Source organism: Pseudomonas sp. TE3786, from assembly GCF_054057335.1.
In genome coordinates this window covers 113,414-166,814 of record NZ_JBSRZF010000010.1, presented here as the reverse complement: position 1 = coordinate 166,814, position 53,401 = coordinate 113,414, and the positions used below count along the sequence as shown (strand labels likewise).

At 57.9% G+C, this 53,401-nt stretch carries 46 protein-coding genes and 4 pseudogenes (1 of these 50 only partly in view); 21 read left to right on the top strand and 29 right to left on the bottom strand.

Features of this window, described 5'->3' with window-relative positions; translation table 11 throughout:
- Window positions 1–76: 76 nt before the first annotated feature.
- A complete protein-coding gene (locus ACVW0Y_RS13465) occupies window positions 77–1,132 on the bottom strand; it encodes a hypothetical protein (RefSeq protein ID WP_457438829.1) in 1,056 nt (351 codons plus the stop codon).
- A 321-nt stretch (window positions 1,133–1,453) separates the two neighbouring features.
- Here ACVW0Y_RS13465 and ACVW0Y_RS13460 point away from each other — a divergent pair.
- Window positions 1,454–1,675, top strand: a pseudogene (locus tag ACVW0Y_RS13460) (hypothetical protein); the annotation flags it as partial.
- A 175-nt stretch (window positions 1,676–1,850) separates the two neighbouring features.
- Here the strand turns inward: ACVW0Y_RS13460 and ACVW0Y_RS13455 are convergent.
- Entirely contained in the window at window positions 1,851–3,014 is a 1,164-nt protein-coding gene (locus tag ACVW0Y_RS13455) for a hypothetical protein (protein ID WP_457438828.1), read from the bottom strand.
- A gap of 319 nt (window positions 3,015–3,333) precedes the next feature.
- Between ACVW0Y_RS13455 and ACVW0Y_RS13450 the strand changes: the two genes are divergently transcribed.
- The 5 genes from ACVW0Y_RS13450 (at window position 3,334) to ACVW0Y_RS13430 (ending at window position 8,602) form a co-directional block, all read left to right on the top strand.
- Window positions 3,334–4,575 (top strand): RES family NAD+ phosphorylase, encoded by a 1,242-nt coding sequence (locus tag ACVW0Y_RS13450; RefSeq protein WP_457438827.1) that lies wholly within the window; start codon window positions 3,334–3,336, stop codon window positions 4,573–4,575.
- A 660-nt stretch (window positions 4,576–5,235) separates the two neighbouring features.
- Window positions 5,236–6,516 carry a PDDEXK-like family protein gene (locus ACVW0Y_RS13445; protein WP_457438826.1) on the top strand — a complete coding sequence of 427 codons (1,281 nt, stop codon included), beginning with the start codon at window positions 5,236–5,238 and terminating at the stop codon, window positions 6,514–6,516.
- A gap of 162 nt (window positions 6,517–6,678) precedes the next feature.
- Window positions 6,679–7,512, top strand: coding sequence for a hypothetical protein (locus tag ACVW0Y_RS13440; RefSeq protein ID WP_457438825.1), 834 nt, complete (start codon window positions 6,679–6,681; stop codon window positions 7,510–7,512).
- A gap of 21 nt (window positions 7,513–7,533) precedes the next feature.
- A complete protein-coding gene (locus ACVW0Y_RS13435; protein WP_457438824.1) occupies window positions 7,534–8,139 on the top strand; it encodes a hypothetical protein in 606 nt (201 codons plus the stop codon).
- 106 nt (window positions 8,140–8,245) lie between these two features.
- On the top strand, window positions 8,246–8,602 hold the full coding sequence (locus tag ACVW0Y_RS13430; protein WP_457438823.1) for a histone-like nucleoid-structuring protein, MvaT/MvaU family: 357 nt from the start codon (window positions 8,246–8,248) through the stop codon (window positions 8,600–8,602).
- A 128-nt stretch (window positions 8,603–8,730) separates the two neighbouring features.
- Here the strand turns inward: ACVW0Y_RS13430 and ACVW0Y_RS13425 are convergent, their stop codons facing one another.
- The 4 genes from ACVW0Y_RS13425 to ACVW0Y_RS13410 form a co-directional block, all read right to left on the bottom strand.
- Entirely contained in the window at window positions 8,731–9,009 is a 279-nt protein-coding gene (locus ACVW0Y_RS13425) for a GGDEF domain-containing protein (RefSeq protein WP_457438822.1), read from the bottom strand.
- 231 nt (window positions 9,010–9,240) lie between these two features.
- A complete protein-coding gene (locus ACVW0Y_RS13420; RefSeq protein ID WP_457438821.1) occupies window positions 9,241–10,149 on the bottom strand; it encodes a plasmid partitioning protein RepB C-terminal domain-containing protein in 909 nt (302 codons plus the stop codon).
- Between the two features lie 2 nt (window positions 10,150–10,151).
- Complete coding sequence (locus ACVW0Y_RS13415) at window positions 10,152–11,054, bottom strand: ParB/RepB/Spo0J family partition protein (protein ID WP_457438820.1); 903 nt, start codon at window positions 11,052–11,054, stop codon at window positions 10,152–10,154.
- Between the two features lie 10 nt (window positions 11,055–11,064).
- The gene (locus tag ACVW0Y_RS13410; RefSeq protein ID WP_457438819.1) at window positions 11,065–12,615 is read right to left on the bottom strand and encodes a recombinase family protein; all 1,551 of its coding nucleotides are present in this window, start codon (window positions 12,613–12,615) and stop codon (window positions 11,065–11,067) included.
- Window positions 12,616–13,276: 661 nt separating this feature from the next.
- Here ACVW0Y_RS13410 and ACVW0Y_RS13405 point away from each other — a divergent pair.
- The 3 genes and pseudogenes from ACVW0Y_RS13405 (at window position 13,277) to ACVW0Y_RS13395 (ending at window position 14,973) form a co-directional block, all read left to right on the top strand.
- A complete protein-coding gene (locus ACVW0Y_RS13405) occupies window positions 13,277–13,822 on the top strand; it encodes a hypothetical protein (RefSeq protein WP_457438818.1) in 546 nt (181 codons plus the stop codon).
- A 478-nt stretch (window positions 13,823–14,300) separates the two neighbouring features.
- Window positions 14,301–14,636 (top strand): annotated as a pseudogene (locus tag ACVW0Y_RS13400) (integrase); the annotation flags it as partial.
- A gap of 115 nt (window positions 14,637–14,751) precedes the next feature.
- Complete coding sequence (locus ACVW0Y_RS13395; protein ID WP_457438817.1) at window positions 14,752–14,973, top strand: AbrB/MazE/SpoVT family DNA-binding domain-containing protein; 222 nt, start codon at window positions 14,752–14,754, stop codon at window positions 14,971–14,973.
- A 139-nt stretch (window positions 14,974–15,112) separates the two neighbouring features.
- Here the strand turns inward: ACVW0Y_RS13395 and ACVW0Y_RS13390 are convergent, their stop codons facing one another.
- From ACVW0Y_RS13390 to ACVW0Y_RS13380, 3 genes are all read right to left on the bottom strand, one after another.
- The gene (locus tag ACVW0Y_RS13390) at window positions 15,113–15,739 is read right to left on the bottom strand and encodes a toll/interleukin-1 receptor domain-containing protein (protein ID WP_457438816.1); all 627 of its coding nucleotides are present in this window, start codon (window positions 15,737–15,739) and stop codon (window positions 15,113–15,115) included.
- 118 nt (window positions 15,740–15,857) lie between these two features.
- Window positions 15,858–16,370, bottom strand: coding sequence for a hypothetical protein (locus ACVW0Y_RS13385; protein WP_457438815.1), 513 nt, complete (start codon window positions 16,368–16,370; stop codon window positions 15,858–15,860).
- A complete protein-coding gene (locus ACVW0Y_RS13380) occupies window positions 16,357–16,929 on the bottom strand; it encodes a TnsA endonuclease N-terminal domain-containing protein (protein WP_457438814.1) in 573 nt (190 codons plus the stop codon). Before ACVW0Y_RS13380 ends, ACVW0Y_RS13385 begins: the two co-directional genes overlap by 14 nt.
- 221 nt (window positions 16,930–17,150) lie before the next feature.
- Between ACVW0Y_RS13380 and ACVW0Y_RS13375 the strand changes: the two are divergent.
- A pseudogene (locus ACVW0Y_RS13375) lies at window positions 17,151–17,918 on the top strand (ATP-binding protein); the annotation flags it as partial.
- Between the two features lie 151 nt (window positions 17,919–18,069).
- Window positions 18,070–18,294, top strand: a complete 225-nt coding sequence (locus ACVW0Y_RS13370; RefSeq protein WP_457438813.1) for a SymE family type I addiction module toxin — start codon at window positions 18,070–18,072, stop codon at window positions 18,292–18,294.
- Window positions 18,295–18,371: 77 nt separating this feature from the next.
- Here the strand turns inward: ACVW0Y_RS13370 and ACVW0Y_RS13365 are convergent, their stop codons facing one another.
- From ACVW0Y_RS13365 to ACVW0Y_RS13355, 3 genes and pseudogenes are all read right to left on the bottom strand, one after another.
- Window positions 18,372–19,094 (bottom strand): methyl-accepting chemotaxis protein, encoded by a 723-nt coding sequence (locus tag ACVW0Y_RS13365; RefSeq protein ID WP_457438835.1) that lies wholly within the window; start codon window positions 19,092–19,094, stop codon window positions 18,372–18,374.
- A gap of 132 nt (window positions 19,095–19,226) precedes the next feature.
- Window positions 19,227–20,348 (bottom strand): annotated as a pseudogene (locus tag ACVW0Y_RS13360) (Cache 3/Cache 2 fusion domain-containing protein); the annotation flags it as partial.
- 197 nt (window positions 20,349–20,545) lie between these two features.
- Window positions 20,546–21,466 (bottom strand): LysR substrate-binding domain-containing protein, encoded by a 921-nt coding sequence (locus ACVW0Y_RS13355; RefSeq protein WP_457438812.1) that lies wholly within the window; start codon window positions 21,464–21,466, stop codon window positions 20,546–20,548.
- Window positions 21,467–21,618: 152 nt separating this feature from the next.
- Between ACVW0Y_RS13355 and ACVW0Y_RS13350 the strand changes: the two genes are divergently transcribed.
- Entirely contained in the window at window positions 21,619–23,058 is a 1,440-nt protein-coding gene (locus ACVW0Y_RS13350) for a NorM family multidrug efflux MATE transporter (RefSeq protein ID WP_457438811.1), read from the top strand.
- Here the strand turns inward: ACVW0Y_RS13350 and ACVW0Y_RS13345 are convergent.
- A complete protein-coding gene (locus tag ACVW0Y_RS13345) occupies window positions 22,970–24,646 on the bottom strand; it encodes a putative bifunctional diguanylate cyclase/phosphodiesterase (protein WP_457438810.1) in 1,677 nt (558 codons plus the stop codon). The two genes, ACVW0Y_RS13350 and ACVW0Y_RS13345, sit on opposite strands and share 89 nt — an antisense overlap.
- Before the next feature lie 251 nt (window positions 24,647–24,897).
- On the opposite strand from ACVW0Y_RS13345, the gene rep reads away from it, so the two are divergent.
- Window positions 24,898–26,907 carry a DNA helicase Rep gene (gene rep / locus ACVW0Y_RS13340; RefSeq protein WP_457438809.1) on the top strand — a complete coding sequence of 670 codons (2,010 nt, stop codon included), beginning with the start codon at window positions 24,898–24,900 and terminating at the stop codon, window positions 26,905–26,907.
- Window positions 26,908–26,974: 67 nt separating this feature from the next.
- On the top strand, window positions 26,975–27,547 hold the full coding sequence (locus ACVW0Y_RS13335) for a xanthine phosphoribosyltransferase (protein WP_457438808.1): 573 nt from the start codon (window positions 26,975–26,977) through the stop codon (window positions 27,545–27,547).
- 96 nt (window positions 27,548–27,643) lie between these two features.
- On the opposite strand, the gene ACVW0Y_RS13330 is transcribed toward ACVW0Y_RS13335, so the two are convergent.
- From ACVW0Y_RS13330 to dadA, 6 genes are all read right to left on the bottom strand, one after another.
- The gene (locus ACVW0Y_RS13330; protein ID WP_457438807.1) at window positions 27,644–29,770 is read right to left on the bottom strand and encodes an acetyl-CoA hydrolase/transferase C-terminal domain-containing protein; all 2,127 of its coding nucleotides are present in this window, start codon (window positions 29,768–29,770) and stop codon (window positions 27,644–27,646) included.
- 285 nt (window positions 29,771–30,055) lie between these two features.
- Window positions 30,056–30,484, bottom strand: a complete 429-nt coding sequence (locus ACVW0Y_RS13325; RefSeq protein ID WP_457438806.1) for a c-type cytochrome — start codon at window positions 30,482–30,484, stop codon at window positions 30,056–30,058.
- A 191-nt stretch (window positions 30,485–30,675) separates the two neighbouring features.
- Complete coding sequence (locus ACVW0Y_RS13320) at window positions 30,676–31,224, bottom strand: cupin domain-containing protein (protein WP_108098013.1); 549 nt, start codon at window positions 31,222–31,224, stop codon at window positions 30,676–30,678.
- Between the two features lie 100 nt (window positions 31,225–31,324).
- Complete coding sequence (gene alr / locus ACVW0Y_RS13315; RefSeq protein WP_457438805.1) at window positions 31,325–32,413, bottom strand: alanine racemase; 1,089 nt, start codon at window positions 32,411–32,413, stop codon at window positions 31,325–31,327.
- Window positions 32,414–32,439: 26 nt separating this feature from the next.
- A complete protein-coding gene (locus tag ACVW0Y_RS13310; protein WP_457438804.1) occupies window positions 32,440–32,793 on the bottom strand; it encodes a RidA family protein in 354 nt (117 codons plus the stop codon).
- Complete coding sequence (gene dadA, locus ACVW0Y_RS13305) at window positions 32,768–34,066, bottom strand: D-amino acid dehydrogenase (protein ID WP_457438803.1); 1,299 nt, start codon at window positions 34,064–34,066, stop codon at window positions 32,768–32,770. The genes ACVW0Y_RS13310 and dadA overlap by 26 nt, the downstream gene beginning before the upstream one ends.
- 156 nt (window positions 34,067–34,222) lie before the next feature.
- Here dadA and dadR point away from each other — a divergent pair, with 156 nt between their 5' ends.
- The gene (gene dadR / locus ACVW0Y_RS13300) at window positions 34,223–34,711 is read left to right on the top strand and encodes a transcriptional regulator DadR (RefSeq protein WP_457438802.1); all 489 of its coding nucleotides are present in this window, start codon (window positions 34,223–34,225) and stop codon (window positions 34,709–34,711) included.
- A gap of 4 nt (window positions 34,712–34,715) precedes the next feature.
- Here dadR and ACVW0Y_RS13295 read toward each other — a convergent pair whose 3' ends face one another.
- Entirely contained in the window at window positions 34,716–35,069 is a 354-nt protein-coding gene (locus ACVW0Y_RS13295) for a YkgJ family cysteine cluster protein (protein ID WP_457438801.1), read from the bottom strand.
- 171 nt (window positions 35,070–35,240) lie between these two features.
- Here ACVW0Y_RS13295 and ACVW0Y_RS13290 point away from each other — a divergent pair, with 171 nt between their 5' ends.
- Entirely contained in the window at window positions 35,241–36,554 is a 1,314-nt protein-coding gene (locus ACVW0Y_RS13290) for an NAD(P)/FAD-dependent oxidoreductase (RefSeq protein ID WP_457438800.1), read from the top strand.
- 99 nt (window positions 36,555–36,653) lie between these two features.
- Here the strand turns inward: ACVW0Y_RS13290 and ACVW0Y_RS13285 are convergent, their stop codons facing one another.
- Window positions 36,654–36,902 carry a DUF1127 domain-containing protein gene (locus ACVW0Y_RS13285; RefSeq protein ID WP_457438799.1) on the bottom strand — a complete coding sequence of 83 codons (249 nt, stop codon included), beginning with the start codon at window positions 36,900–36,902 and terminating at the stop codon, window positions 36,654–36,656.
- Window positions 36,903–37,110: 208 nt separating this feature from the next.
- Between ACVW0Y_RS13285 and ACVW0Y_RS13280 the strand changes: the two genes are divergently transcribed.
- Window positions 37,111–38,535 carry an aminotransferase-like domain-containing protein gene (locus ACVW0Y_RS13280; RefSeq protein WP_457438798.1) on the top strand — a complete coding sequence of 475 codons (1,425 nt, stop codon included), beginning with the start codon at window positions 37,111–37,113 and terminating at the stop codon, window positions 38,533–38,535.
- 109 nt (window positions 38,536–38,644) lie between these two features.
- On the opposite strand, the gene ACVW0Y_RS13275 is transcribed toward ACVW0Y_RS13280, so the two are convergent.
- Complete coding sequence (locus ACVW0Y_RS13275; RefSeq protein WP_457438834.1) at window positions 38,645–39,793, bottom strand: MFS transporter; 1,149 nt, start codon at window positions 39,791–39,793, stop codon at window positions 38,645–38,647.
- A 279-nt stretch (window positions 39,794–40,072) separates the two neighbouring features.
- Window positions 40,073–41,566: an aldehyde dehydrogenase gene (locus ACVW0Y_RS13270; protein ID WP_457438797.1), complete on the bottom strand. Its 1,494-nt coding sequence runs from the start codon at window positions 41,564–41,566 to the stop codon at window positions 40,073–40,075.
- A 277-nt stretch (window positions 41,567–41,843) separates the two neighbouring features.
- Here ACVW0Y_RS13270 and ACVW0Y_RS13265 point away from each other — a divergent pair, with 277 nt between their 5' ends.
- Window positions 41,844–42,209, top strand: coding sequence for a cupin domain-containing protein (locus ACVW0Y_RS13265; protein WP_457438796.1), 366 nt, complete (start codon window positions 41,844–41,846; stop codon window positions 42,207–42,209).
- A gap of 84 nt (window positions 42,210–42,293) precedes the next feature.
- On the opposite strand, the gene ACVW0Y_RS13260 is transcribed toward ACVW0Y_RS13265, so the two are convergent.
- The 3 genes from ACVW0Y_RS13260 to ACVW0Y_RS13250 form a co-directional block, all read right to left on the bottom strand.
- On the bottom strand, window positions 42,294–44,654 hold the full coding sequence (locus ACVW0Y_RS13260) for a TonB-dependent siderophore receptor (RefSeq protein ID WP_457438833.1): 2,361 nt from the start codon (window positions 44,652–44,654) through the stop codon (window positions 42,294–42,296).
- A 184-nt stretch (window positions 44,655–44,838) separates the two neighbouring features.
- Window positions 44,839–45,834, bottom strand: a complete 996-nt coding sequence (locus ACVW0Y_RS13255; protein ID WP_457438795.1) for a FecR family protein — start codon at window positions 45,832–45,834, stop codon at window positions 44,839–44,841.
- Window positions 45,831–46,388, bottom strand: a complete 558-nt coding sequence (locus tag ACVW0Y_RS13250) for an RNA polymerase sigma factor (RefSeq protein ID WP_457438794.1) — start codon at window positions 46,386–46,388, stop codon at window positions 45,831–45,833. Before ACVW0Y_RS13250 ends, ACVW0Y_RS13255 begins: the two co-directional genes overlap by 4 nt.
- 123 nt (window positions 46,389–46,511) lie before the next feature.
- On the opposite strand from ACVW0Y_RS13250, the gene ACVW0Y_RS13245 reads away from it, so the two are divergent.
- Entirely contained in the window at window positions 46,512–47,801 is a 1,290-nt protein-coding gene (locus ACVW0Y_RS13245) for a glycosyltransferase (protein WP_457438793.1), read from the top strand.
- Between the two features lie 102 nt (window positions 47,802–47,903).
- Here ACVW0Y_RS13245 and ACVW0Y_RS13240 read toward each other — a convergent pair whose 3' ends face one another.
- Together ACVW0Y_RS13240 and ACVW0Y_RS13235 are read right to left on the bottom strand one after the other, a co-directional pair.
- The gene (locus ACVW0Y_RS13240) at window positions 47,904–49,142 is read right to left on the bottom strand and encodes a CaiB/BaiF CoA transferase family protein (protein ID WP_457438792.1); all 1,239 of its coding nucleotides are present in this window, start codon (window positions 49,140–49,142) and stop codon (window positions 47,904–47,906) included.
- Window positions 49,143–49,252: 110 nt separating this feature from the next.
- Entirely contained in the window at window positions 49,253–50,434 is a 1,182-nt protein-coding gene (locus ACVW0Y_RS13235) for an acyl-CoA dehydrogenase (protein WP_457438791.1), read from the bottom strand.
- Between the two features lie 185 nt (window positions 50,435–50,619).
- On the opposite strand from ACVW0Y_RS13235, the gene ACVW0Y_RS13230 reads away from it, so the two are divergent.
- Window positions 50,620–51,525, top strand: a complete 906-nt coding sequence (locus tag ACVW0Y_RS13230; protein WP_457438790.1) for a LysR family transcriptional regulator — start codon at window positions 50,620–50,622, stop codon at window positions 51,523–51,525.
- 139 nt (window positions 51,526–51,664) lie between these two features.
- Here ACVW0Y_RS13230 and ACVW0Y_RS13225 read toward each other — a convergent pair whose 3' ends face one another.
- Window positions 51,665–52,558, bottom strand: a complete 894-nt coding sequence (locus ACVW0Y_RS13225) for a TauD/TfdA dioxygenase family protein (protein WP_457438789.1) — start codon at window positions 52,556–52,558, stop codon at window positions 51,665–51,667.
- 724 nt (window positions 52,559–53,282) lie between these two features.
- Here ACVW0Y_RS13225 and ACVW0Y_RS13220 point away from each other — a divergent pair.
- On the top strand, window positions 53,283–53,401 hold the 5' end (the start) of the coding sequence (locus tag ACVW0Y_RS13220) for a Re/Si-specific NAD(P)(+) transhydrogenase subunit alpha (RefSeq protein WP_457438788.1). 1,003 nt of this gene lie beyond the right edge of the window; only the first 119 of its 1,122 coding nucleotides appear in the window; the start codon lies at window positions 53,283–53,285; the stop codon falls past the right edge of the window.

Here is a 53,401-nt window from a genome sequence, read left to right as displayed (position 1 = left end):
CGTGTAATCACGCTGACTTCGTCTCGCACCTTGCGCCATGGGGTTCTCCTGAAAGATATGGCTAAAGGTGTAAACCTTATTCAGGACGGGACAAGGGGATATAAATGGGGACGTGATGCCCCCAGCGCGCCAAAAGCTCAGGAAAGTGCGTTTGACCATGAAGAAGATCTAGCGCGATAACTCGCAAAAGAGTGCTTTTACCGCAGCCAGCTTCACCGAGAACGACCAGCCTTTGGCCTTCGCCAAGCCACTCCAGAAGCGGCAGACGACGCGTACGGCTATTTTCGGAAGTATCACCGAACCTAATATTTTCCGAGCCTGAGATGGGGGTTGCAGTCGCTAGGGCGATGTAATTTCTTTCGCTATCGTTTCCTGCGACTTCGTGACGCTCAAGAGATCGAGTTGTCTCACGCACCAACATATCGGGTGTAAAAAATCGCTCAAGCAGGGTTAGGGCTGGCCGACCATCTCCATCACCAACCGATCCGAAGCTGCCGGGGTCGAAGAACTGAAACTGCGCTTCATAAACTCGCGCCAACTGAGCGCGGATACGCGCAAAGGCGCTTCCATCCAGACGTGTTCCGAGTGCATTTGCAGCGTCCTGCCCTAATAGTGCAGTGACCCATGGCCGCCCAAAAAAATCATCAATAAGCTCTGGGTGAGCACGTAAACGCTCGGTGAATTCATCTCCGTCGATTGCAGCGAACGCTATACCGCGCGCATATAGGCGCGTCGCTTGGCTCTCAATTTCCTCCTGGACAGCCGTCGAGCGCAGCGATGCTTGAACGGTGATTGTGAAGCTCGTGGTGCGAGCAGCCCAACTTCCTGCGATGAAAAGGTCGACAGCCTCTCGAATCTTATTTGCGCCAAAACTATGATGACGCTTAGCTTGGATGCAGTGATAACGGCCATCAGATAGCCGCGCGAAAATATCGATTCCTTCCTGAGCTTCGCCTTGCTGCCCGTAGCGCGCTGAATGTTCGACTTCTCCGTTGAGCGAGCTCCATCGATAGCATAGGCGCTCAAAATTCTCCCAGCTTAGTTCGCCGAATGGCAAAGTCTGTGTGCGAGTTGAGACGGGCGGAGCTGGAGGTATAACGTCAGGTGGGCTCAGTATGGAAGCAGGCGACATTACGGGCTCTCCGAAAGATATCCAGTATCTTGGCATTTCGGAATTTAGGTCGCTAGCTCGAACCCGAGCCACGCTGCATTAGTTTCAAATCCGTGGCAGCACCCTATCTCGAGAGATAGCTGGAGGCGACCAGGCTTACGACGTCCACCGCAGACGTTGTTAGAGCGCGAGGCCTGCGCTGACCTAGTTAGCAGATCCTGAAGCTCTTTCTGATTTCCTGGGCTGATGAAAATCGTCCGAGCAGCATCAAAAGCAGATTAAAGCCGACTCAACCGTCTCGAAGATTAGGTAAATCTCCGTAACTATTCCGAATACCGAAAACGCTTCAAAGAAGACCCTCAGCTGCCGTCCTGGCCAAACATTACTTACGCCGATGTCGGATGGGAGGGATGGGGAGAGTTTCTTGGCTACGAATGTTCTTCAGGCCTTCCCTTGTGCTATCCCAATTTACGCAATGCGATGTCGAGATGGCTGGAAACCGAATCCAACGCTCCAGCTAAAAAGCGCGTTTGCGCTCCTTCCTGGTTAATTTTTTTGAGGTGAATGGCTATCCCGACGATGCTCAGTATTTCCCTGAGCACGTCAGCGAATCAGATATCACCCTGTATCAGCAGTTTGTGGAGAAGCAAGCGAGCTATAGGCGTGACGCGTGCCGCAGCACGCTCTCCAGCTTTTTCAAATGGGCTCAGGATCAGCAAGCTTAATGCTGGCTCCAGGCCTACACGGCTTTGCGTACCGCTCCGTCATAGAGAAGCTTCGCCTCGGCTTGAGCTCGATCCAGGTCTTCAGGGCTGAGCAAGGCAATTTCTAGCGCCTCATCACCATCGACATACAGATTGCCACCAAAGTCATCGTCGTAAGCCTGGCCATGCTGAGGACCATCCTGGTGATAAGCCTTCAACGTGCTGGCAGTCACGTCGTTGCCAAGAAGCCTACTCAGGTAAATCAAGGTCCAGGTTTCTATGGTCGGGGCTTCTTGTTGGCTTTCTACCATTGCGCGCATTGACGCGAAATCTCCGCCCAAAGCTGCTTTTCTCAACCAAAAAAGTGCTGCCTCATGAGCCCCGGACTCCAGAGCTATGTCGGCGACTAGACCAGCATCAACATTGGCTCCTCCTGAGCGCAGTTGAGCATCGATTTCAGGGTCGTAGCCTTCGTCCTCCATAATTTCGATTAGCGCGTCCACCACTCCAAGCTTAGCCGCGGCACCTCGGTGAAATACCGCTCGTTCCGTAAAGGCCGTATGTCGAACATAGACATCTGCCCACTCTTTTTGAACGCCCTCCAGAACCCGACCGGTTAAGGCTTGCTTGTACCAATAGGGATCCACTCCATCATCGGGATTGGAAAGGTCCGAGTACATTCTCGCCAGCGGATAATGCAGCTCAGGATATGCAGACACGCACGACTCAAGCATGGAGAACATAAGATCGAGTCTTGGTGGATCCACCAGATCAAGATCATCCAGCGGTAGAAGAGCGGCAATCGCGGTTTCAGAACCTGGGAACCGGCTCACGCGATGACGAGAGTTAAGGTGCGTGAGCAAATCCTCAACGCGAAACCCAAGCAGCAATTGAGCATGGAAAAATTTCGCAAACGCTAAGCCAATTTCCTCACTCGCCCCGGGTGCACGAATGCTCTGATGTCGACGTGCAACGCGGCGAGCAAGCTCTTCAATCGGGATGAGCTCGCCATAGTCGTTTGCATATCGAGTGGAGATGCCGAAGAGGCTTATCAGCGCGCCATGCGCAGTCAGCTCGGCCTTGGAGTTGAAGCTCAAACCGGCCGCGAGTAGCTCGTAAGCGTGGCCAGTAGAAAGCCTGTAGCCAGTTTCATTTTGTGCGAATTGGCGTACGGCAAAAACAATGTCTGACAGAGTCATGATTCAATCCTCATGCTCATCGAAACAGGCAGCGTGCGCGTTTAAGGCCCATTCGACGAGCGAGAGGCTTGATCAAAATTTGCGGGGTAAGCCTGTTTCTACTCGCGCACAAGTATGCCGGGCGGCTTGGCGATGATAAGCGCATCCGCTCCTACTGAACAGCCGCCTCAATGAGCTTTGGATGTGAGTGGCACCCAGCCGTGCGCGCAGCGGTCGGCGAACTAGATGTTGGCCTACGAGTGATCATCAGCGACCATTGCCAGCTTTTCACACGCCTACACCTTGCCCCCCCTTTATACGAGAGGACGACGAGATACCCATGGATGCTCAGAAAATCTGCTTCGGGTGCGTGCTGGACACTTACCTTGGCAATCACATCAAGCGTAAAGGCGTCTCCGACTCGTGCAGCCTCTGCAGCTCCAAGCGAAAGTGCATTGCGCTAACTGAGATCGTGTCGAGAGTGGAGCAAATTCTCCACGCCTACATCGATGAAGGTGAGGTCGGTTTCCGCTGGGGCCAAGATGGCTCTGGCCAGTATCAGAGAGGAGAAAGAATCGACGTCTGGGTTAGTGAGATCTTTCGTTGTGACAACGTAGAACCCATTGTTACGACTGTGTGTCGACATCTGACTTCGTACAGCGATGACATTAACTACTCGATGCGACCCTTCACGCCAGATGACATCGGACACCAATGGGGTGATTTCCAGGAAGGGATGATGCATGGCAACCGCTTCTTTAACGAAGGCGCTAAAACATTCCTGGATTGGCTGTTTGATGGGTTGGACAGGTACTCCGCCTCATCGGATGAGCATGCCGTTGTGCGCGAGCTGACGCCTGAAAATGCCCCGCCGATTTATCGTGCGCGTACTTGCATGTCGCCCGGTATCGTGAGGGAAATTGCTGGTGATCCCGCACAGAAGCTGAGCACCCCTCCGAAAGAATTAGCGGGCGAAGGGCGGATGAATCCGGCTGGAGTGCCGACGTTCTACGGCGCTTTTGAGCGTGAAACCTGCGTGGCCGAGCTACGCCCTCCCGTGGGAGGTAGCGTTGTCAGCGGAGAGTTCAAGCTGCGGCGAACTGTAAAGGTATTGGATTTTGGGCGATTTGAAGATGCGGATTTAGGTCCTGAGCCCAGTTTCTTCGACCCGAAGTATTTTACAAAGACCCAAAGGCGAGAGTTTCTTCGCTACATACACAACGTGATCACGGTCCCGGTACTCCCAGGCTCTGAGCGTCAGTATTTGACGACTCAGGTCATCGCTGGCTACCTGGCCAATCGCTGTAAGCCGCGCATTGATGGCGTGATTTTCAAATCGGTGCAGAACATGTCGGGAAGGAACATCGTGCTGTTCTCGCACGTCGCAAGTCCTGCCAGATCATCGATATGGGAGCTGAGTGGAATCGATGATGCCAGTGACTCGGAGTCAACCGACGAACCATGTGTTGAGTACGTGGGCGGTAGCCTGGTGCATCACGCGATTCGTGGTGTGACGTACCGACATGATGAAGACTTGTTGCCGGACGGCAGGCCTAAGGCTGTTAGTCACGAGGAGTGGTGACGGTCCGCTCCTGGGTCGATAGCAGCCCTTCACGAAACTCTTAAGCGGCTAGCGAAGAAAGGCGTCGGCAAGCCCGGTACCGGTCCTTTTTCCCGTGCTGTGATATCCTAAGATCCTGCCCATGGCGTCCTCTCCCGGCTATCAATACCGGTGACGAAACATGGTTAAGGCGACCTCAAGGAGGTCGCCTTTGTCATTTCTAGCGTCTGCATTTCTCAATCCACCTTTCTGTACAACTCGCTCCAGCTAGCCGACTCGATCTGCTCAAGGTGTCGGGGAATCGCTTCGTCGAAAGGATTCCTACTGTGGGACGAGCAGAACAGAGTCACTGGCTTAGCAAAATGACCGGCCGGTCACCATATTATGAATTTTTGCATAATGTCGCATAATTCATTTTTTGCTCACTGCTCTGCCGACATTTTTTGTCCTCTGGGTAATTTATTGCGGCAAGTGGCGATTTATAAGTATTTAATTTCCACTGCGCCTCACTCCAATTGGAAGCTGTCGAACGCTAATTTCTGCCGCGTCTCTGGTAATGGCAGCTTCTGGTCGCGAGTTGCCTCTCACGACCGGCCGCAATCGGCCATTTGCAGGCGCGCTGTAAAGTAGTGCGGTTCTTCATATAGCATTTGTCATACCCCATCTAGCGAGCGTGCACGCATGGAAGCCGAAGAAGTACACAATGCGGTAGAGTTTTTCTTGGGAGATAAAAAGCTGTCGGAGTTGTGTGAAGTCCTTAAAACGGGAGACGACATCCTTGATGTCATTTCGCTGAGTGAAAACCAGCACTCAGATCTTCTTGCCTGGATGTTTGACCCTCGCGAAGGGCATGGTCAGGGCGATCAAATCCTCAGCGACCTGCTGCTAGGCGCCGCGCAAGCAGCCTCGCAAGATTGCGGGCTGGATCGTAGAGGCACTACAGCACGGTTCTTTGCCGAGTGGACGCCCTCCCGGATTCGGACCTCAAGTTTTGGCTCGGTCTTCATCGCACGAGAACTGGGGATGAAGGCATCGGAGCGAGTTGACCTGTTTGTAATTGATCCAGTCAACAGGTTCGTTTTGCTGATAGAGAATAAGGCAGGTGCTACTCATAGCAGTGACCAACTCGACGGCTACCGAGAAAGCTGGATGAGTGCTATTGCCAGTAACACTCATCTCCGAGAGTACAGCAGTGTGTTTATTGCCTTGGACCGAGAGTTTGCGAGTGATGACTGGTCTGATCGTCCTTCAAACAGCTATTGGCTGCATCTTGGCTACGACTGGTTGAAGGCATCTGCTGATAGGGCGTTGCTTCACGTTGGCCGCGGTAATGCTGCGGCTCGGTTGGTTGTCAGTTACTGCAATCGACAGACGGACTGGGAGAGTCCAGCGAGCCAGAGAGCCATAACGCTCGCTGCTGAGCTACATGAATCTCATGGTGTTGCTATCAAGCAGTTGCTTGAGGCCTCTACAGGCCGCCTCGAGAAGATCTGGATTCAGAGCCGCAGCGATACGCACATGATGTTTATGCTGCAGAACAAAGCAGCCATTTCTCTTCTGCGCGAAACGAAAGGCATGGCCTCGATCAAGGAGACACTTGCTGCGAAAGTGCCTCGTCTGAAGCGCGAGAGTATCGCTCACTCTCGTGCCTGGTTGGATATCTGTCCGCCGGGCTGGGAGACGTACGAAGGGGAGAACTGGTGGCCGGTTTACTTCAGTGTTAGCTACTCCGATAGCTCTAAATCAAAGTGCGATGTCGCACTGATTTTTGACAAAGGTTACGCAAACTCTGAGGAAGAGGGTGAGGAACTGCGAGAGCGTCTAAAGGGATTTGATGCACGTTTTGCGAAGCGTCAGAGCACAGACCGCCGCCGAGTTGTTCTAGATAAAGATCTCAGCGTTTCAGAACTTGTACGGAAGCTTGATGAGCACTCCATTCGCTTGCTCAAAACTACTGCATAGCTAAGAAGACGCCAGTTCAAGCAAGCGCGTTGAACTGACGCCCCCTGTTAATTCAGTGTTTTTCGCAAGTCGATCATTTCACACTGAAGTCAACGTTCGAAGTCGGTTTTTTCTCGATAGCTGCTCCTAATAATGCCCCCGTATAGAACGAAGGAATAGTTCATGTCTGCATACACTGGTTTATCTTGTACTTTTTCGTACCTTATTCGGGAACATGGTTCGAAAAAAGTTTACGACTGGGTTTACGCGGCTGCGCAAGAAGTAGCAACTCAAGATGCACCTGATCATCAACTATCAGATGCGCTGGCGTACTTGGCTGCCGCGGTGGTATCAGATGAAGTCAGAGATGCCGAGTCCAAGGTTCCAGCGGTTTCTAATGATCTGGCGGCGAAGACCAAACTCACGCAGCAGGCATATGAGAAGTTAGTCATAGCGGCTGAAGCAATAAAATATAACCAGCTTGAGTTTTCGGACTATCTCGAAGAAATCAAGCATCCACTGGCGCAGTTTTCCAGGGGTACATTTTTACCAGCCCAGCCGATTCGCTCCATGCAAAAGAAACTGGACGAATTTATGGGAGCGGAAAAAACAGAATGTCAACGGATAGTTGTTGAGAAATTCATGACAGATGAATTCCCCAGGGTTGTTGAAAGTCAAATCCAGCTTTATAAGGACTTCACAACTTACAATAGGCATCGTGAAGATCATCATTCGGCAAGCTGGAAGTCTTCGCCACTAGCGCTCCTTAGAGTTAAAGAAGGACAACTGTATCGCCTGCTAGAGCTTAGCTCTCTTTACCGAGAGGCAGCGGATCAAATGAAAGTATTGTATTCCTCTATTGCCGAATTCAAGTCAGCGGTTGAGGCGGAGCAGGAAAGTCATCGAAAATACGATATGGCTAGGAGCGCTATTGAGCAAAAAATCCCCGATGATCTGGGTAGATTTATCCCATACGACGTGGTTAGAGCAATCGAGAATAAGGCTGTTGAGTCCTAAAGCCTATAGGGAGAGATTTATATGAGTCAAACGTGGTGGGAAAAAACCGTTGAATATGGCTTTGTGGCACTTCTTATCAAGAAGAAAATAATTGATTTTGCTGCTCCAGTTTCTGGGAAACATGAGCGCTCTAGCGCTGACGGAATTTTTGGCAAAGACAGCAAGCTGGTACTCATTGAATTTAAGCGAGACGTCGGAGAAATTATGTCGGAGCGTTCAATGTTCACAGACTACGACGCAGCTCAAAGAATTCTTAGCAATTACAACCATCACTGGATTGTTTATGGCTTGATCAACGATAACAAAAAATTCGCGATAAGAGGTCGTAAGTACTTTGGCGATGCAACTGAAGTAGGAGTATTAGATATTCCGCCCAAGGGAATTGGTCACTCCGAATTTATGGAGTACCTAAAAATTCTAAATCAGTTCAAATACCCAGACGGTCGCGGCGATGGAGGCCATGTGGGGCCAGAAAGCATGGCCACCGTGCTGGGCATATCACCCGATGGGAAAGTAGTAGGCAGTTCAACCCTTTACGAGTACGCCCCAAAGCTATTCGCCGCTCCAACCCCCCCAGCCGCACCCAGCGCTCCAGCGACTAGCTTTCGTCCCGGCGGCATGTCCTAAACCTCACAAGGAGCTGCATGCTAATTTCGGCAATAAGATTACTGTGGCGCTTTTTAAAGCTATAGGCGATGCTAAAAATCGATCTCAACCATTCTCGGTGAAAACAATGTCGAAGATTTCGGAATTCAAGGCGCTTGAGGCGCAACTCGCAGCTCAGATTAAACAGCTAGAGACGTTAAAGAACGACACTCGTTTGAAGAAAGAAATCGAGTTCGAAACCAAGCTGCGTGACCTGATGAAGACCTATGACATTGGACTTCGTGGGATCATTGCATTGATGGACCCAGAAGCCTCGTCTAAGTCTCTCGGTGCTGGAACAACGCAGCGCAAAGCTCGTGAGACTAAAATTTATAAAAACCCAAATACAGGCGAAGTCGTTGAAACTAAAGGTGGCAACCACAAGGTCTTGAAGGCTTGGAAAGCTGAGTTTGGATCGGATGTTGTAGAGAGCTGGCTCAAGTAAGGCCTAGCTACTCCCATTACCCCTCGAGCGAGTCGCTGCTGCTCTGATTGAGGAACTCACTCGCTCAGGGCCGGCCTCGCTTTGATGTCGACACGACGTACTACCGATCAAATCCTCGTATTGAGTTCTCACACCGCAGGATGCACAACGACGGTATTCCGACCATCTGCTTTAGCCGCGTACAGAGCTTGGTCTGCAAGAACGTAGGCCTCTTCAAAGCTGGCTCCCTTGTCCACGCTGACCAATCCTACGCTGATGCTAATAGCACGCCCATCTACAGCGATCACCTGAGCTGTGTTTTTACGGAGCCGCTCTGCGATTTCTTGCGCGACAGCTAAATCACATCCGTAAAAAAGCACCGCGAACTCATCACCACCCAGTCTTCCAACAATTGTAGGGGCTGGCACACTATGATCGCTTTACTGCTCAACCTTGCTACAGCGAGCCAGAAAGAAATGAACGCTGTGCTGGATCTAAGCACCTTAGCAGACTCGCCTCGGCTAGAAGCCTCCCGCGTACTGGCCGCAATCCGCCGATGGAAACAGGCAGCTATCGGCCAGAAGCAGACGTTTAACCGAAATGACCACGCTGCGACATTTTGAACTCCTGCTGGAAACCTGAGTACCAGCAGGTGCTATTTACTCTCGCTCCATGCTCCGCGCGTCAACGGTAATAGCCTCCAAAACACCGTTGAGCTCGATGCCCAATTCGGGTTGTGAGAGCCGGATATAGGCCGCTACCGCATCGTTACGGAGTAGCCGGGATATGTAGCCCTTCGCTACCACCAAGAGCAACATGGTTTCCCCTAAGCTGTCTTCTACGGAGCGATAATTGGCATATAGCCTTTCCATCTCCGTTTCCATCCTCATAATGTCCTGAGCTGAAACGTCCGAAACAAGTTTTTCTTTCTTTTCATTCAGTTGATCTGCTGGGGTCATTGCAAGCAGCATCTGTGCGTACCGGAGAGAAAAACAGCTGGCCGCCCCCATCATCTCTGCTGTTTCTATTTGTCGCATAGGTTTCATTTTTCTCAATGTAGAGAAAACTTCTTTAGAAACCACTTTCGTTTTCAACATGCTAACAACCTCCGGAGTTATCCCCACCAGAAGGTTTTGGCTTTGTCTCACCTTGCCGACATGTACATTCAAGCTTTTCGCTATTCTGTCTGGCGAAACTCCTTTGGCGATGGCCTCCATAATCATTTTATGCTCTTGTATGGCGGTTAAGCGGTTTATTTGCCTATTGTATGTGTAGCCTTCATCATCCGTAGAAACCAGACACAGCGCCTCTGTAGCACCCAACTGCTTCAACGCTTCAAGTCGTAAATGACCGTCCAACAACATATAGTTTTTGTCCCCACCCTGGCTTTTTGTGGCATGCGGATGAATTGCTAAAGGTTCGATTACCCCAATCTCGTTTACTGATGCCATGATCGCTTTAAATTTGAACGATTTTTGCGGAGCTCCGTTGTAGGTGCGAGTTGGAAGAATATTGGCAATCGGAATGGATACTATATTTTTCTGAAATGCATGTTTAACATTAGCCATTTTCAAGCACCTCCAAACACTCGTTTAGATAGAACCGCAGGCATATCGGTTAAATTTTCTGTTTGAAGAAGTGCTTTAAACTTCTCATCTGCTGCCAACTTCCTTATGGACGTGACAATGAACATCAACCTTTGCTCATTTATTTCGGATTTCTTAATAAGGATTTTTTGACGATCAACCTCCTGCTGATAGGTTTTCACCAGTTGGCCAGGAGTAGTAATACGGTCGGTTTTTGGATGTGCGCTCAAAAATTTTTTACCGATTGACTTCCGCTTTTCAATCAATCGCCTTACCTTTAGTAACTGATCCCCCTTAAGAAGACCGCTCTCAAAGGCTTCGAGCATTACTGCTTGAGTTACTCCATCTTCGGATTTAGCTATTTCAATTGCAATTTTTATTGGAAGCCACCCCCTCTCTACAGCTGAAATTAGCCGTTCCTCCCCCTGATTTAAGAGGATGAGAATACAAGCTATGTAGTGCACATGCAGGGAGGTTTTCTGAGAGATTTCTTTAGGACTATAGCCGCGCGCAGAAAGCTCGCTAATTGCAGACAACAAATCCCTATTCGAATGCCGTCTTCGAGCTAAATTCTCTATTAAACTAATTAGATATCTGTCAGCCTCTGGAGCCGAAACTATTACGCAAGGTATCTGAGTTTCACCGAGGGCCCGGAAAGCCTCGAATCGACCTTGGCCGCAGATCAAGTCAAACCCTTCACCATTAGAGGTCACGGTTATGGGTCTTTTGAGGCCTAAGCTAGATATATTCTCAACCAGCCGGGCAAAAATTTGCTGATTTCTGCTCCTAGGGTTGAGTACCTTTATTTTCTCAAGCGAGATATTATGAATTAGCTTCTCGCTAACCAACTGTAATTTATCATCCTCTTTTCGGGCTGTAGCGTTCATTTTATCCGCCTCACATGATTGTCGAGCGTTTGCTCAAGACACCTAGTGCGTCTAATGTATCGAAACGATACTCCTCATACTTTCGCAGCTTCTTTTTGCTTAGGTATTTCGTCGACGGCAGCACTTCATTCATAGGAATCACTAAATAGTCCCTAACAAACATTTCAATAAAGTCAAACCTGGCAACCACGGTAATATCCGGACGAAGTGAATACTCTAAGTTAAACCGCCATCCCGACGGATAACGTCCGGCGCTGCTGTACCAAGCCATAACAACAGAAATTGTTATCTCATTATTAACTACGACTAATTTTGTTACTGGGTCAACAGCAGCGGACGAATTACTGCTTTGAAATGTTTTAAGCACATCATTTCTTATTTCAGGGATTACTTCTTTGATCTTTCTCCTAACATCTACCCACCTGAAGTCTACATATGGTTCATACCCTACCAACTCATAAGCCTTAAGGATCCCCCCGAATCTCCGCGAATAGAAACTAGCCGACGGAATCGATTTCGCCGCATCTATGATGTGCATGCTCAACTTTCCTTCTTTCTGGAAAAGTCGGCTTAATCCTTTGAGTAGCTCCACATCGGCGACTCTTACTTTTTCTTTATTTAATATCGCCTGAGCAGCATCAAATGTTTTTTGATCAATTATTGGTAAAAAAGCTCGATTAGCTCTAACCCAAAGCTCTCTAGGGTTATTTTCTGGCGGGCTTTTTAGCTTGCATGACCTGCGATTCCATACGTTATTTCCGATATATTTTTCATTAGTCAGAACCTCAAGAACTTTTGTGGTATTCCAAACCCTACCAGTATCCCGTAAAGCATTAAGTCTTTTTGAAATTTCTAAGGGAGATAGATGATCAATAACAAGGTATTGATAGATGGCTCTTACAACTCTCTGCTCAGTTTCAGGCCCTGGTACTAATACGACCCGATCAGTCTGAATGCTTTTGTGTTCTCCTGGCTCTAGAATAGCTTTAGGAATTCCACGTATATCTATTAACTGGCGGCGCAATCCGTATCCAGCAGAACTGCCCAGCCGAAAGCCGAGCTCAACTAATTTCGATTGGCCTTGGAAAACTTTTACCGACAACTCACGGCTGTACTCTCCTGCCATCATCCTTTTTATACTTTTGATGATGCTAGATATGGGTGATCCGTCGTTGGTGAACTGCTCCGCGCAATATTCAACCTTCACACCGTGCTGACGACACCGAACTTCGTAGCTAGCGCTCTCGTCTGGATCCTGGAAGCGTCCCCACCGGCTCACGTCATAGACAAGGATGACGCCGTAATCACGTTGACCCGATGCAACGTCCCTGAAGAGTTGCTGCAGCCCCTCCCTTCCCTCGAGACGAAGTCCGCTTTTGCCGGAATCCACATACACCTTGGAGATTTCGAGACCGTGGGTAGCTGCGTAGAGCTTGAGCGTATCCAGCTGGTTTTCAGTCGAATATTGCTGATGCTCTGTGGACATACGCACGTAGGCCGCCGCTCGCTTTGAAAAAGCGATACCTTCCTCAGCGCCGATAGCTTTTTTTCTTCGAGGCATATGAGCTTTCCGTCTGTCAGCGGCATTTTCGACGCACTGAAAAGCCTCAACAATGCGGCTTCATGACCATAGAAGAAGGTCTCGGAAAAATGATTACTAAAATGGGTAATGAGTTTCCGGCGGGCGTAGGGAATGTGCTTTACGCGAATGCCATCGCGGCCGCGCTGCGTAGCGAGCTGGGGCAGACACACTGTGCTTTGAAGACGCTACAGAGATGGACAGATGCAAATGAGCGGACGACGAAGAATTGGCTAGCTGGAACGCATGGCCCAAGCGGATATCACCTCATCATGCTCGCCTCTCACTCAGAGAAAGTTCTGCAGATGTTCCTACATCTCGCTCAACGGCCAGAGGTCGTGGTTGCGCTATCTCTCCCAGCGCTGCGTACCAGCTTGCTCCAGACTGTGGCGCTTCTAGATGAGTACCTATCTATCGAGCCCAGGGTTTCAGCTCATTGATCACGAGTCGATCTCCAAAGCGCAGAGAATGTGGAGGTCTGTGAGTACCACTCAGGTGCATGGACACATCGCTCGCAGCCGCTGCTCTGCTGCGAAGTAAACGAGCAGCATCTCAAGCGGCCTAGGTAGGATTTCGGTACTAGCAACCAGCGATGCAGTCTCCTGCTAACGTCCATGTATCCAGATCAAAACAGGTGAAGAGAATGGGCCAGCTATCGGACACAGAGAAGCAATTGGCGCTGCTCGTCATTCGCGAGATGGAGAAGAATCAACGTAGCATTCAGGATCTGCAGAAAGGCGCTCAAGAGGTGCTAAATGTGTTCCGCAAGGTCACCGCTCAGGAACGTCCCAATCGAATGAAACAACTGCTCCAACGCATGCTTTTCCCTTTCAGTAGAGCCCCATCAGACTCATCACTAAGCAGACGCAGATTCGGCGACGGCAGAACCCATTTTTCGCCAGAGGAAGGTCCGGAAAGCCTCCTAGCTACGCCCTCTATGTCAGGACGTCCGCACCATCATTTTCTCACCGCTGAAAATGGGCAAATGTTCCTTGTCGTTTACGCCTGGGCAGATCTAACAATCAACAAGATCTCGCGGATTCGCGTACTGGTTGAAATGGCAACTGAGGGTAGTTTTGACACTATCGCAGGCGAAGCACCTGGCCCTTTCGAGGACCAAGACGCAGCAAATGCTAGAGCGATTCAGATTGCCATTCGCTGGTTTAAGCGAGCAGACCGAGATTCGTAACGATCATCATGCAAGCTCCAGAGAGCCACTCCAAACGCCCGCTTTTGGCCGTCAGCGGCGTATTGGAGTTGCGGAGGTAAAATCAGAATTCCCCTACAGGCGGAATACGCCATTGGCTGATAACGTTGTTGCACCTAGTGAGTGAAAAGGATGGACCAAAATGGGCGACCTATCTGATACCGAGAAGAAACTGGCGCTGCTGGTAATACGTGAGATGGATAAGAATCGACGGAGTCTCAAGGATCTCGAACGTGGAGCCGATGCCGTACTTGAAGTCTTTCGGAAGGTAACAGCAACGCCTCGTCCAAGCCTATGGCGACGCATCGTACTCCCCTTTGGTAAGGGTTGAGTTTTGTAAGGCTTCGGCCTGTACGGAACAGGGTAAGCGTTTTATTGCCACGGTCTGCTCCTGCTCGCATAGCGACCACCAGTTCTGACTGATCCACCATGGTTTCTCCTCAACATGGAGGACAAAGCCATGAACGAAATCGCTATGAACAGTCATACACCGCGGAACAAAGGAAAGCTTGTTGGGCAAAAAGCGCCGCTTCGAGTTCGAGACATCTGGGCCATTCGCGTACGACTTCCGCTCGCGGAGAAAACCCGAGACCTGGCCCTTCTGAATCTAGCAATCGATAGCAAGTTGAGAGCATGTGACCTTACAAAGCTTCGGGTTCGCGACGTCGCACATGGGGAGCATGTGTCATCACGTGCAATCGTGATGCAGCAGAAAACGCAGCGGCCAGTTCAATTTGAAATCACAGAGCAAACGCGTAGCGCTCTTGAAGCGTGGATGCATCAAGCTTTGCTACGTGAGCGCATAGAAAAACCGCCCAGAGGCGGTCTTTGTAGAGCTGAGTCCCCCCAAAACGCAGTATGTCGCTGGCCTTACGTAGCGAAATCTGGAAGCAAGTATTAGGAGCGCAGCAATGAACCCGAAGCGGGTGAAAATTGAAGACTGGAGCGGCGATGGCGCCATCCGCATCCCGGATGAAACGCTGCAGGAACTAGGAGTAGATGTTGGCGACTCTCTTTATTTGATCGAAGAGTACGTTGGATCTGCACGATGCCTGGTTCTCAGCAAAACCCCTCAGCTCCGGGATCGTGTCGACGAGCTAGTCGAGCACTGGGAGCGTGCCGAAAAAAAATAGAGAACGCTTTCAGAAGATCGTAATTGGGCGCCGGCAAACTTCTGAAAATCGGAGACCGCATGCAGGTCCCCTGATGCCCCATTCGGCCTCAAAGCCAGTCCTTGTAAGCGTTGGAAAGCTTGCTTTACAGGCTTCTTCGTTAAGCGCGAAGGAACGGGTTTTGTCCGAGCGGCGGGATCGGGATTTGGACGTCGTGCAAATCTCTGATCAGGGCATCTAGTTGACTGGCGTAGTTCGCTCCGGGCTGTAGATTGAAATACAGACGCATGCCTAATTCTGGCGGGATCTGAGCGTGATTTCCTGACTGACGAGCTATCGGGACGAATTTCGTTGTCCCCACATTTCGCATCAACTCCCCTGTAACCATCGTGTGCTCGTATCCCACGCCGCCCCGACGCTCAACAGCTCGCTGATAGTATTCTTCCGTACAGATCACCAGCACTCGGTCGGCCTCACGAATAGACCGCTCCATGAAACTTGCGAGGTCTTCACCGCCTCGGACATGCCACTGGTCAAGAATCGCATCTATCCCATTGGATCGCAGAATTCCGGCGAGCTCAGCTATCCATTGCCGATGCTCGGGAGAGTCCCACGAGTAGGAAATAAATACTTTCGGCGGCCTTGTCTGTTGCAGCAGCCGAGTACCACCGGACAGATTATGCCTAGTAAGAACATCGATCAGATCCACGTCCTTGATCGCCCAATGGGTACGGCCGTGTTCAAAACGTCTCGTATTGATATCAAGCTCAGAATAAATAGCGCCCAAGCTAGCTTGTTGAATTGGCGCAACGTTTGGGTCTAGGGCCAGGGTGACTCGAAGTGAGTTATGCAGCTGCTGAATCTCGAGAAGTCGGCCGACCCTGGCTGGCTGCTGCCGAAATTCTTCATAGGCAAGTCGACACGATGCAGTTATGGATGATGTCTTCAACATCGTCAGTGATACGCGCGTTGCCTTTAGACCACCCCCGTTTTCCAGGCAGCAATGCCAGAAACCCACCATTCTCGGTGTATCGGGATATCCATCGATATAAGGTAGCGGCGCTATTGCCCGTTTCAGCTGCCCGCGATTCCACGGCTCCTTTAACGTACAGGTCCTTCTGAAGCAGAGGAGCAATCGCGGCATACCGACGCTGCGCCTGCGCCCACCCCTCATCAGCAATATCTTCGATGTCGTAGTGCGCGAAAGCTTCTTCAGACCCCGGTTTTCCGACAACGGTGAGCTCAGCAATCGCAAGCACCGCTCCTCGGCCGCTTTCTACCTCAATGCCCATGACGGAGCTGAAATCCAGCATCTCAGCAATCTTGTAGATCGATTTTCGATACTCGACGAATCGTCCAATTTCAATCTGAAGCTCTTGGCGATTCAGAATATGGCCTTCACCCTTAATAGCGCTCATGGAAGCCCCCCAGGATGGTGCTCTCATCGAGCGCGTCCTCCAGATTGCAACGGAGTTTGCGAGTAGCTAGCAGATGCAGGATGTGCGAGCGCCCGATCTCTTCATCACCAGTGAAGTGTTTTGCGAGGACGTACTGAAACGGAGCTGCTCCCATGAGTGAGACGGTGTGGATAACCGCATCGCTGGCAATCGGGTCGAACTCCATGTCCAAAAAACGATCCAGGAACTGAACATTTCTCAGGCGGTTGCCGCGAATTCTATTTTCGTCGAAGACATGGAAACTCCATCCCTGGCTCTGGGCAAATCGACGGGCTGCTTTCCACTTAGGGAACCACTCGCGCCAGTTTTCCTTCCATTGCTCACGCATCTTCACTTCCACGAGCATCGGTTTCAGACCGAAACGTTCGTCAAACTGAATCAGGAAATCAGGGGTGTAGGTGTAGGAGCGCCCATTGTGGGCAACGAAGGGAATTTGAACTGGTTGAGCAACCAGATCCAGGACCTCAGGCGACAGATCCCACCCTTGAATGAAGTCGCGCTCGAGCGCGGACTCGAACACTACTCCCTTTCCTCGAAACGAGAAGTTCCCAGAGAGACTCCGGCGAGTGGGTTTGATTTTGCGGGTCTGAGTAAAGGCCCGACTACCTACGTTGGCTACAGTCATAGAGCACCTTTTGGCGTTGAACTGCCATGAATGCTACCCAGCGGACTGCGGCTTCAAGTGGCCTATTCGACCCATTTGAGGGACATGCGAAAAGCCAGTCTCAGCTATTTCCATAAGAACTTCGGTCAGTCGCAGCTATTGCTAGGATTCCGTCGCATCAATTGATCCTTCAAAAAACGAAGGAATGCGGGCTACAGCGTAGTTCTTTCTCACTAATTGCAAGATGTCTCAGCGGCAGTCGTCCGCAACCTGGCGAGATCACCCTGGCGCACCACGGCGTGTTGTTCCTGGATGAATTGCCGGAATTCGACCGCCGCGTGCTGGAGGTGCTGCGTGAGCCGCTGGAAAGCGGCCAGATCGTCATTGCTCGGGCGAAAGACAAAGTGCATTTTCCCGCCCGTTTCCAACTGGTGGCGGCCATGAACCCCTGTCCCTGTGGCTACCTGGGCGATCCCAGTGGCCGTTGCCGCTGCAGCACCGAGCAGCTGCAACGCTACCGGAGCAAGTTGTCCGGCCCGTTGCTGGACCGCATCGACCTGCATGTGACCGTCGCCCGGGAAACCACCGTTCTGCATGCCCCACCCAGCGGCACCAACAGCGCGACCGCCGCGGCGCAAGTAGCAGCGGCCAGGTCCCTGCAGGTGCAGCGCCAGGGCATGGCCAATGCCTTCCTCGATTTACCCGGCTTGCGCGAGCACTGCGGGTTACTACCTGAGGATCAGTCTTGGCTGGAAACGGCCTGTGAGCGTCTGGCCCTGTCATTGCGCGCCGCCCACCGGATTCTGAAGGTCGCCCGCACCCTGGCCGATCTTGAATACAGCAGCGCCATCCAGCGCATCCATCTGGCCGAAGCCCTGCAGTATCGGGGCTCCCCTCAGGACTAAGGGCACGCTGTGGGATTTCTCAATGCGCATTTCAGGCGTTGCTGCGCCAACGCCAGACAAGCATGGATGGATATACAGTGCCTGGCCGCGCACACTGCAGCTGCAGGGCCAAAAGGCCCAATTCACCCCAGCAGTTACAGAGGAATCGACCATGACCATTCACGAAGCTTCGTTAGCCCCAGCGTTTACCGAACGCCACCTGAAAGTGGCCGCCGACTACGCCCGCCCAGGCAAGCGCGATAGCGTCTATGCACAACCCAAGCAAATTCCCTGGATTCAATTGAAGGGGCAATGGCTGCAACAGGCCGGGTTCGAGGTGAATGACACCATCAGGGTGCGGATCATCCAGGGCTGCCTGGTGATTACCGCCGCCTAAAAAAATCCCCGGTCAGCGCCGGGGATTTTCTTTCTCACCGATGACCAAGGCCGGCGTTGCGCCAGCCCTCAACGGCACTATTGAAAGCGACCTACCTCGGCACGCAGATCAGCCGCCAGCTTGTCCAGTTCCTTGGCGGTTTCTGCCAGGTTGGTGATCACTTCATGCTGCTCGCTGTTGGCCAGGGCGATGCTCTGCAGATTGCTGCTGAGCATGGTTGCGGTGCTGCTCTGCTCACCAGTGGCAGTGGTGATAGCCGCGAACTGCTCGCCAGCGGCCTGGCTTTGCTCAGCGATCTGGGTCAATGCCTGGGCCACCTTGGCGTTGCGCTGCAGGCCATCCTGCATCTGCAGCTTGCCTTGCTCCATGGTGGCAATGGCACTGCTGGTTTCGCCTTGAATGCTCTGGATCATGGCGGAGATTTCGTTGGTTGCATCGCGAGTGCGGCCGGCCAGGCTGCGCACCTCATCGGCCACCACGGCAAAACCGCGGCCTTGCTCACCGGCACGCGCCGCTTCGATGGCCGCGTTAAGCGCCAGCAAGTTGGTCTGGTCGGCGATGGAGGTGATCACGCTGACGATGCCGCCGATTTCCTGCGAGCGCTGCCCCAGGGTATTGATCACATCCGCCGTGCCATTGAGCGAGCTGGAAATCTGCTCAAGCGCAGCCGAGGCCTCCTCCATGGAGGTACGTCCAATGCGGGTTTGCTGGGAGTTTTCGTTGGCCAAGCGTTCCGTGTGGCGCATGTTGTCGGCGATATTCAGCGAGGTGGCGCTGAACTCTTCCACCGCGCCAGCCATGCTGCTGATCTCCCCGGACTGCTGCTCGATACCCTCGTAGGCACCGGACGACAACCCGGCCAGCGCCTGGGCACGGCTGCTGACGTTCTCGGCGGCCCCACGAATACGCGACACCATGGTCGACAGTGCCTCACCCATCTGGTTGAAGCTGCGGGCCAGTTCGCCAATCTCGTCGTGGCTGGTGATATTCAGGCGCACGCTGAGGTCGCCGTTGCCGAGTGCTTGCGCCTGCTCCACCAGATCACCCAATGGGCGCAACTTGCGGCGCAGCAACCAGATCACCGCGCCAACCGCGAGCAGCAGGGTAATCAAACTGCCGATGGCCAACTGACTGCCAACATGCCAGGTCACCGCCTGGATTTCCGCCTTGGGCATGCTTGCCAGCACAGTCCAGGGGCCACCTGCAAAAGGCATGGCCACGCTATAAAACGACTGCTCGCCATCGTCCCAGAACTCACCATGCCCTGGTTTGGCGGCCAACGCGGTCACACCATCGACGACCTTCTCCGGCTGCTTGGCACCCGCCGGTGCCACCAGCCAATGCTTTTGCTCATCAAGCAGGGCCAGCGAACCAGTGGAACCAATGCGGAAGCGCTTGAGGTTATCGAACTGAGCGTTCTGCGCGTCGGTGTAATCGAAACCGACGAACAGCACGGCGATCACGCGCCCAGAAGGATCGGTCACCGGCGTGTACTGAGTCATGTAGAAACGGTCAAACAGCAAGGCCCGGCCCACGTAGTTCTGCCCACCCAACAAGCGCTGGTAAGCCGGATGCGCATGGTCCAGCACAGTGCCGATGGCGCGGCTGCCATCCTGTTTGGTCAGCGAGGTGGTAACGCGAATGAACTCATCACCATCACGGACAAATACGGTAGCCACACCAGCGGTCAGGTGGCGGAACTCATCGACCTCCTTGAATTCATTGTTCAGGCGCGTATCCCCCAGATACAACGCCGGCGTTTGCAGGGCCCCCACCGCTACACGTTCATCAGCGTGCACATTCAGGCCATCGCGAAAGCGCTGCTCGAACAACCCCGCCAGACGCTGGGTGCTTTCCCGCAGGCTGTCATGGAAGGTGCTCAACTGGTCCGCCAGCAGACGCGCTTCGCTACCCAGATGCTCTTCGCGGGTGGTCAAGGTGGCGTCGCTCAGCGAGCGCAACGCGAAGAGAGTGCTCAGACCAATCAACAACACCAGGATGACGGCCAGTGCGGACGCTAACTGCCAAGCGATGCGGGAACGTGGCTGGGACATTTACATCTCCGTGGGGGGTAATACGGCTGTGGGTAGGGCCGCTTTCCTTATACAAGCAGAAATAAGGCCGCCCGCTTGTGAAGGGCAGCCTGCTGAATAGGTGTTCGGCGGGGCGCGCAGAATACTTGAGTAAATTCGTGCGTCAATTAAAACGCGGCATTTAGCCAGTACTCTGTCGGAAATAGAACACAAAGACGTTACCGAAGATGTACGACGTCTGGCAACGTCATCGCGGCGACCTCGCTCAGCAGGTAATCTCGCAGCCTGAGATAGCGCGCCTGCCCCCGCCGCGCCTTTGGCCAGACCAGGTAATAGCTGTCGCCGCTGGCCACCGCACTTGGCCAGGGCAGACCCAGACGGCCGTGGGCAACGTCTTCGGCAATCATCACCAGGTCGCCAATCGATACCCCGTAACCGCGCGCCGCCGCCACCATGCCCAACTCCAGGGTGTCGAACACCTGGCCACCTTTAAGCGCGATGGCCTCGGTCAGGCCGGTGGCCTGCAACCAGCGCCGCCAGTCGCGGCGGTCAGGAGTGGGGTGCAGCAGTTCGGCCTGTTGCAGTTGCTCCAGGCTCCAGGGCCCCTGCTGCACTGCCTCAGGCGCACAGACCGGAATCAGCCATTCGGCAAACAGCTCGACGCACTCCCAGTCCTCAGGAAAGCCGCCCTTGCCCAGCAGCACGGCGCAATCGAAGGGCTCGTGTTGGAAGTCGACCCGATCCACGTCCATCCAGGCGCTGGTGAGCTGCACTTCCATGCCATCGTCCAACAGCCGAAAGCGCGACAGCCGGGCCAATAGCCAGCGCATGGTCAGGGTGGATGGTGCTTTCAGGCGCAGGGTGCCGTCATCTGAACTCAAGGTGCCGCAGGCACGCTCCAGGGCGGCAAAGCCATCGCTGATGCCCGGCAAGAGCATGCGCGCCGCTTCGGTGAGCTGCAGAGATCGGCCGGAGCGCTGGAACAGGCGGCAGCCGAAGTGTTCCTCCAGGGTGCGGATATGCCGGCTCACCGCACTCTGGGTGATGGCCAATTCCTGCGCCGCCTGGGTAAAGGAGGCATAGCGGGCCGCCGCCTCGAAGGCGCGCAAGGCGTATAAACCGGGAAGACGCTGGGGCATGGACGGGGCTCCTGATCACAGAAGCATGAGTTTAAATCATGCCTGACATCGTTTTTATCCTTTTGTGCCTAGCCAGTAAGGGCCAGAGAATGGCGACACTCAAAGCCCGGGCGGTGGTGCCTGGCAATTCTATTTCTTGAGCCAGACTCATTATGCCAACTGCAACCCGCGCCGAACTGAAAGCCATCCTGCGCCTGGCCGGCCCCTTGATTGCGGCGCAACTGGCGCACGTGATGATGGTGTTCACCGACACCGTGATGATGGGCCTGCTCGGCCCGGCCGCTCTGGCCGGCGGGGGCCTGGGCGCGGCGAGCTATTCGTTTGTGTCGATCTTCTGCGTTGGGGTTATCGCCGCGGTCGGCAATCTGGTGGCGATCCGGCATGGCGGTGGTGACCCGCATGGCGTGCTGCAGATCACTCAGAACGGCCTGTGGCTAGGCGGCGGCCTGGCGCTGGCAGCAGGTGTGTTGCTGTGGAATCTCGAACCGATTCTGTTGCTGTTCGGCCAAAGCCCGGACAGCGTGCACGGTGCCGGCCAGTTCCTTTCCACCCTGGTATTTGCCCTGCCCGGCTATATGACCTTTATGGCCCTGCGTGGCTTTACCAGCGCCATCGGCCGTGTCGGCCCGGTGATGGCCATCAGCATCGGCGGCGCGGTTGCCAACCTGGCGCTCAACTACGCGCTGATCAAAGGCTTGTTCGGCTTGCCCCATCTGGGCCTGGCGGGTATCGGCCTGGTAACGGCGATTGTCAGCAGTCTGATGGCGCTCTTGCTGTTGCTGCATGTGCTGCGCCACCCGGCCTACCACCGCTACCCGCTACTGCGGGGCCTGCTGCGCCCCGAGCGCGCCGCCATGGTCGATCTGCTGCGCCTGGGTCTGCCCATTGGCGGCACCTATGCGGTGGAGTCCGGATTGTTCGCCTTTGCCGCATTGTGTATGGGCGCTCTGGGCAGCACGCAGTTGGCGGCGCACCAGATCGCCCTGCAATCGGTGTACGTCGCCTTTATGGTGCCGGTGGGCATTTCCTATGCGGTGACCTTCCGCATCGGTCAGCACTTTGGCGCGGGGTGCCTGGAAGACGCACGACGCGCCGGACGGTTAGGTATCGCCGTGGGCGGTCTGTGCATGTTGGGCTTTGCCCTGCTGTTCTGGCTGGTGCCTGAAGCGGTGGTCGATCTGTTCCTCGATGCCAACGACCCGGCCTTCGCCGATGTCATCGCCCTGGCCGTCAGCCTGCTGGCCATCGCGGCGCTGTTCGAGCTGTTCGACGGCATCCAGACGATAGCCATGGGTGCCATTCGCGGCCTCAAGGATGGGAAAACCACCTTCTTCGTGGGCATCGTCTGCTACTGGCTGGTGGGGGCGCCAGCGGCCTGGGGGTTGGCCTTTCATCTCGGCTGGGGTGCCCAGGGCGTGTGGTGGGGACTGGCGGCAGGCTTGGCCTGCGCGGCCCTGGGGCTGACCCTGGGTTTTGAGTGGAAGACCGCGCGCTTGCTAAAACTCAGACCGGCAGCGGACTCGACAACATCGCCTGACGACTGCCGAACACCAGAAAGCGCGCCAGCTCGGCCAGCGGCAGAGGCTTGCTGACCAGGTAACCCTGCACCTGGTCGCAGCCGAACTGGCGCAGCAGCGCCAGCTGCTCGGCGTTTTCCACCCCTTCGGCGACCACCGCCAGCTCCAGGTTGTGTGCCAGGTTGATCATCGCCCGCACCAACTGGCGATTTTCCGGGCGATTGTCCATGCCGCCGACAAAGCTCTTGTCGATCTTCAGCATGGTGATGGGCAGGTTGTTCAGGTGCACGAACGAGGAAAAACCGGTACCGAAGTCGTCCAGGGAAAAGCGCACGCCCAGCTTGCCCAGGGCTTTCATGGTCTGCTGCACATGCTCGCTGCGGCGCATCACGGCGGTTTCGGTCAGTTCGAACTCCAGCCACTGGGCATCCACACCACGCTCGTCGATCAACCGCCCGAGCGTCGGCAGCAACTGGCTGTCCTGGAATTGGCGGAACGACAGGTTCACCGCCATATGCAGGGCCGGCAGGCCACGACCGCGCAGCCACTGCATATCGCGCAGGGCGCGGGAAATCACCCAGTAGCCCAGCGGCACGATCAGCCCGCTTTCCTCGGCCAGGGGTACAAATTCATTCGGTGCCAGCAGGCCACGTTCGGTATGCCGCCAGCGCACCAGCGCTTCCAGCCCGAGGATATGCCCGGTTTTCAGGCACAGGCGCGGCTGGTAATGCAGCTCCAGCTCATCCCGACGCAAGGCACGGCGCAGCTCGCTTTCCAGATCGGCGAGGCTGCGGGCGTTACGGTTGATGCGCTCGTCGAACACATGAAAGGTGCAGCCCTGGCGAGTCTTGGCCTGCTGCATGGCGATATGAGCGTGCCACATCAAGGGGTCGGCACCGGCATCGACGCGGGCATGGGCCAGCCCCAGGCTGCAGCCAATCAACAGACTTTCGCCGTCCACCCAGTAGGGCTCGGACAGTGCTTCGGTAATGCGCTCGGCGATGCGCTCGGCGCGCTCGGGGTCGCGGCGGATATCCAGGAGCAGGGCGAATTCATCGCTGCCCAGGCGGGCCAGGTGGTCGTCGACCGACAACTGCCCCTTCAAACGCGCCACCACCTGCAGAATCAGACGGTCACCCGCCTGGTGGCCGAGGGCGTCGTTGGCATGGCGGAAGTTATCCAGATCGAGGTGCCCGAGAGCCAGACCACGGCCTTTGAATTCGGCGAGCCGGGCGGTCAGCAGGGTCTGGAAACCCTGGCGGTTGGCGATGCCGGTCAGCGGGTCTTGCTCGGCCAGACGCTGCAGGGTGTCTTTCAGTACGCCGTGCTCACGCACGTAACGCAGGCAGCGGCGCAACATATCGGCATTCAAGTCGCCACGCACCAGCCAGTCGCTGACGCCAACCGGGGGTTCCTGCGGCTCCTGCTCCAGCAACAGTACGGTGGGCAATGGGCAGCTGCCAGGTTCAGGCTGCATGTGCACGGTGGTGAGGAGCAGGCCGGGGGTCTGGTCATCGAACAGGCCACTGGCGGCCGTCCAGGATGGCGCGGTAATCAACGCCGACGAGCTGCCCAACGCGGCCAGATGCTCACGCAATACCACGGCCCACTCCGGCGTTTCGGCCAGCAGGACTATACGCAAGGTTTCCACACGCGCAGACAAGCGACTTCCCCCAAAGCATTGCACACGGCGGTTCTACCGCCCTTTCGCGCCGTAATCGGCGTCTCTTGCGCACATCCTGTGCGATGTTTTTCCCCATCAGCCCCCGCTGATGCTGCACTAGCGTACTGCATTGTCTGAAATAACCAAGACCATCACGCAGCCAACAAGGGGTACGTCACAGTATCCAGACGGTTACGGCATTCTGCATCAGGCCTGCTAAAATGCGCGCCCACTTCTTTTGATACACGACGATGTCCCGACTCAATCCCCGGCAGCAAGAAGCCGTGAACTACGTCGGCGGCCCACTATTGGTGCTCGCTGGCGCCGGCTCCGGCAAAACCAGCGTGATCACCCGCAAGATTGCCCACTTGGTGCAGCAGTGTGGCATCCGCGCCCAGCACATCGTGGCGATGACCTTTACCAACAAGGCCGCGCGGGAAATGAAAGAGCGCGTCGGCACCCTGCTCAAAGGTGTCGAAGGCCGTGGCCTGACCGTATGCACCTTCCACAACCTGGGCATGAACATCATCCGCAAGGAATATGCGCGCCTGGGCTATAAGCCCGGTTTCTCGATCTTCGACGACGGCGATATCAAGGCCCTGCTCAGCGACATCATGCAGAAGGAATACTCGGGCGACGACGGTATCGATGAGATCAAAGGCTATATCGGCTCGTGGAAAAACGACCTGATCCTGCCGCCCGAGGCCCTGGAAGCCGCGCGCAACCCCAAAGAGCAAACCGCCGCCATCGTCTATATGCACTACCAGCGCACGCTCAAAGCGTATAACGCGGTGGACTTCGACGACCTGATTCTGCTGCCGGTAAAGCTGTTCCAGGACCACGCCGACATTCTGGAAAAGTGGCAGAACAAGGTGCGCTACCTGCTGGTGGACGAATACCAGGACACCAACGCCAGCCAGTACCTGCTGGTGAAAATGCTGGTCGGCCAGCGCAACCAGTTCACCGTGGTCGGTGATGACGACCAGTCGATCTACGCCTGGCGCGGCGCCCGCCCGGAAAACCTGATGCTGCTGAAAGAGGATTTCCCCTCGCTCAAGGTGGTGATGCTGGAGCAGAACTACCGCTCCACCAGCCGCATTCTCAAATGTGCCAACACACTGATCGCCAACAACCCCCACGCCTTCGAAAAGAAGCTGTGGAGCGAGATGGGCCATGGCGATGAGATCCGCGTAATCCGTTGCAAAAACGAAGACGCTGAGTGTGAGCGGGTGGCCATGGAAATCCTCAGCCTGCACCTGCGCACCGACCGTGCCTACAGCGACTTCGCGATTCTTTACCGGGGCAACTACCAGGCCAAGCTGATGGAGCTGAAACTGCAGCACCACCAGATTCCCTATCGCCTGTCGGGCGGCACCAGCTTCTTCGCCCGCCAGGAAGTAAAGGATCTGATGGCCTACTTCCGCCTGCTGGTGAACCCCGACGACGACAACGCCTTTCTGCGGGTGATCAACGTACCGCGCCGCGAAATCGGCTCCACCACCCTGGAAAAACTCGGCAACTACGCCACCGAGCGCAAGATTTCCATGTACAACGCCGCCGATGAAATGGGCCTGGGCGAACATCTGGACAGCCGCTATACCGAGCGCCTGCAACGGTTCAAACGCTGGATGGACAAGATCCGCCAGCAGTGTGTGGAAAACGAACCGATTGCCGTGCTGCGCAGCATGGTGATGGACATCGATTATGAGAACTGGCTGCGCCAGAACGCCTCCAGCGACAAGGTGGCCGAAGCGCGGATGGGCAACGTCTGGTTCCTGATCGAGGCACTGAAAAACACCCTCGAGCGCGACGAAGATGGCGACATGACCATCGAAGACGCCATCGGCAAGCTGGTGTTGCGCGACATGCTGGAACGCCAGCAGGAAGAGGAAGAAGGTGCCGACGGCGTGCAGATGCTGACCCTGCACGCTTCCAAAGGCCTGGAGTTTCCCTACGTGTTCATCATCGGCATGGAAGAGGAAATTCTGCCCCACCGCTCCAGTATCGAAGCCGACACCATCGAAGAGGAACGCCGCCTCGCCTATGTGGGCATCACCCGCGCCCGGCAGACCCTGGCCTTCACCTTCGCCGCCAAGCGCAAGCAATATGGCGAAATCATCGACTGCTCACCGAGCCGTTTTCTCGATGAATTGCCACCCGAAGACCTGGCCTGGGAAGGCCTCGAAGACACCCCGGTGGAAGTCAAAGCAGTGCGCGGCAATGCGGCCCTGGCCGATATCCGCGCCATGATGAAAAAGTGAGCGGGCGCGCTTGCCCACCCGCCATTCCTTTACTAAACCCAGCAACAGTTGAAATGAGAGCCCTGAGATGGAAGCGCTGAAAAACAAGATTATCGAAGAAGGCGTGGTGCTGTCCGACCAGGTGCTCAAGGTCGATGCCTTTCTCAACCACCAGATCGACCCGCGTCTGATGCAGCAGATCGGTTCGGCCTTTGCCGAACTGTTCAAGGATCAGGGCATCACCAAGATCGTCACCATCGAGGCCTCTGGCATCGCTCCCTCGATCATGGCCGGCCTCGAACTGGGCGTGCCGGTGATTTTCGCCCGCAAGTACCAGTCGCTGACCCTGACCGACAACCTGCTGGTGTCCAAGGTGTTCTCCTTCACCAAGCAGACCGAAAGCACCATCGCCGTCTCCGCCAAGCACTTGCTGCCCAGCGACCGCGTGCTGCTGATCGACGACTTCCTCGCCAACGGCCGTGCCGCCCACGGCCTGATCGACCTGATCAAGCAGTCTGGCGCGAGCATTGTCGGTATTGGCGTGGTGATCGAAAAATCCTTCCAGAAAGGCCGCGAAGAGCTCGATCAGCAAGGCTACTGGGTCGAGTCGCTGGCGCGGATCAAATCGCTGGAAGGCGGCAAGGTCGAGTTTCTCGAATAACCCATGCCACCCGCGGCCCTGTAGGGGCGGCTTTAGCCGCGATGCTCTGCAGATCAAAAGCATCGCGGCTAAAGCCGCCCCCACAAGGGATCTCCGTTAGCCTGCTGTCGCCTGTAAACCAGCCAACACCAGCTTCTGGTACAGCTGCTCCTTCAGCCCCTCCGGCTGCGCCAGTTGCAGGCGCTCCAGGTGCGCGTCGAACACGCCCGGCTCCGGCTGCAAGAACAGCGCCGCCTTGCCCAGATCGAGAATCTCGCTGAGCTTGAGTTTGCTCTTCAACCAGCGCAGCGCCCGCAGCAAGTCCTGTTCCTCATCGGTGAAATCACAGCCCAGCGGGTATTCGGCAAACAGCTGACGGTGTTTCTCGTAGCAGGCCTGCAGGCGCTCGGGGCTGTTGTTGCGGTACTCCTCGGCCAATACAAAGTCTTGCGCCAGCTTGCCGGCATCCTGTGCCTGCTGGATCAGTTCGTCCTGAAAGCGCGAGTCGGCAATCTGCAGCAAGGCGGTAATAACCTGCGCATCGTTCTTGCCGCGCAAGTCGGCGATGCCGTACTCGGTGATGACGATATCGCGAAGGTGGCGGGGAATGGTGGTGTGGGCGTATTGCCAACGGATATTGGAGCTCACTTCGCCGTCAGCCTCGCGCCAGCTGCGCAACATCAGAATGGCCCGGGCATCGTCCAGCTCCTGCGCCTGGGCGAAGAAGTCATACTGCCCGCCTACGCCACTGATCACCCGTCCATCTTCCAACTGGTCGGCCGCGCTGGCCCCCAGCAAGGTGATGCAGAACGCGCTGTTGATAAAGCGCGCCTGGCTGCGCTGCAAGCGCTTGAGGTCCTCCTGGCCGTACAGGCGATTGATATAGCTGATACCAGTCATGCCGATGCGTGCCCGGCGCTCGGCACTGAGCTGCTGCAAGCGCCGGTAGAACGCCTGCGGGCCGAGAAAAAAGCCGCCATGAATATAGACGCCAGCCGTGCTGGTTTGCAGGTAAGGCTGCAACGCCGCCACACACGCTGGGTTGTGCAGGTCGGCAACAATCATCTGGCCATTGGCAAAGCGCAGGTTCTGCCCTTCAATGCTCACCTCGCCGGCCAGCAGGCCCTGCGCCTGTAGCCAGGCAATCAGCGGCGCATCCAGCTCCAGGTCCGGCTCGGTGTCGCGCCAGAGCTGCAGATCCACCTGCCCCTGATCATTCAGCACGCCGGCATTGGCCAGCCCTTGCAGGCGCTCGTCAGGAAATACCGGGCGACGCACGATGCCGGCATCGAACAGCGCTAGCAGGCCGGGCACCAGCATTTCGCTACAGCCATAGAGACCGCGGGCAAACGGCTGCAAACCACCGAAACGCTCGATCAGAGAGGCCCATTGCGGCGCATTGAGGTCGTGTAGCAGCGCCTGGTAACCGGCGTTATTGCCCTGCCTATTAAGCAGGGCCGCGGTTACCGCATCGCCCATGGAGCCGATGCCAATCTGTAGCGTGCCGCCGTCGCGCACCAGGCTACTGGCGTACAAGCCGATGGCATGGTCGGCCACGCCCACCGGCATATTCGGCGTGGAGAACAAGGTGCTCGGCTCACCCGCCTCGACCAGCAGATCGAAGTCTGCCAGCGAACGCTCGGCATCCCCGGGCATATAGGGCAGATCGGCATGCACCTGGCCGACGCAGAGAATGGTTTCCCCTGCCTGCTTGCGCGCGTGCAGCAGCGGCAACAAGTCCAGGGTGATATCGGTATTGCAGCTGAGGCTCACGTGTTGCGGGCGGCTGGCATCGACCGCCACCAACTGCGCTACCACGTTGACGCCCTTGCGATTGAGGTCGCGCGCCACCTGGCTGTAGTTGAGGCTGACGTAATCCTGCTGGGCCTTAGGGTTATGCAGTTGGCTGCCGGGCTGCAGGTAAAACTCCTGCAGCTGCACATTGGTTGGCAGCTCGCCGCGGCGCTGGTCCTTGAGGTAATCCAGCTCAGGGTAGTTGCCGAAAACCCGCTGGAGAAACGGTGCCATCAGGCGTTTTTCAAGGTCGCTGCTGGCATGGGGACGACCGAGCGACAGCGCGGTGTAGATGGTCAGCGAGCGATGGGGCTCGGCCTTGACCCGTTGGTACAGGGCATTGACCAGACGATTGGGCTTACCCAGGCCAAGGGGCAAACCGAGATGAATCGGCCCATCGATGCGCAGAAGAATCTGATCGACAACGTAATCCAGAGAGCTAAGGGCCACAGATTTTTCTCCATAAAATCGCTTATGGAGTCTGACTGCAAAATCGTAAAGATGACGCCCCATTTGGTTGAAAAGAAAACCTCGCTCTCATGGGGATATGCGCTGGCCTTTACTCGGTCGAGATCTAGCGAGCTAGAGCAGTGCAAGGCGAAAACGCGTTTACAAGCGCAGTGGGCTGTAGCCCATGAGCATTGGAAATGCGTTTTCAACGCCGCAATGCCGACGCGCAGCCGATCGGTGCATATAAAAAAACCGCCCGAGGGCGGTTTTTTGAAATGCCAACCCTTACTTCAGGCCGGACATTTTCTGGATGGTTGCCTTCAGCTCAGCATCACTGCAATCAGCACAGGTGCCCTTTGGCGGCATGCTGTTGATACCAGTGATGGCCTTGGCCAGCAGACCGTCGAGGCCGCCCTGGTGGTCGGCGCGGTCTTTCCAGGCAGCGCTGTCACCGATTTTCGGAGCACCCAGCACGCCAGCGGTGTGGCAAGCGCCACAGTGCGCGGCAATGATGTCGTCCGGCGTTTTCGCGCCGCCGCCAGCAGCGGCAGCAACGGTTTCGATGCCTTTGCACTCTTCGCCCTGGATGCAGACTTCACCTACTGGCTTCAGTCGCGCAGCGATGTCGTCATTGGTCGTCGCAGCCTGAGCGCTGACCGCCCAGAGGGCCAACACAGCGACGTGCGCCGCCAGCATTTTCTTAATTAGGTTCACGCTTACACCCTCTATCGTGGCTAGTCACGCTCGCGGCCACGGTTGCGCGAGCGGGCGACAGTATACCGATTAGGCCACCGTGTCGGAACACGGCATCCTGTCGCAGGTCTTGGTAATCAAACATTGCCGCCCAATGGGCGACGATTTTCTAGTTTTTATACAAAGCTCGGCTGCTCAGCCCCATCCAGCACTCAGAAATTGGCGGGAGTGGTCGCGCTGATCAGCCGCGCAGGTTCAGCAAAGGGATTGCGGAAACGATGGGGCTTACTGCTTTCAAAGTAGTAGCTATCGCCACTTTCGAGAATATAAATCTCGCTACCCACCGTCAGCTCCAGGCGCCCGTCCACCAGCAGCCCGGACTCTTCACCCTCATGGGTGAGCATCTCGTCGCCAGTATCGGAACCCGGCGGATAGGTTTCGTCGAGAAAGGCAATGGCCCGGCTTGGATGCGCCTTGCCGACCAATTTCATGGTGACCGCGCCACTGGACAGATCGACCAGTTCGCTCGCTTTGTAAACCACTTGGGTGTGGTTGTCTTGTTCCACTTCGAGGGAGAAAAACTCGACCAACGACATAGGAATGCCTGCCAGCACCTTTTTCAGCGAGCTGATCGAGGGGCTTACGCTGTTCTTCTCGATCATCGAAATAGTGCTGTTGGTGACCCCCGCACGTTTGGCGAGTTCACGCTGAGACAGGCCTTTAAGCTTGCGAATAGATTGCAGTCGAACGCCGACGTCCAATGATAGAGCCCCCTTGGGAAGATGCGGATTTGAGGCCGCATCATCGCAACAGCGTTCAGTATTTACAACACTTGGACGGCAATCCTGTTCAGGCTCGGCGCTAAGCCCCGGAATAGACGAGTGGAGCCCGCCGTAAATTACAAAAAATCTGGTACGGAATGGTGCCGGCGGCTGCCGCTACATCGCTGGCAAGTACCTGTTTCCCCCACAATTCAACCCGACTTCTTACGCCAGCCTGAGGCAGATGGGTCAGGTCGACGGTCAGCATATCCATCGACACCCGGCCAATCAGACGGCTCGGTTGGCCATCGATGGTCACCGGTGTACCGCTCGGCGCATGGCGCGGATAACCATCGGCGTACCCCATGGCCACAACGCCCACACGGGTCGGTTGCTCGGTGACATAACGCGCACCATAGCCAATCGGCTCGCCAGCCGGCAGTTCACGCAGGCTGATGATTTTCGATTCAAGCGTCATCACCGGCTGCAAACGGGCGGCATGTTCGTGTGGGGTTTCGAATGGGCTGGCGCCGTAGAGCATCAGGCCGGAGCGCACCCAGTCGGTTTTCTGCAAGGCGGGGAAACGCGGCGACCAGCCGAGAATGGCCGGGGAGTTGTACAGGCTGACCTCGGCCTGCAAACCCTCGCGGGCCTGGGCGAAGGCCGTCATCTGTTCTTCGCTACGCGGGTTTTCCAGCTCATCGGCGCGGGAAAAGTGCGTCATCAACACAATCTTCTCGACCTTGCCGCTGGCCTGCAGGCTGCGGTACGCGTCCTGATACTGCTCGGGGAAAAAGCCCACGCGGTGCATGCCCGAGTCGAGTTTCAGCCATACCTGTAGCGGCTTGCGCAGTTGCGCGCGCTCAATGGCTTCCACTTGCCAGGGCGCGTGCACCACGCACCAGAAATCATGCTCGACGATCAGCGCCAGCTCATCGGCTTCGAAAAAACCTTCGAGCAACAGAATCGGCCCGGTGATACCTGCGGCGCGCAGGCTCAACGCTTCTTCGATAGCGGCCACCGCAAAACCGTCCGCCTCGTTCTGCAACGCCTGGGCGCAAGGCACCGCGCCATGGCCGTAGGCATCGGCCTTGATCACTGCCAGCGCCCGGGCACCAGTCAGTTCACGGGCCAGACGGTAGTTATGGCGCAAAGCAGCGAGATCGATCAGGGCACGGGCGGGACGCATGGCGACGGTCTTCTTGGTCTTTTGATTTACGGCAGGGCCGCGATAACGGTCATTTCCACCAACGCTTCGTCGGTGTACAGCTTGGCTTCGACGCAGGCGCGAGCCGGCGCGGTGCCCGGGGTCACCCAGGCGTCCCACACGGCATTCAGCCCGGCATAACCGCTGGCCATGTCTTTGAGGTAGATGGTTACCGACAGAATGCGGCTCTTGTCGGTACCGGCCTCGGCGAGCAGACGGTCGATGTTGTTCAGTGTTTCCCGCGTCTGCTGGGCCGCGTCACCTTCGTAACTGTCCGCCAACTGGCCGGCCAGGTAGACCGTGCCGTTGTGGATAACGATTTCGCTGTAACGGGTTTCAGTGCGCTGGCGCTGGATGGGCATGCTTGAGGCTCTCTTTGGCTTGGCCGTAACGGGAAATATCCAGACCTTCGGCGCTGATCTGTGGCTGCTTTTTCGCCATCAGGTCAGCCAGCAGGCGGCCAGAGCCACAAGCCATGGTCCAACCGAGGGTGCCGTGGCCGGTATTGAGGAACAGATTCTTGTAGGAAGTAGCACCGACGATTGGCGTGCCATCCGGAGTCGTTGGGCGCAGACCGGTCCAGAACTCGGCTTGGGCCAAGTTGCCGCCCTGTGGATACAGATCGTTGACGATCATCTCCAGGGTTTCGCGGCGACGCGGATTCAGGCTCAGGTCGAAACCGGCGATTTCCGCCATGCCGCCGACGCGAATGCGGTTATCGAAGCGGGTGATGGCTACCTTGTAGGTTTCATCGAGGATGGTCGAGGTCGGGGCCATGTCGCCATTGGTGATCGGCACGGTCAGCGAGTAGCCCTTGAGCGGGTACACCGGTGCCTTGATGCCCAGCGGTTTGAGCAATTGCGGCGAGTAGCTGCCCAGAGCCAGCACGTAGCGGTCGGCGGTTTCCAACTGGCCATTGATCCACACACCGTTGATGCGGTCACCGGCGTGGTCGAGGCCTTCGATGCTTTGCCCAAAACGGAATTCGACGCCCAGCTCAACGCACATTTCTGCCAAGCGAGTGGTGAACATCTGGCAGTCGCCAGTTTGGTCATTTGGCAAGCGCAGCGCGCCGGAGAGGATATTGGTCACACCAGCCAGCGCCGGCTCTACGCGAGCAATACCGTCGCGATCAAGCAGCTCGTAAGGCACACCGGACTGCTCCAGCACAGCGATGTCTTTGGCGGCGTTGTCCAGTTGCGCCTGGGTGCGGAACAGTTGGGTGGTGCCCAGACTACGGCCTTCGTAGGCGATGCCGGTTTCCGCGCGCAGTTCGTCGAGGCAGTCGCGGCTGTACTCGGACAAGCGCACCATGCGCTCCTTGTTCACCGCATAGCGGCTGGCGGTGCAGTTGCGCAGCATCTGCAGCATCCACAGGTATTGATCGATATCGGCGGTGGCCTTGATGGCCAGCGGGGCGTGGCGTTGCAGCAACCACTTGATGGCTTTCAGCGGCACGCCCGGGGCAGCCCAGGGCGAAGCGTAGCCAGGGGAGACCTGGCCGGCGTTGGCGAAGCTGGTTTCCATGGCGGGCGCGGCCTGACGGTCGACCACCACCACCTCGAAGCCGGCACGGGCCAGATAGTAGGCGCTGGTGGTACCAATCACACCGCTGCCCAACACCAGAACTCGCATGGTTTGCTCCCTCGCCGCGAATTTACGCTGACGTTTGATATCTTGATCGAAATTCCGCGCAGTATATGAAGCCGCTGCCAGTGCATTTCACTGTATTGATGGCTATATTTGGCGAGAATTCTTGGCAAAAGCCGTTAATACAGAGGCGGATTCCCCATGAGAACCCAGCATCAGAGCCGTCGTGAACTGGACAAAATCGACCGTAATATTTTACGGATTCTGCAGGACGACGGTCGTCTGTCCTTTACCGAGCTGGGCGAGCGCGTGGGCCTGTCCACCACGCCCTGCACCGAGCGCGTCCGCCGCCTGGAGCGCGAAGGCATCATCATGGGCTACAACGCCCGGCTGAATCCGCAGCACCTCAAGGCGAGCCTGCTGGTATTCGTTGAGATTAGTTTGGACTACAAATCTGGCGATACTTTCGAGGAGTTCCGACGGGCCGTGCTCAAGCTGCCGCATGTCCTGGAGTGCCATCTGGTGTCCGGCCACTTCGACTACCTGGTAAAGGCGCGAATTTCCGAGATGGCCTCGTACCGCAAGCTGCTCGGCGACATCCTGCTCAAGCTGCCCCATGTGCGGGAATCGAAAAGCTACATCGTGATGGAAGAGGTGAAAGAGAGCCTGACTCTGCCGGTCCCGGACTGAAGCCCTAGACCAGCACCTGACGGGTGCTGGCGATCAACTGATGCACGCCCTTCTCCACACGCTCGTCGATCCACTCCTCGGGCCGCCGGCCATTCGGACAGGGCAGGCGCGGCGTGGTGCCGAACAGGCGACAGATCAGCGGGCGCTGGTCATACACCGTGCAGCCTTGCGGGCCCAAGTGCACACAGTTGAACTCAGCGAGCGCCGCGTCATGCTCGGCATCGCTCTTCACCGGCAGACGCGACATTTCCTCCGACGAGGCGGTAACCGGCCCACAGCAGTCATGGCAACCCGGCACGCAGGCGAAGCTGGGGATGCGCTGACGCAGATGATCGATCTTGCGGCTGTTGCAGCTCATGGGGCGGGGTCCTCGGATGACGGCGCATGGTAACAAAGCCGACCTCATCACCCCCAAGTCCTGGCTAATCGCGACCGACCGAAGGTTTTTTCCTACTGCTCTATTGGCTCGCTCTGCCCCCGCGCTTATCCTGCGTAAAATTTACCAAACATAAGAATCAGGATTTCAAACATGAACGCCAGCGTTCAGCCTTCCGTGAAACCGCAAAAGCACGCCCCTTCTTATTACGCCGCCACGGCCAACCGCCAGCTCAGCTACCCCGCCCTGACGGGCGATGTGAGCGCTGATGTGTGCATTGTCGGCGGTGGGTTTTCCGGACTGAACACCGCCATCGAACTGGCCGAACGTGGCCTGTCGGTGGTGTTGCTGGAAGCCAACCAGATCGCCTGGGGTGCCAGCGGGCGCAATGGCGGGCAACTGATTCGGGGCGTGGGCCACGACGTTGAACGCTTCGCCGGGGTGGTCGGTGCCGACGGCGTACGCGAGTTGAAACTGCTGGGCCTGGAGGCGGTGGAAATCGTTCGCCGGCGCATCGAGCACTTCAATATTCAGTGCGACCTGACCTGGGGCTACTGCGACCTGGCCAACAAGCCCAGCGATCTGGAAGGCTTTGCCGACGACCTCGCCGAACTGCGTGGCCTCGGTTATCGCCATGATCTGCGCTTGCTGCAGGCCGACGATATGCACCAGGTTGTCGGTTCCAGCCGCTACGTGGGCGGCCTGATCGATATGGGCTCCGGCCATCTGCACCCGCTCAACCTGGCCCTGGGCGAAGCGGCAGCCGCGCAATCCCTTGGCGTGCAGCTGTTTGAACACTCGGCCGTAAGCCGTATCGACTACGGCAACGAAGTGCAGGTGCATACCGCCAACGGCAAGGTCCGCGCCAAGCATCTGGTGCTGGCCTGCAACGCCTACCTCAACGGCCTGAACAGCAACCTCGGGGGCAAGGTGCTGCCCGCCGGCAGCTATATCATCGCCACCGAGCCGTTGAGCCAGGCCCAGGCGCGCACCCTGATCCCGCAGAACATGGCGCTCTGCGACCAGCGCGTGGCCCTGGATTACTATCGCCTGTCGGCCGACCGCCGCCTGCTGTTCGGCGGTGCCTGTCACTATTCCGGGCGCGACCCGAAAGATATCGCCGCCTATATGCGCCCCAAGATGCTCGAGGTGTTCCCGCACCTGGACAAGCTCAAGATCGACTTCCAATGGGGCGGTATGATCGGCATCGGCGCCAACCGTCTGCCGCAGATCGGCCGACTGAAAGAACACAGCAATGTGTTCTACGCCCAGGCCTATTCCGGCCATGGCGTGAACGCCACTCACCTGGCCGGCAGGCTGTTGGCGGAAGCGATTGCCGGGCAAGAAAGCCGTGGCTTCGATCTGTTCGCCAAAGTGCCCCATGTAACCTTTCCCGGCGGCAAATACCTGCGCTCGCCGTTGTTGGCGCTGGGAATGTTGTGGCATCGGTTGAAGGAAGTGATGTAAGGCCTCACACCGCTCTCGTAGGAGCGGCTTCAGCCGCGATGCTTTTAACGATCAAGAGCATCGCGGCTGAAGCCGTTGCTACAGATTTATACCGGCATATCACAACGTCCAGAACGGCCGCAGCGCCTCGTGGTTGGCTTCGGCACGGGTAATGCCGATGTCGGCGAGTTGGGCGTCGGTGAGGTTGAGCAGCGCGCGGCGGGTGGTCAGGCGGCACCAGAAGGCAGCCCAGCGCGACATCGGCGCTTTCGGCACAGCTACGCGATTGGACACCGCTTTGGCCACTGCCAGTTTCCCCACCAATTCGTTGTGACCCAAGGTCAACCGAACATCGCTAAGCCCATTCATTTCCCTCACCTGCTTTGTGTGTATGTGGGAAATGATGATGCCGGCCGGGGAAAAAGCAGGACAGATTCAAAAATCCTTTATTTGCTCCATACAGATTTGCCTTATCAGCCGCTGAATGGTGATTTTCTGCGCCATCTGTACGGGTCTTGCCAAAACAGCCCGCAGAACTCACGATCTGTGCTTTCCGCCGCTCGACAGGCATGCCGCCATGACCCTTTATGTGAACCTCGCCGAACTGCTGGGCGCCCGTATCGAACAAGGGCTGTATCGCCCCGGTGATCGCTTGCCATCGGTACGCGCCCTGAGCGCCGAGCACGGGGTCAGCCTGAGCACGGTGCAACAGGCCTACCGTCATCTGGAGGATCAGGGTCTGGCCCTGCCGCGGCCGAAGTCTGGCTATTTTGTGCCTCAGGAGCGGCAAAAGCCGGCATTGCCGATGGTCTCGCGCACTGCCCAGCGACCGGTGGAAGTCTCGCAATGGGACCAGGTGCTGGAACTGATCAGCGTTGCCCCCGGCAGTGACGGCCTGATCCAGCTCGGTCGGGGCCGCCCCGACCACACCAGCCCGACCCTTAAACCGCTATTGCGCGCCCTGTCACGCCTGAGTCGCCGGCAGGACCTCAGCGGCCTCACCTATGGCTGCATTCGCGGCCACTTGCCGCTGCGTACGCAGATCTCGCGACTGATGCTGGATTCCGGCTGCCAGATCCCGGCCGACGATATCGTGATCACCACCGGCTGCCATGAAGCCCTGTCGGCAGCAATTCGCGCCATCTGCGAGCCCGGCGATATCATCGCGGTCGACTCGCCGAGTTTCCATGGCGTGATGCAGGCCCTCAAAGGCTTCGGCATGAAAGCCCTGGAACTGCCCACCGACCCGCTCACCGGCATCAGCCTGGAAGCTCTCGAACTGGCCCTGGAGCAATGGCCGATCAAGGCCATCCAGCTGACCCCCAACTGCAATAACCCGATGGGCTACATCATGCCCGACGCCAATAAGCGCGCGCTGCTCGCCCTGGCGCAGCGTTACGACGTGGCAATCATCGAAGACGATGTATATGGCGAACTGGCCTACCACTACCCGCGGCCGCGCACGATCAAGTCCTACGACGATGACGGTCGCGTGCTGCTCTGCAGTTCATTTTCCAAGACCGTGGTGCCGGGGTTGCGTATCGGCTGGATCGCGCCCGGGCGCTATCAGGAGCGGGTGCTACACATGAAATACATGGGCACCGGCACCACCGCCCAACTACCGCAACTGGCGCTGACCGAGTACCTGGAAGCGGGCCACTACGAGCCGCATATCCGCCGCATGCGCGCGCAATATATGCGCAGCCGCGACCAGATGATCGATTGGGTGAGCCGCTATTTTCCCGCCGGCACACGGGTCAGCCGGCCGCAGGGCAGTTTTATGATCTGGGTGGAAATGCCCGAAGGTTTTGACAGCATTCGCCTGAACCGCGAGCTGAAAGCGCACAAGATCCAGATCGCCCCCGGCAGCATCTTTTCCGCCGCCGGCAAGTACCGTAATTGCCTGCGGATGAGCTACGCCAGCAAGCCGGATGCGAAGACCGAAGCGGCAGTGCGGATGGTGGGTGAAACGGTGGCGCGGCTATTGGCCGAACACACGTAGATTGGGTTGAGCCAAAGGCGAAGCCCAACGCGCCGACCGAAGGGACTGGCCAGTCGGCGTTCCCCCGCGTTGGACCTCGGGTTGCTCACCGAACGCGGACCGACCCAACCTACGCTTTGATCGGGGCCGGCTCGCCCAGACCACCGCCACGCATCAGCAACACTACAAACCCCGCCGCGCCCACGGCCATCAACAGCGGCAACGCGTGCCCGCTCACCCACTGGCTAACCGCCCCGGTCACCAGCGGCCCGATCAGGCAACCAATCCCCCATAGCTGGGAAATATGCGCGTTGGCGCGCACCAGTTGGTCATCGCGGAAACGTTCGCCGATCAGAATCAACGACAGGGTAAACAGCCCGCCCGCGCTGGCACCGAACAGCACCCACACCGGCCAGATCAGCGGCGTATGCAGCAGCAACGGCACGCACAGGCTGGAGACCATCAGCACTACGCCGCAGCCGAAAAACAGGCGCTGGCGCGACATGCGATCCGCCAGCCAACCGATAGGCAGTTGCAGCAAGGCATCGCCGACCACCACCACGCTGGCCATCAGCAAGGCGGTTTCCTGGCTAAAGCCCTGATGCAAGCCATACACCGGCAGCAACGTCAGCATCATTGCTTCAAAGGCGGCGAACAGACTGACCGCCCAGGCAATCGCCGGCATGCTTGCGCAGAACGCCCACAAGCCGCGACCCGATGCGCTGTGGGCATCGACCCGCGGCGCACCGGTGCGTCCCCAGAGCATCAGCGAGCCGCCAATCAACAGGCCGGTACCGGTCCAGAACCCCAAGTCGGTGGTGGTACCGAGCAGGCTCAGCACCAGCGGGCCACATAGCTGGCTCAAGGCATAACCGGTGCCATACAGCGCCACCAGGCGACCGCGCCAGCGGTCCACCGCCAGTTGGTTTATCCAGCTTTCGCCGAGGATAAACACTACCGTCAGCGCCACGCCCAGCAGCAGACGCAACACCAACCACACCGGGTAGCTGGGAATCAGCGCCATGGTGCTGACGCCCACGGCACTGACCAACAGGCAGATCTGCATCAACCCCGTGGTACCAAACCGCGCCGCCAAACGCCCGGCCAACACCGAGCCCAACAACACGCCCAGGGCCGGCATGGCTGCCATCACGCCAATCGCGAAATTGCCGTAACCCCAACCTTCCAGACGCAGCGAGACCAAGGGCATGGTCACCCCCAGCGCCAAACCGATGCTGACCACCGCCGCGACCACGGCGAAATAGGTACCCCAACGCATGACCACAGGTCATCTCCTTGTGCTGGGCCGCACAATAAAAACGGCCGGGTTTCCTCTCAGAAACCCGGCCGCAGGTATGGCTCGTAGAGCCGGCCCCTTTTTTAAGCCAGGGGCGGACCTTAAAACTTTGTTATCCAGCCTTACCTCGACTGAAGACAACGCAACTCGAGATCTCCTGGGCTACCGGAGCGTTTAAGCGCAGCGTACTGCAGTACGCGAGCATTAAAAGCGAGGACGCAACGCCGCATGGCCGACGACCAGGAGATCGCCCCGATATCGTTACAGCTTGATCCAGGTGGATTTGAGCTCGGTGTATTTGTCGAACGCGTGAAGCGATTTGTCACGACCATTACCGGACTGCTTGAAGCCACCGAACGGTGCCGTCATATCCCCGCCGTCGTACTGGTTCACCCACACGCTACCGGCACGCAGGGCCTTGGCGGTGAGGTGGGCTTTGGAGATGTTGCTGGTCCAGACCGCAGCGGCCAGGCCGTAGATGCTGTCGTTGGCGATCTGTACGGCTTCTTCGGCGCTATCGAACGAAATCACCGACAACACCGGGCCAAAGATTTCTTCCTGGGCAATGCGCATGGAGTTGGTCACGCCGTCGAAAATGGTCGGTTCGACGTAGGTGCCACCGCTGGACTCCAGGGTGCGCTTGCCGCCCGCTACCAGCTTGGCACCGTCGGCGTGGCCCGCTTCGATGTAGCTCAGCACGTTGTTCATCTGCTGGGTATCGACCAGGGCACCGACGTTGGTTTCCGGGTCCAGCGGATTGCCAGGTTTCCAGCCTTTGAGGGCTTCGATGACCATTGGCACAAACTTGTCTTTGATTGAACGTTCCACCAGCAGACGCGAACCGGCGGTGCACACTTCGCCCTGGTTGAAAGCAATGGCACCAGCAGCCGATTCAGCGGCCGCTTGCAGATCCGGAGCATCGGCGAAGACGATGTTCGGGCTCTTGCCACCGGCTTCCAGCCACACGCGCTTCATGTTCGATTCACCGGCGTACACCATCAGTTGCTTGGCGATTTTGGTCGAACCGGTGAACACGATGGTGTCCACGTCCATATGCAGGGCCAGGGCCTTGCCGACGGTGTGGCCGTAGCCTGGCAGCACGTTGAGCACACCAGCCGGAATGCCGGCTTCGATGGCCAGCTGAGCGATGCGAATGGCGGTCAGCGGCGATTTTTCCGAAGGCTTGAGCACCACCGAGTTACCGGTGGACAGCGCCGGGCCGAGTTTCCAGCAGGCCATCATCAACGGGAAGTTCCACGGCACGATGGCACCCACCACACCGATAGGCTCGCGGGTAACCAGGCCCAGCTCGTTGTGCGGGGTAGCGGCCACTTCGTCGTAGATCTTGTCGATGGCTTCACCGCTCCACGACAGCGCGCGGGCAGCGCCCGGTACGTCGATGTTCAGCGAGTCGCTGATCGGCTTGCCCATGTCCAGGGTTTCCAGCAGAGCCAGCTCTTCGGCGTGCTCATCGAGCAGCGAAGCAAAGCGGATCATGATTGCTTTGCGCTCGACCGGTGCCTTGCGCGACCACACGCCGGAGTTGAAGGTGGCGCGGGCATCTTTGACTGCCAGTTCGGCGTCGGCCAGATCGCAGCTGGCGACTTTGCCCAACACACGGCCATCGACCGGGCTGATGCAGTCGAAGGTGTCACCGGACACCGCAGCGGTGTATTCACCATGGATAAAAGCACGGCCTTCGATCTTCAGATCCTGGGCACGTTTTTCCCAATCGGCGCGGGTCAAGGTAGTCATGTGTGCGTCCTCTTATTAGTCGAGCTTTAATCAAGACGTAACAGACCGGGCGGGCAACGCCCATCTGTCAAAAATTCTGCAAGGCCTGCTCGGCCCATCGTGCCGGCCACACTAAACCAGAGCACGGCACCTTTCCATTATTTTTTACATACGAGGGGAAAACACCCTTGTCATGTTCGTTTTATTAAACATAGACTGCGAACCTCTTAACCTGACCGGCAAGCACCCGCCGCTGCACGCGGGCTGTGAGCAATAAAACCAACACCTGGGCCAGCGCATGAATATCAACGCCATCGTCGACTTCGCCGCAGCCACCACGGCTGCCGAACACTACCGCCCCGCTGCCGAAAAAGTGCTCAAGGGCGACCCCGAGCAAAACGTGCGCAACCACTACGCCAGCCCTTGCGGCCAATTCGCCAGCGGTGTCTGGGAAGGTGCGGTGGGGCAATGGACGGTGAACTACACCGAGCACGAATACTGCGAAATTCTGCAAGGCGTGTCGGTACTGCGCGATGCCGATGGCAACGCGAAAACCCTGCGCACCGGCGACCGCTTCGTAATCCCGGCCGGCTTTAAAGGCACCTGGGAAGTACTGGAAACCACCCGCAAGGTGTATGTGATGTTTGAGCAAGCGGCGAGCTGATCGAAACCCTTTTCCTGCGTGAACTTTTAGCCCGCCCCGCGGGCTTTTTTACAACCGCAGAAAAGCATCGCGGCTAACACCGATTTAGAACTCCAAGGTGCTCGACACCTCGAACTGGCGCGCATCGCCAATCGAGATCAGGTAGGCGTTGGTGGATGAGGAGTAGTAGGTCTTGTCGAACAGGTTCTTCACGTTGAATTGCAGCTTCACGTTCTTGCCACCGAACTGGGTGTCGTAGCTGGCGAAGGCATCGGCCACGGTGTAGTCCGGCAGGGTGAAGGTGTTCTCCGCATCGCCGGCGCGCTCGCCGACATAGCGCGCACCGGTACCAACCCGCAGGCGGTCGCCGCCCAGCACCTGACCGAAGTCGTAGACGGCAAACAACGAGCCGCTATTGCGCGCGACGTTGGCCAGGTCATTGCCTTTCAGCGCCGGATCTTTGCTGACCCAGGCATCCAGATAGGCGTAGCTGCCGATCAGGCTGATCTGGTCGGTCAGCTGGCCGCTGATATCCAGTTCGACACCCCGCGAGGCCACCGCGCCGGCTGCCCGCGCCAGGGTGTCGGAGGCACCTGAGGGCAGTCGGTAGGTTTCGGTGACCATCACGTTTTCTTTGTCGATGGTGAACAGCGCCAGGGTGCCGGTGACAAGCCCCGGCATATCCAGCTTGGCACCGATTTCCCAGGACTTGCCCTGTTCCGGGTCCAGGCCATTGATGCTGGCGGTACCCGCCAGGGCGGCGATGGTCGAGTTCGGTTTGAACGACTCGCTGTAACCGCCATACAGGGAAAATTCATCGTTCCACTGGTACACCAGGCCGGCGCGCGGCAGCCATTTCTGGCCGTTGATATCGGTGTTCTTCACAAAGGGGCGGCCCTTGCCGGCCAGTTGGTCGTATAGCTGGTAGCGTGCGCCAGCGACCACAATCCACTGCTCGTTGAGGTGCATGGAGTCCTGCAAAAACGCCGACTGGCTGTACAGCTTGTCGGTCTGGTCGCTGTCGGCGGCGGACACCGTGGTCGGCTCCGGCACCAGGCCATACACCGGGTCCTGGGAGTCGAGGCGCACGCTGGTGTTCTGGCGCAGCAGATCGGCACGGAAGATCTTGCGGTATTCGTGATCGACGCCGGTCAGCAGTTCATGGCGATACCCGCCCAGCTCAACATCACCGGACAGATCCAGCGTGCCGAAATGCTCGGTGCTCACCGCGCCGCGGGTACCGTCCAGACGACGCGTCAGCAGCGTCGAACTGCCAGCGGCGAAACCGGTCACGCGGGCCTGATAGTCGTCATAGCGGTCGCGGTTGTAACTGTAGGCGAAGTGGGTTTTCCACTGCTCGTTAAGGCGATGCTCGACATCGAAAATCGCCAGATCGGAACGCCCTTCGGTCTTGTTGTAGGGCTCGTCCAGACGGCGCTCACGGGGCACATTCAAGGGTTTGTCGCTGCCCTTGGCGAGGATGGTGCCGCGATCGAACGGGGTTACGTATTCGCGGTGCTCCCAGGACAGATTCACCGTGGTCTCATCGCCGAACCAGGCCAGCGCCGGGGCGATGGTTTTCTCCCGGCTGTTGCCGAAGTTGCGCCAGTAATCGGCGTCGTCATAGTCGGCCACCAGGCGGTAGGCCAGGTTGGTCTCGCCGATGGCACCGGTGCTGTCGAGTTGGCCGCCACTGCCGTTCTTGCCATCGCCGTAGGTGGAAGCGCGGGCGGTGATAGCGTTGTACTGCTGCAGTTGCGGCTTCTTGCTGATCAGGTTGATCACCCCGCCCGGATCGAGAATGCCGTAGAGCATCGACGCCGGGCCCTTGAGCACTTCCACCCGCTCGACGTTGGCGGTGAAGTTGCGGCCCTGCACGGTGCGCATGCCGTCACGCAGAATCGAGCCGTCGCGGTTGTCGCCAAAGCCGCGCTTCATCACTGCGTCCATGGTGCTGCCGAGGGTGTTGGCCTGGGTGATGCCGCTGACGTTGATCAGGGCATCGTCGAGGTTGCGCGGCTGCTGGTCCTGCAGCACTTGGCGGGGCACTACGGCGATGGCCTGGGGAATTTCCAGCAGCGGCGCTTCGGAACGCATGATCTTGCTGGTGGGTGGCGGTTGGTAGCTCTGGCTTGGTTGCGAGCTGGCGTCGATATTCAGCGTGTCGAGGTTTATCGCGTCGTCAGCGGGCAGGCGCTGCAGGGTCAGGGTGCGCTCGTCGGTGCGCCGGAAGGTGTAGCCGGAGCCCTGCAGCAGTTGGCTCAGGGCCTGCTCGGCACTCATCTGTCCGCGTACGGCCGGTGCCTGCAGGTTATAGGGGGCGTCGTCGCTGTACACCAGGCTCAGCCCGGTCACCCGGCTGAAGGCGCTCAACGCCTGGGGCAAGGGTTGGGTGCCGAGGGCAAAGCTGAATTGCCCCTGAGTAACGGCCACCGGCACCTCCGCCGCCTGCACCAGCGGGGCCATGCTGGCAGTCAGCAGCAGCGAGAGAGCGAAATCCTGTTTGCCAACCGAGAACCTGTACGTCATGAGCACCTAATCCGTGAAAGTCACCCGAGGCCGGGCTTACTGCGAGCAGTTCGCAATTACAAGCACTACACGGATGCCAACGGCAGATACCTCACCAGCGGCCGAAATTATTTTTCCAGAGCTAATGCAACACCGTCAGGCCAAGCATCTGCTGGCGCTGAAAGCCGACCACAGTGGCCAGCGACGCCAGCACCTTGTCCGCGTCCTGACTGGGGAAACTGCCGCTGATGCGCTGCTGCCCCAGGGCCGGGTTGAGCAACACAATGCGTTCGGCACTGTAGCGCTGCACTTCATCCAGTACCTGGGTCAGGGGCACCTGGTAAAAAGTCAGCCAACCCTGCCGCCAGGCCAGGCTGGCGTCACTGTCGACACCCTGGACGCTGCCAGCCAGCCCCTGTTGATAACTCATCTGCTGGTTGGCACCGAGCACCTGTGGGGTTTCGCCCGGCTTGGCAGTCACCGCCACACGGCCGGACTGCACCGTGACCTGAGCGCCGTCACCGCGCAAACGCACTTCGAACTGGGTACCCAGCACCTGCACCTCGCCGTCGGCGGCACTGACGATAAAGGGCTGACCGGTATGGCTGACCTGAAAATACACGGCACCGCGCAGCAGCTCGATACGCCGCTGCCGGGCAGTGAAATGCACCTGTACAGCGCTGTCGGCATCCAGCAGCAGCACCGATTGATCGGCCAGGGTGATCTGCCGCAGCTGGCCCGCTGCCGACACATAGTCAGCGCGCAGCGAATCGACCCAGCGCTGCGGTTGCCAGCCCAGCAGACCGAGCATCAGCAACACGCTGGCGGCCATCGCCACGGATCCCAGCCACCAGCGGGGCGCGCGGGGCCGCGGTGCGTCCATGGCGCGCAGATACTCTTGCAGCGCCGGTGCTTCTTCGCGGGCCAGTTGTTGCGCCGCCTGCTCGGTCCTGGCCCACAGCGCCTGCACCTGGGCATAGGCTTCAACATGCGCAGGCTCGGCATACAACCACTGATCAAAAGCCTTACGCTCGGCCGCCGTCGGTTGCCCGCGCAGCCGCTCGTGCCAGGTCAGGGCGACCTGTTCGAGGGACGGCGGCGCGTCGGCAACCACGCGCAAAGGGTAAGAACGGCTCATTGATCGGGCGACTCCAGGCTCGCCTTGCAGGCATCGAGGGCGCGCATCATATGTTTTTCCACCGCACTCTGGGACAGCTGCATGGCCTTGGCGATTTCGCCATAGGTACGCCCATGCACCCGATTGAGCAGAAAGATATGCCGCGTGCGCTCCGGCAAGGCTCGCAGGGCCAGCTCGACCTGATGCAGATCATGGCTGGCATCCAGTGCCGCATCCGGGGCGCTGGGCTCGCTCAACTGCTCGTCTAGCAGCCCGGTTTCAGTGCGGGTCCGCGAGCTTTCGCTGCGCAAATGGTCGATGGCCATATTGCGCGCCGAGCGCAGCAGGTAGGTGCTGAGCTCCTCTACCTGCACTTGCGGACGGTGCCAGAAACGCAGAAACAGATCCTGCACCAGATCCGCGGCGGTCGCCCGACAGCCAACACGACGACTGACCAGCGCCTCCATGCGCGAGCGTTGGGAGAGGAACACCCGCAGAAAATCCGCGCGCCCTGTCGGCTCGGCCGCGAGCAGCGTCTGCGGGGGCACATCGTTGTGGGAGGAGGGATCGGCCATGCGGGCGGGAAGTCGCAAGATAAAAATAATGCGCAAATGATAATGCCTTGCATTAAAGCCCGATAGAGGCCCCCGGTCGGATGCCGCATAATGGCCGCCGTTTTCGCCCTCAGGATTGCCGCCGTGCCTCATTCGCCCATCCCCAACAGCCTGCTGGTCATCGGCTATGTCTGGCCCGAACCACGCTCCTCGGCCGCCGGTGGGCACATGATGCAGATCCTCGAATGCTTTCTGGCGCGCGGCTGGCAGATCACCTTTGCCAGCCCGGCCAATGAAGGCGAGCACAAGGCCGACCTGCAGGCACTGGGCATTGCCGAACAGGTGATCGAACTGAACAGCGAAAGCTTCGACCACTTCGTCCGCCAGCTGAATCCGGCGGTGGTGCTGTTCGACCGCTTTATGATGGAGGAGCAGTTTGGCTGGCGGGTCGAGCAGCAGTGCCCGCAGGCGCTGCGGGTGCTGGAAACCGTCGATCTGCATGCGCTGCGCGATGCCCGCCATCTAGCCTTCAAAGCGCATATGGCGACAGGGGCGGGCGACGATTGCCAGGCGCTGTTTACCCTCGACCCGGCGCAGCTTTACCGGCAGATGGCGGTAAGCGACAGCGCACAACGGGAGATCGCCGCGCTGTACCGCAGCGACCTCAGCCTGATGGTTTCTGACGCCGAAATCACCCTGTTGTGCGAGCAATTCAACGTGCCGGCGGCATTACTGGTGCACTGCCCACTGCTGCTGGATGCCACACCGCGCACCGTGCTGCCCTTTGCCGAGCGGGCGCATTTCATCAGCATCGGCAACTTCCGCCATGCGCCCAATTGGGATGCCGTGCTGTGGTTGAAACAAAGCATCTGGCCGCTGATCCGCCAGCAACTGCCGCAGGCGCAGCTGCATGTTTATGGCTCCTACACGCCCCCCAAAGCCACCGCCCTGCATAACGCGGCGCAGGGTTTTCACATCATGAACTGGGCACCCGATGCGCTCGAGGTGATGGAAGCGGCGCGGGTCTGTCTGGCACCATTGCGCTTTGGTGCCGGGATCAAAGGCAAGCTTGCCGACGCCATGCTCTGTGGCACCCCCAACGTCACCACGCCGATTGGCGCGGAAGGCATGCATGGCGAATGGCCGTGGGCCGGTGAAGTGGTGAGCGACGCAGCAGCCTTTGCCGAGGCTGCGCTGCGCTTGTACCAGGACGAAGCGCGCTGGCAGCAGGCCCAGGCACATGGCTGGCAATTGCTGGCCAAGCGCTTTGAGCGCCAGCAGTTTGAAGAATTGTTGATGCAACGGATCGAGACGTGCCTGGCCGATCTTGACGAGCATCGCCTGCAGAACTTTACCGGGACGATGCTGCGTCACCACCAGCACAAGAGCACCAAGTACATGGCGCAGTGGATTGAGGCGAAAAATCGCCCGTAAGCGCCGAAGATCGCCTGTTGCAGGCATCGCGGCGGAAGCCGCTCCTAGGGGTTTGCCGAGTACCGTAGGAGCGGCTTCAGCCGCGATGGGCCCTCAGCCCCATCAAACCACCCCGGCCTGCCGCAACGTCTCGATCTGCGCTGCATCCAACCCCAACAATCGCTGCAACACCGCTTCGGTATGCTCACCCAATAGTGGCGGTGCCTGACGATATTCCACCGGCGTCTCGGACAGGCGAATCGGGCTAGCCACCTGCGGCAACGTACCGCCCAGCGCATGCGGAACCTCCACGCGCAAACCACGGGCCAGCACCTGCGGATCGGCAAACACCTGGGCCAGATCGTTGATCGGCCCGCATGGCACACCGGCCTGTTCCAAGGCGGCCACCCATTCGGCGGTGGTTTTGAACACCGTGGCCTGACGGATCAGCGGAATCAGCACGGCGCGGTTGGCCACCCGTTGTTTGTTGTTGGCAAAGCGTGGGTCATCGGCCCATTCGGCATGCCCGGCCACCTCGCAGAATTTGCGGAACTGGCCATCGTTGCCGACGGTAAGAATAAAGTCGCCATCGGCGGTGGGGAAATCCTGGTACGGCACGATATTGGGGTGGGCATTGCCCAGGCGTTTCGGCGCGTTACCTGTGGTCAGGTAGTTCATCGCCTGATTGGCCAGGCAGGCGACCTGCACGTCGAGCAGGGCCATGTCGATATGTTGGCCACTGCCGCCGCCCTCTTTATCACCACGGTCGCGGTGCGCCAGCGCCGCCAGCACGGCAACGGTGGAATACAGACCGGTGAGGATATCGGTGAGCGCCACGCCGACTTTCACCGGACCGCCGCCGGCTTCATCGTCCGGCTTGCCGGTCAGACTCATCAGGCCGCCGAGGCCCTGGATCATAAAGTCGTAACCGGCCCGCTTGGCATAGGGGCCGTACTGGCCGAAACCGGTGATCGAGCAATAGATCAGCCGCGGATTGATGGCCTTGAGCGAGGCGTAATCCAGGCCATAGGCGGCCAAGCCACCAACCTTGAAGTTCTCCAGCAGAATGTCCGACTGCAGTGCCAGCTCGCGTACCAGACGCTGGCCTTCGGGCTGGGTGAAGTCGACGGTCACCGACTGTTTATTGCGGTTCGCCGACAAGTAATACGCCGCCTCGCTGGTGTTTTCGCCGGCGGCGTCTTGCAGAAAAGGTGGGCCCCAGGCGCGGGTGTCATCGCCTACGCCCGGGCGCTCGATCTTGATCACCTCAGCGCCCAGGTCCGCAAGAATCTGCCCGGCCCAGGGGCCAGCGAGTACGCGGGAAAGATCGAGAACACGCAGATGAGACAGAGCGCCGGGCATGGGAATCTCGCAGCAGGATATTTAGAACCGTAGAAGCGGCTTCAGCCGCGATGCTCTTGAAGATCGCACGCATCGCGGCTGAAGCCGCTCCTACGGGATGGCGGTGGCAATCAGAAGAAAGCCTGAATGCCGGTTTGCGCACGGCCGAGAATCAGTGCGTGCACGTCGTGGGTACCTTCATAGGTATTCACCACTTCCAGGTTCACCAGGTGGCGAGCCACGCCGAACTCGTCGGAGATGCCGTTGCCACCCAACATATCGCGCGCCAGGCGGGCAATATCCAGCGCCTTGCCGCAGCTGTTGCGCTTCATGATCGAGGTGATTTCCACCGCGGCGGTGCCTTCGTCTTTCATCCGCCCCAGACGCAGGCAGCCCTGCAAAGCCATGGTGATTTCGGTCTGCATATCGGCGAGTTTTTTCTGAATCAGTTGGTTGGCCGCCAGTGGGCGACCGAACTGTTTGCGGTCCAGGGTGTACTGGCGTGCGGTGTGCCAGCAGAACTCGGCGGCACCCAATGCGCCCCAGCTGATGCCATAACGGGCAGAGTTCAGGCAGGTGAACGGGCCTTTCAGACCACGCACATCGGGGAAGGCGTTTTCTTCCGGGCAGAACACGTTATCCATCACGATCTCGCCGGTGATCGAAGCACGCAGGCCGACCTTGCCGTGGATCGCCGGGGTGCTCAGGCCCTGCCAGCCTTTTTCCAGCACGAAGCCGCGAATCGCGCCCTCGTCATCCTTGGCCCAGACCACGAACACGTCGGCGATCGGGCTGTTGGTAATCCACATTTTCGCGCCGCTGATGCGGTAGCCGCCGTCGACTTTCTTCGCCCGGGTAATCATTGAGCCCGGGTCGGAACCGTGGTCCGGCTCAGTCAGGCCGAAGCAGCCGATCCACTCGCCGCTGGCCAGTTTGGGCAGGTATTTCTGTTTGGTGGCTTCGTTGCCGAACTCATTGATCGGTACCATCACCAGGGACGACTGCACGCTCATCATCGAGCGGTAGCCGGAGTCGACACGCTCGACTTCGCGAGCGATCAGGCCGTAGCTCACATAGTTCAGACCGCTGCCGCCGTAGACCTCGGGAATGGTCGCGCCAAGCAGGCCGACCTCACCCATCTCGCGGAAAATCTTCGGGTCGGTCTGCTCATGGCGGAAAGCTTCCATCACCCGGGGCGCCAGCTTGTCCTGGGCGAACTGCTGGGCGCTATCGCGCACCATGCGTTCTTCTTCGGTCAGTTGCTGGTCCAGCAGCAGCGGGTCTTCCCAGTTGAAGCGAGCGTTGGCAGCCATGTGCAAAATCCTCAAGTGATGGGTGCGGTCCAGCCCATGGCTGGCGATGGGGTTAATCCTAGTCAGCCACGGGGAAAAGGCGCAAACGAGGTTTTCGCACAGACCTGTGCTAATTTCTCACTCCGAAAAGGCAAATAAGCCTGAATAAGCCCTTTCCAAGTGCAAGTAACGCATACGAGTGCCCAATGCGCCGCAAAATCCCCAGCACCGCCGCCCTGGTCGCGTTCGAGGCATCTGCCCGCCATCAGAGCTTTACCAAGGCCGCCGAAGAGCTATCGCTGACCCAGAGCGCCATCTGTCGGCAGATCGCCAGCCTGGAAGAATTTCTTGGCATCGCCCTGTTCCGCCGCTCCCGTCGCGGCGTGCAATTGACGGAAGCGGGGCTGAGTTACAGCCGCCGGGTGGCGGCGCAGTTGGATGCTGTGGAACGCGACACCCTGTCGGTGATGGGCCAGCACGGCGCTAACAGCCTGGAGCTGGCCATAGTGCCGACCTTCGGCACCCAGTGGCTGCTGCCGCGACTGAAACACTTCCAGGCCGTGCACCCGGAAGTGACGGTGAACCTCACCAACCGCACCCGGCCGTTTCTGTTTGCCGATACCGAATTCGATGCGGCGGTGTATTTCGGCGATGCGGTGTGGTCGGGTACCGAAGCGCATTTTCTGATGCCGGAAAACTCTCTGCCGGTGTGCAGCCCGGCGCTGCTGCCGGCGGCCAGCACCCTGACGGCCGAGCGCATCGCCAGCCTGCCCCTGCTGCAACAGACCACCCGCCCCTACGCCTGGCGCCAGTGGTTCGGCTCGTTGGGCATGAGCGTGCCGCGGGATATGACCGGGCCGCGCTATGAACTGTTTTCCATGCTTGCCCAGGCGGCGCAGCACGAAATGGGCATCGCCCTGATTCCGCCGTTTCTGATTCAGCGCGAATTGGCCGAAGGCAGTCTGGTGGTCGCCATGCAACACGCCTGTTTAAGCGACAAGGCCTACCACTTGATGATTCCCGAACGTAAAACCGAAACCGCGGCGCTAAGGGCGTTTCGCGATTGGCTGGTGCAGCAGGCAAAGGACTATCGGGAAACCCTGACGCCTTGACGGCCGTTGTTTCGCCCAGGATTTTTCGCAGCTAAAGCCCCTCCCACAACTGCCGCACGTCCCTACGGGAGGGGCTTTCAGCCGCGACGCCTGCAAACCCCGGCCAGTGCTGAAAAACCACCAACAGCCCAGCCAACCATTACCGACTCGGTGCCTCGCCCACCACCGTGGTGCGATACATCTCCCGGCGCGCACCATGGTAGTCGGCAATCGGCTGGTGCCAGGTGCAACGGTTATCCCAGATCGCCAGGGTGCCTTTACTCCAGCGCATACGGCAGGTGAAGGCCGGGGCTGTCGGCAAATTGAACAGATAGCTAAGCAGCGGCTGAGCTTCCGCCGCGCTCAGGCCCTCGATGCCCACGGTGTAGGTCGGGTTGACGAACAGCACCGCACGCCCGGTTTCCGGGTGGCGGGTAATCAGCGGATGGGCGCGCACTTCATCGTCGACATTGCCGTAGCGCACCTGCATGTTCTCCAGCAGATCATTGTGCCGCGCCGCCGGGCCGTAGCCGCGCTCGGGGCTGTGCAGGGCATCGAGGCCGGCGAGGATGTCTTTCATTTTCGGCGACAGCCAGTCGTAGGCCTGACACAGGTTGGCGTACAGGGTGTCGCCGCCAAAGTCCGGAATATCCGCGCCATACAGCAGGGTGAAAGCCGGCGGCCGAGCCTGGAACGACCAGTCCGTGTGCCAGGCCCCACCAAATACAAATGGCGCTTTTTCGTCGGCTTCCTTCAGCACATGGATGACATTGGGGTGCTCGGCCATGGTCTGCACAAAGGGCTCACGACCGAATTCACCGAACTGCAAAGTCACCGCCTCAAGCTGAGGCACGCTCAACTGCTGATCGCGAATAAACACCACCTGATGGTCGAGCAAGGCGGCGCGCAGTTCTGCAAAGCCTTCAACGCCCAGGTGATTGAGATCCACCCCGCTGACATCGGCCCCCAGGGAACCGGCCACCGGGGCCACCTGTATATGGCGGTAACGGCGAGCGCGATTGTGGCTGGCCAGGGCATAAAAAAATTCACTCATGGGCTGGGCCTCTTGTTGTTGTGGCTGAGGTGCAGCAGAAACATAGCTGTTGGCGGGCTGATCAGCCTTGATTCAGGCAGCTGATCAATAGTGGATTCAGGACAAAAACCAGCCGTTTTTGCCCTTCTGTCGCAGCTTGGCGATAAAAAAAGTCGAAAAGGCGACATAAGCCTGATAAAAAGCATGCGCTGCGCTGCGCGCAAAATTGGCAATAGACCAGTAACGACGTGGCTTACAGCGATTTATGTAGTGAACCGTGAAAATTAACTGACCCCGTAGTCAACAAACCTTACAGCTACAGTTTTGTCGGCGGAATTTCGTCGAAAAATCTGATAATTATCTTAATAAACAGCTAGTTATAGATACAAAGCAAGCTAACGTAATCGCCGCGTCACTAACTTGCCTTGACCTGATGAACGGTTATTCACGTCAGGGATGCCAATGTCACTGGAACAGGCATGGCATCAGGCTGCAGCCCGCATTGGCCGCTGCTTTCGCCGGGTTGGTAAGTATGGGTGGTCACGCTATGACTTGTAGTTATCTCCAGGGTTGCCTTCAGAACTTCTTGAAGGCCTCACGGTTCACCTGCAAAATGCCGCGCCCCGCTTGCTACATGGCAGTTCCACTGGTCTGCCGAAGCCGGGTTTGTGCTGATCCGCCCACCCAGTGCGCCACCCGCAGTGCTCTGGTCTTTTGAAAAAAACGATCACGCAGGAGATATGACGTGCACATTGGTGTTCCTCTCGAGACCTTTACTGGCGAAACGCGGGTAGCCGCAACGCCGGAAACCATTAAGAAGCTGATCGCCCAGGGCCATCAGGTGACTGTACAAAGCGGTGCCGG

Coding starts and splice junctions, on each gene's coding strand:
- ACVW0Y_RS13465 (WP_457438829.1), bottom strand. CDS start 1,132: ATGTCGCCTGCTTCCATACTGAGCCCACCTGACGTTATACCTCCAGCT.
- ACVW0Y_RS13455 (WP_457438828.1), bottom strand. CDS start 3,014: ATGACTCTGTCAGACATTGTTTTTGCCGTACGCCAATTCGCACAAAAT.
- ACVW0Y_RS13450 (WP_457438827.1), top strand. CDS start 3,334: ATGGATGCTCAGAAAATCTGCTTCGGGTGCGTGCTGGACACTTACCTT.
- ACVW0Y_RS13445 (WP_457438826.1), top strand. CDS start 5,236: ATGGAAGCCGAAGAAGTACACAATGCGGTAGAGTTTTTCTTGGGAGAT.
- ACVW0Y_RS13440 (WP_457438825.1), top strand. CDS start 6,679: ATGTCTGCATACACTGGTTTATCTTGTACTTTTTCGTACCTTATTCGG.
- ACVW0Y_RS13435 (WP_457438824.1), top strand. CDS start 7,534: ATGAGTCAAACGTGGTGGGAAAAAACCGTTGAATATGGCTTTGTGGCA.
- ACVW0Y_RS13430 (WP_457438823.1), top strand. CDS start 8,246: ATGTCGAAGATTTCGGAATTCAAGGCGCTTGAGGCGCAACTCGCAGCT.
- ACVW0Y_RS13420 (WP_457438821.1), bottom strand. CDS start 10,149: ATGGCTAATGTTAAACATGCATTTCAGAAAAATATAGTATCCATTCCG.
- ACVW0Y_RS13415 (WP_457438820.1), bottom strand. CDS start 11,054: ATGAACGCTACAGCCCGAAAAGAGGATGATAAATTACAGTTGGTTAGC.
- ACVW0Y_RS13410 (WP_457438819.1), bottom strand. CDS start 12,615: ATGCCTCGAAGAAAAAAAGCTATCGGCGCTGAGGAAGGTATCGCTTTT.
- ACVW0Y_RS13405 (WP_457438818.1), top strand. CDS start 13,277: ATGGGCCAGCTATCGGACACAGAGAAGCAATTGGCGCTGCTCGTCATT.
- ACVW0Y_RS13395 (WP_457438817.1), top strand. CDS start 14,752: ATGAACCCGAAGCGGGTGAAAATTGAAGACTGGAGCGGCGATGGCGCC.
- ACVW0Y_RS13385 (WP_457438815.1), bottom strand. CDS start 16,370: ATGAGCGCTATTAAGGGTGAAGGCCATATTCTGAATCGCCAAGAGCTT.
- ACVW0Y_RS13370 (WP_457438813.1), top strand. CDS start 18,070: ATGACCATTCACGAAGCTTCGTTAGCCCCAGCGTTTACCGAACGCCAC.
- ACVW0Y_RS13365 (WP_457438835.1), bottom strand. CDS start 19,094: ATGGCTGGCGCGGTGGAAGAGTTCAGCGCCACCTCGCTGAATATCGCC.
- ACVW0Y_RS13355 (WP_457438812.1), bottom strand. CDS start 21,466: ATGCCCCAGCGTCTTCCCGGTTTATACGCCTTGCGCGCCTTCGAGGCG.
- ACVW0Y_RS13350 (WP_457438811.1), top strand. CDS start 21,619: ATGCCAACTGCAACCCGCGCCGAACTGAAAGCCATCCTGCGCCTGGCC.
- rep (WP_457438809.1), top strand. CDS start 24,898: ATGTCCCGACTCAATCCCCGGCAGCAAGAAGCCGTGAACTACGTCGGC.
- ACVW0Y_RS13335 (WP_457438808.1), top strand. CDS start 26,975: ATGGAAGCGCTGAAAAACAAGATTATCGAAGAAGGCGTGGTGCTGTCC.
- alr (WP_457438805.1), bottom strand. CDS start 32,413: ATGCGTCCCGCCCGTGCCCTGATCGATCTCGCTGCTTTGCGCCATAAC.
- ACVW0Y_RS13310 (WP_457438804.1), bottom strand. CDS start 32,793: ATGCCCATCCAGCGCCAGCGCACTGAAACCCGTTACAGCGAAATCGTT.
- dadA (WP_457438803.1), bottom strand. CDS start 34,066: ATGCGAGTTCTGGTGTTGGGCAGCGGTGTGATTGGTACCACCAGCGCC.
- dadR (WP_457438802.1), top strand. CDS start 34,223: ATGAGAACCCAGCATCAGAGCCGTCGTGAACTGGACAAAATCGACCGT.
- ACVW0Y_RS13295 (WP_457438801.1), bottom strand. CDS start 35,069: ATGAGCTGCAACAGCCGCAAGATCGATCATCTGCGTCAGCGCATCCCC.
- ACVW0Y_RS13290 (WP_457438800.1), top strand. CDS start 35,241: ATGAACGCCAGCGTTCAGCCTTCCGTGAAACCGCAAAAGCACGCCCCT.
- ACVW0Y_RS13285 (WP_457438799.1), bottom strand. CDS start 36,902: ATGAATGGGCTTAGCGATGTTCGGTTGACCTTGGGTCACAACGAATTG.
- ACVW0Y_RS13280 (WP_457438798.1), top strand. CDS start 37,111: ATGACCCTTTATGTGAACCTCGCCGAACTGCTGGGCGCCCGTATCGAA.
- ACVW0Y_RS13275 (WP_457438834.1), bottom strand. CDS start 39,793: ATGCGTTGGGGTACCTATTTCGCCGTGGTCGCGGCGGTGGTCAGCATC.
- ACVW0Y_RS13270 (WP_457438797.1), bottom strand. CDS start 41,566: ATGACTACCTTGACCCGCGCCGATTGGGAAAAACGTGCCCAGGATCTG.
- ACVW0Y_RS13265 (WP_457438796.1), top strand. CDS start 41,844: ATGAATATCAACGCCATCGTCGACTTCGCCGCAGCCACCACGGCTGCC.
- ACVW0Y_RS13260 (WP_457438833.1), bottom strand. CDS start 44,654: ATGGCCCCGCTGGTGCAGGCGGCGGAGGTGCCGGTGGCCGTTACTCAG.
- ACVW0Y_RS13255 (WP_457438795.1), bottom strand. CDS start 45,834: ATGAGCCGTTCTTACCCTTTGCGCGTGGTTGCCGACGCGCCGCCGTCC.
- ACVW0Y_RS13250 (WP_457438794.1), bottom strand. CDS start 46,388: ATGGCCGATCCCTCCTCCCACAACGATGTGCCCCCGCAGACGCTGCTC.
- ACVW0Y_RS13240 (WP_457438792.1), bottom strand. CDS start 49,142: ATGCCCGGCGCTCTGTCTCATCTGCGTGTTCTCGATCTTTCCCGCGTA.
- ACVW0Y_RS13235 (WP_457438791.1), bottom strand. CDS start 50,434: ATGGCTGCCAACGCTCGCTTCAACTGGGAAGACCCGCTGCTGCTGGAC.
- ACVW0Y_RS13230 (WP_457438790.1), top strand. CDS start 50,620: ATGCGCCGCAAAATCCCCAGCACCGCCGCCCTGGTCGCGTTCGAGGCA.
- ACVW0Y_RS13225 (WP_457438789.1), bottom strand. CDS start 52,558: ATGAGTGAATTTTTTTATGCCCTGGCCAGCCACAATCGCGCTCGCCGT.